Raw genomic sequence first — 57,158 nt, forward strand, 5'->3', positions numbered from 1 at the left:
AGCACAGCCTGCTCATATGAAAGCTATTCCAGGTCAAAAAACAGATAAGAAAGATGCTCACTGGATTGCCCAATTAACACGAATCGGCCTGCTTCCTCGCAGTTTCGTTCCTGATGAAACCATTCAAGAATTGAGAGAGCTAACACGACAACGGAAACACTATGTAGAGAGCCGTAATCGTGAGACCAATCGGATCCATAAAATCCTCCAATCAGGAGGTATTAAGCTGACAACCTACATAGAAGATATCATGGGTGCTTCTGGTCGAAACTTACTGCAACTGCTTATTGATGAGACGCCCGTTACCCCAAGAATGATCCATCAATCTGTTTATACCAGTTTGAAAAGAAAAGTTCCCCAACTCCTTGAGGCACTTGATGGGTACTTTTCGGCTCATCATCGTTTTATGTTAGGTCAGTCCTTGGAGATTTACGATTTTTATCAAAAACAAATCGATTGTTTGGAAGAGCGTATGAACGGCTATCTAAATCTCTATGAGAGACCAGTGGAAATCCTAGATTCTATTCCTGGTATTGATCTCATTACAGCCTCTGTGATCATATCGGAAATTGGGGTAGACATGAGCCAGTTTCCAACAGCTGGACATCTCGCTTCCTGGGCTGGTTTGTGTCCTGGAAATAATGAAAGTGCCGGTAAAAAGAGGAGCACAAAAATCAGACATGGCAATTCCTATTTAAAAAGGTGTCTCTGTCAAACAGTTTTTGCGGCAAAAAAACAAAAAGGAAGTCCACTAGCAGAGCATTATTACCAGATTCAAAGCAGGAGAGGACCGCAAAAAGCAACTATTGCACTCGCACATCAACTTCTTAAAATAGCTTATATCCTTTTGAAAGAAAATCTTACTTATCAGGAGTTTGTGCTACAAAAAAAGGCTACTAGAGACGAGCCAGTAGCCTAATACAATTTTTTCGCTTTCATTATATCACAAGGGGAGTCTTTTTGCGCTCTTTTGAGTTTTCGTATAAAAAGTCCTAGCCTCTCAATTGTCTTTGGATTGTCGAGCAAGACGCAGTGGTTGAGTGGGCTCTACTACGCTGATTTCATCAGCTTTTACAGCCCTACTCAACTGTGCGGAGGTGGGACGACGAAATCGAATTCTAACGAATTACCGATTTCTGTCCCACTCTCTTTCATTACAAATATTATTTCTCTGTCAATGCTGCAAGTCCTGGCAATACTTTACCTTCAAGGAGTTCCATTGATGCACCACCACCAGTAGAAATCCATGAGAACTTATCCGCACGGCCAAGGTTGATGGCTGCAGCAGCTGAGTCACCACCACCGATGATTGATTTCACGCCAGGTTGTTTCACGATAGCGTCCATAACACCGATTGTACCAGCTTGGAAGTCAGGGTTTTCAAAGACACCCATAGGTCCATTCCATACAACAGTCTTCGCACCAGTCAAAGCTTCGTCAAATTTAGCGATAGATTTAGGACCGATATCTAAACCAAGGAAACCTGGATCTACTGCTTCGCCTTCAGTGTCTTTCACTTCAGTGTAGTCCGCAAAAGCATTTGCTTCTTTTGAGTCAACTGGCAAGATTAATTTACCGTTTGCTTTTTCAAGAAGAGCTTTTGCAATGTCCAATTTATCTTCTTCTACAAGTGAGTTACCAATTTCGATACCTTGTGCTTTGTAGAATGTGTAAGTCATACCACCACCGATAAGGACTTTATCAGCTTTTTCAAGCAAGTTTTCGATAACACCGATCTTGTCTGAAACTTTTGAACCACCAAGAATCGCTACGAATGGACGTTCTGGAGCTTCAACCGCTTCTTGGATGTAAGCAATTTCGTTTTCAAGAAGGAATCCAGCAACAGCTTTTTCAACGTTTGCTGAGATACCAACGTTAGATGCGTGTGCACGGTGAGCTGTACCGAATGCATCGTTTACAAAGATACCATCTCCAAGCGATGCCCAGTATTTACCAAGTTCAGGATCGTTTTTAGATTCTTTCTTGCCGTCAACATCTTCAAAACGAGTGTTTTCCACCAAAAGAACTTGTCCATCTTCAAGAGCATTGATCGCAGCTTCCAATTCAGCACCACGAGTGACACCTGGAAGGAAAGCAACATCTTGGCCTAATTTAGCAGCCAAATCAGCAGCTACAGGAGCAAGTGATTTACCAGCCTTATCTGCTTCTTCTTTCACACGTCCAAGGTGAGAGAAGAGAATTGCACGTCCGCCTTGTTCAAGGATATACTTGATTGTTGGAAGAGCAGCAGTAATACGGTTATCGTTAGTGATTACACCGTCTTTTACAGGAACGTTGAAGTCAACACGAACGAGAACTTTCTTCCCTTTCAAGTCAACATCTTTAACAGTCAATTTTGCCATTGGATATGACTCCTTCTATTTTTAATACATGATAATTATATCACAAAAGCTGTAAAAGCGATAGCAAAATTAAACGCTTTTCCCCTCTTCTTGACACAGCATCATCCAGAAGATACAATAGGGATAATAAAGGAGGATCACTTGATGCCAGAACTATCTCCCCTTCAAAAGAAAGCCGACCAAGATTTAAACATCATCGCTATCTTGACAATCCTTCCCCTTATCAGTTATCTATTTTTCCGAGAGCAGCTATTAGACTTTATTCGTCAATTATCGGTCTCCATCTGGCTCCGCCTTCTTGTCCTCGCAGCCTGCCAATTTTGTGTAGCAGGATTAGGCACAAGCGTGGTAATGATTCGTCGCAAAGAAAGTTGGAAAGAATATGGATTACTTACTCAGCATTTCCTCTCATCCCTCGTTCAGACTGCAGTTACCTGTCTTCCCTTGCTTCTTTTCCTCATCATTACAGGACAAGTTCACACCTACCTCCCATTTCAATCAATCTCCTTAACGAAAGAAATTCTTGCCAGTTCTTTTTCGACAAATATTTTAGGTTATTTGTTCATTTCTCTTATATGGGGATTCTGGGAAGGCTTTAATTATGTTGTAATTGCTCGGAAAATCAATCTCCGCTATCCACACCAAACGAAGGGAATCGATCTTGGTGCCCTCATTTGCGCTCTAATCTGCCTGCTCATACATGGAATGATTGGCTTAGATCCAACTTCTCTATTTGAAGCCGTCGCCGTATTCATTCTCATTTACGGCATGCTTGTCATTCAAAGAAAATCCGGAAATGCATGGAGCTGTGTCCTCATCTTTTGCCTTCTATGGAATGCATTTTAATACTAAGTAAAAATCCTATTTTAACCAAAGTCTTTTCCCAAAACAATTTTCTTCAAAACTGCTGTTTTTCAGCCCAGAATTACTTTTTCCATCTCTATAATAGCATCGTTTCAGGCTTTGAAAATTTTTCTGAAATCTTTTTATTGAATCTTCACTCAGTTTGGTATTCCAATGTCCTTTATAATAGACCATTCAAAGTTATACACGCAAACTTTCCTAGTTCCCTTGGCTATTTGTAAAAGTGGATTCGAAAAAGCCGTATAGAGCAGATAAAGCAAAATAAAATCCTATTTTCCTTGTCCAATCTAATGCTGGGCAAAAGCTATCCAATTCTCATTTCTATCCTAGTTGCCAATGAAGCCGCATTAGTACTCGTCATTGTTCATAGCATATTGACTCGAGTCTCAATAACTATTCATTCAAGCGGCTCAAATATACTTGTCTCAAAACTAAAAAAGAGATCCCGCGGATCTCTTTTTTCATACACTTGAATTATTTAGCGATTTTTGCAAAGTATTCAAGAGTACGAACAAGTTGTGAAGTGTAAGACATTTCATTGTCATACCATGAAACAACTTTAACCAATTGTTTACCGTCAACGTCAAGAACTTTAGTTTGAGTTGCGTCAAACAATGAACCGAATGACATACCTACGATATCAGAAGATACGATTGGATCTTCAGTGTAACCGTATGATTCGTTAGAAGCTGCTTTCATAGCTGCATTTACTTCATCAACAGTAACGTTCTTATCAAGAACTGCTACCAATTCAGTTACAGAACCTGTTGGAACAGGAACACGTTGAGCAGCTCCGTCCAATTTACCGTTCAATTCAGGGATAACCAAACCGATTGCTTTAGCAGCACCAGTTGAGTTAGGAACGATGTTAGCTGCAGCAGCACGAGCACGGCGAAGGTCACCTTTACGGTGTGGTCCATCAAGAACCATTTGGTCACCAGTGTAACCGTGGATAGTAGTCATCAAACCTTCAACGATACCGAAGTTGTCATGAAGAGCTTTAGCCATTGGAGCCAAACAGTTTGTAGTACATGAAGCACCTGAGATAACTGTCTCAGTACCATCAAGAATATCGTGGTTAGTGTTAAATACAACTGTTTTAACATCTGATCCACCAGGAGCAGTGATAACAACTTTTTTAGCACCACCAGCGTGCAAGTGTTTTTCAGCAGCTGCTTTAGTAGCAAAGAAACCAGTTGCTTCAAGAACGATTTCTACACCATCGTTAGCCCAGTCGATTTGTTCTGGGTCACGTTCAGCAGATACTTTAACGAATTTTCCGTTAACTTCAAATCCACCTTCTTTAACTTCCACAGTTCCGTCGAAACGACCTTGAGTTGTGTCGTATTTCAACAGGTGTGCAAGCATTACTGGATCTGTCAGGTCGTTGATGCGAGTAACTTCAACACCTTCTACGTTTTGGATACGACGGAAAGCAAGACGACCGATACGACCGAAACCGTTAATACCAACTTTAACTACCATTCGTGATTTCCTCCTTATGAAAATCAAAAAATTTTTATGTGAAAAGAGTAACTTGAGTTGCTACAAATCACCTTTCAACATATCTATTATATAACTTATCGAATGAAATTGCAACTGATTTCATTAGGATTAACAAAGGACATCATTTATTTCAGAAGTTTTCAATCCTTTTCAGAAAACAACTCCTTCCCTGTTATTTTCTTGTGTTGTATAAATAATCAATTATTTTAATTTTTATGCAAGAAAGCGCTTTACACAATATATGTATTGTGATACAATAATAAATATCTAGGCAAACATTTTTTGATTGCAATTCTTGCAACTCTGTTTGGCATAGTGCGAAAAAGAGCGTATCAGCTGCTAACGTAGCCACAGTTATACACACTAAAATGAGATCCATCTTGTTATGGACGGAATCACTCGAACATCTTATTCTTGGATGAATTTGTATTACCATACAGGTTTTCACGTATCCAACGTAGAACGTATTAACCGGTATGAAGGCATTAATCCAGCATTTCTTTATGTCTATCACTATAAGATTTATTAATAGCTAGAGGCTGGGACAAAAGTCCGACCTCAAATATAAAAAGCGAACAAAACTAGTTTTCTGGTAATCAGAATTCTGCTTTGTTCGCTTTTTGCATTTAATTATAGATTTGAAGGGCTTAATAATTAAGATTTTTAAAAATTGAAATCTTTTTGTCTCAGCCTCTACTTTTGTGTGAGGTATGTATATGGAATTCTTTCATTTTGAACTCAAGCGCTTTCTAAAAAGTCCTAAAAATAAAATCTGCCTAATCCTGCTGGCAGTAATCTTTTTGGGCCTATTTGCCTTTTACCAAACAACAATAAACAAGCAGAGTTTTGATAGCAATCTGGCTTTTATCAGAGAGCAGCTCCAACAAAGCAAACAATTGGTGAAAAATTTACAAGATCAAGTCAAACTGAATCCCGACGATCAAGTTCGCTCCCAACAGCTTAGTCAGGAACAAGAAAAATAAAAGCTCCTATCAGAAGAATTGGCTGCTTTAGAAAAAAAGGATCTAGAGAAAGTTAGCCAGCTGGAATATCAGAGCTTACTGGCCCAGCTTGACACTATGACAGATAAGAACTCCGATAGCTATAAAAATCTAAGGGCCAGTATCCGCTACCGCGAAGCTGTGAAAGCAGTCGGAGGAACTCCAAGCCTTACACTTAATAACACAAGCGAAGCTGCCTTTAGCATAGGCCACATCATGACAGGCTGGTTGTCCTCTACTACCATCTTTGTTCTCATCACCGTCCTCATAGCTGATTCTCTCAGTAGCGAGATTGAGAGCTCTCAGATTCGTTTCTATCAGCTGCTGGGTGGCCGAAAACTTAAGCATTTGCTCATTAAACTGCTGGTCCCTATCCTAGTGACCTTTCTGACCACCCTCCTACTCTTCACTACCCTATATGTAGCCAAGGGCCTGCTAGACAGCTTCGGTACCTGGAGCTATCCATATCTTCTAGGTCGAACCATTGTACCTATCTGGCAGATTAGCTTGCAAACAATCATCCTCTTCCTAGTCGCTCTAATCTTCCTGGCCAGTCTGGGCCAGTTTCTGGCTCTCATATTCAAAAAAAGCTTAGTTGTCATTGGTCTCGTTATTGTTTTCCTGACTGGTTTTCTCACTTTGGCTCAGGAAGAATGGTTCCAGCCCTTCAAACAGTTCTTCCCTTTTGAATACCTAGGTTATGGCCAGATCCTCAACGATGCTAGCATACTTCCTAAAAATGCCTTTCTGATAGGGATTATTTACCTGCTAACACTGAGCCTGATCTTTACATTAGTCTCCTATCGACTCTATAAAAATTTCTACTATCGCAAGGAGGGGAAAGCATGATAGAATTAAGGATTAAAAATCTCACCACAGCTATAATTGAGGATTTAAGCTTTGAGCTGTCTGATCCGGGTCTATACGGCATTATCGGTCCCAACGGGATTGGTAAGAGCACGCTCTTCAGCCTGATTAATGGAGAAGTCAAAGGGTTCAGAGGACAACTCCAAAGCGGAAAAGTCGCCTACATTCCTAATTTGGATATTTTTGATAAACACTTGTCGGCTCAGGACTATCTGCAGCTCTTAAGCCCAGAAGAACAGAATGTTTTCCAGGAAAATCTAGAAAAGATGGGCGGAGCGGATTATTTAAATAAAAAAATCGGAAAATACTCTCTAGGTATGAAAGAGCTCTTCGCCTTTCTCTATATCTTGTCCCTTCCCAGCGACCTTATTATCTTGGACGAACTGCTGGATGGTCTTGACGAGCTGAGACGATCTACAGCCTATGAACTATTAAAAGAATACAGTACACAAAAAATCATTCTGCTAACCTCTCACAATCTATCAGAAGTTTTCAAAATTTGTGATACAGTCTATCTTCTTAGCAAGAATTCCCTGACAGCAATTGAGGACTTTGATCCAGCCAATGCTCTAAATCTACTGAAGTTTAAAGGTAACAATGCCTGAGATATTCCATTCATTTTAGCTGCCAAAGAGGCTGGGACAAAAAGATTTCAATTTTTAAAAATCTTAATTATTAAGCCCTTCAAATCTATAATTAAATGCAAAAAGCGAACAAAGCAGAATTCTGATTACCAGAAAACTAGTTTTGTTCGCTTTTTATATTTGAGGTCGGACTTTTGTCCCAGCCTCTTGTCTTTAAACAAGCTATTATGCTTCACCTTTGTTTTTCTTAATGATTTCTTCTTGTACTGACTTAGGTACATCTTCGTAGTGGTCAAATACCATCATGAAGGTACCGCGTCCTTGTGATGCTGAACGAAGAACTGTTGCATAACCGAACATTTCAGCAAGCGGAACATAGGCACGAACGATTTGGCTGTTACCATGCGCTTCCATACCATCAACACGTCCACGACGAGCTGTTACGTGACCCATAACGTCACCAAGGTTTTCTTCAGGAACAGTGATTGTTACCAACATCATTGGCTCAAGGATAGCAGGCTGAGCAGTCTTAGCAGCTTCTTTCAATGCAAGTGAAGCCGCAACCTTGAAGGCTGTTTCAGATGAGTCGACATCGTGGTATGAACCATCGTAAAGTTTAGCTTTCACATCAACGATTGGATAGCCAGCAAGGACACCATTCGCCATTGACTCAATCAAACCTTTTTCAACCGCTGGGATGAATTCACGAGGAACCACACCACCGACGATAGCATTTTCAAACTCGAAGCCTTTTCCTTCTTCGTTTGGAGTAAATTCAATCCATACATCACCGAATTGACCTTTACCACCAGATTGACGTTTGAAGAATCCACGTGCTTGAGTAGAAGCGCGGAATGTTTCACGGTAAGATACTTGAGGAGCACCTACGTTTGCTTCAACCTTGAACTCACGACGCATACGGTCAACAAGGACATCCAAGTGAAGCTCACCCATACCAGAGATAACTGTTTCACCAGTTTCAACGTTTGTTTCAACGCGGAATGTTGGATCTTCTTCAGCCAATTTTTGAAGGGCGATACCCATCTTGTCTTGGTCAGCTTTAGATTTTGGCTCAACCATCAATTGGATAACTGGTTCTGGAACGTTGATTGACTCGAGGATGATTTTAGCTTTTTCATCTGTCAATGAGTCACCAGTTGTAGTATCTTTCAAACCAACAGCAGCAGCGATATCACCTGAGTAAACAGTGTCGATTTCTTGACGGCTGTTAGCGTGCATTTGAAGGATACGTCCAATACGTTCACGTTTACCTTTAGAAGTGTTCAATACGTAAGAACCTGATTGAAGCACACCTGAGTAGACACGGAAGAAAGTCAAACGACCTACGAATGGGTCAGTCATAATCTTGAAGGCAAGAGCTGCAAATGGCTCTTCATCAGATGCAGGACGAGTTTCTTCTTCTTCAGTATCTGGGTTGATACCTTTGATTGCTGGGATATCAAGTGGGCTTGGCAAGTAGTCGATAACTGCATCAAGCATCAACTGAACACCCTTGTTCTTGAAAGCAGAACCACACAATACTGGGAAGAATTCAACATTGATAGTCGCTTTACGGATACCAGCTTTCAATTCTTCGTTAGTGATTTCTTCACCTTCAAGGTATTTCATCATCAATTCTTCATCAGTTTCAGCAACTGCTTCCACCAATTTTTCACGGTATTCTTGAGCTTGCTCAAGGTATTCAGCTGGGATATCTTCTTCCAAAATATCTGTACCAAGGTCGTTAGTATAGATTTCAGCCTTCATCTTGATCAAGTCGATGATACCACGGAAGTCATCTTCAGCACCGATTGGCAATTGGATTGGATGAGCATTCGCTTGAAGACGATCGTGCAGTGTGCTTACTGAGTAAAGGAAGTCAGCACCGATTTTGTCCATTTTGTTAGCAAATACGATACGTGGAACTCCATACTCAGTTGCTTGACGCCAAACTGTTTCAGTTTGAGGCTCAACACCTGATTGTGAGTCAAGAACGGTAACTGCACCATCCAAGACACGAAGAGAACGTTGTACTTCGATTGTGAAGTCCACGTGTCCTGGTGTGTCAATGATGTTTACGCGGTGGTTGTTCCATTGAGCTGTTGTTGCAGCAGATGTGATAGTGATACCACGTTCTTGCTCTTGCTCCATCCAGTCCATTTGTGACGCACCTTCGTGAGTTTCACCGATTTTGTGGATTTTACCAGTGTAGTAAAGAATACGCTCAGTAGTTGTTGTTTTACCAGCATCGACGTGAGCCATGATACCGATATTACGAGTTTTTTCAAGTGAAAATTCGCGTGCCATGAGGTTGTTTTCTCCTATTAATTTATTTTACAATTTATTATAACATTATTTAGAAAAAACGGATAGGCAGGACCTACCCGTTCTTAATATTTATCTTGTTTTTGTTGGTTTCAACTTAGAAAATTGACAAGTTGAGTTAAAACTAAGAGCTAAATACTCTTTAGCTGATTTGAATTCGCACGGAACACTATGTGTTCTAATTGAACTCGGACTAAAAGCTCGGAAAATAGATAAGCTTTCCTAGAATCTCCAATTCTTCGTCAAGCCTCCTAATTTTCAATCGCTTTTTCAACGCCCTTAGTATCTTATTTAGTTGAGCTCAAGCTAAAAGTCTGGAGAAAAAGATGAATCTCATTGGTTGCAGTCGCAACCTGCTTCGATTCCCTATTTTCTCTTGGACTTTCTTAACGCTTTCGCATCCTATATTACCAACGGAAGTGTGCGAAGGCACGGTTAGCTTCTGCCATACGGTGAGTATCTTCGCGTTTCTTAACTGCTGCACCAGTGTTGTTAGCAGCATCCATGATTTCTTTTGCAAGACGATCTTGCATAGTGTGTTCACCACGACCACGTGAAATTGTTACCAACCAACGAAGGCCAAGTGTAGTACGACGTTCTGGACGAACTTCAACCGGTACTTGGTAGTTTGAACCACCGACACGACGAGCACGTACTTCAAGAACAGGCATGATGTTTTCCATCGCTGTTTCAAATACTTCAAGTGCATCATTTCCAGTAGCTTCTTTGATTTGCTCAAAAGCTCCGTAAACGATAGAAGCTGCTGTACCACGCTTACCATCAAGCATAACGCGGTTAATAAGACGAGTAACTAATTGTGAATTGTAAAGCGGATCTGGCAATACTTCGCGCTTAGGCGCACGGTTTTTACGACTCATTTATCTTTATCCCCTTTCCTTATGCTTTTGGACGCTTAGTACCGTATTTAGAACGGCCTTGCTTACGGTCAGTAACACCTGCTGTATCAAGTGCACCGCGGACGATATGGTAACGTACCCCTGGAAGGTCTTTTACACGTCCACCACGAAGAAGCACCACACTGTGCTCTTGCAGGTTGTGTCCGATACCTGGGATGTAAGCTGTAACTTCGATCAAGTTGCTCAAACGTACACGGGCAAATTTACGAAGGGCTGAGTTAGGCTTCTTAGGTGTCATAGTTCCAACACGAGTTGCAACACCACGTTTTTGTGGTGAAGATACGTTTGTTTGAACTTTTTTGTGGCTGTTGTAACCAACGTTCAAAGCTGGTGATTTAGATTTTTCTACTTTTGATTTACGCGGTTTGCGAACCAATTGGTTAATTGTAGGCATCTACATTCTCCTGTATTTTTTTAATTTTGGTGATGATACACTTGGTGACAGCTACCATCTGTGTGTACTTTTGCAACATTTGTCAGCACGTCTCTGTACACTTTTGAGAGACCAAAAGTAAAAAGTACCGTTTATCATTGTAACATAGAGGCATTGCTTAGTCAATACTTTTTGTTTATTTTTTACTCCCATTCAGCTTTTTAGTTTCTTAATAACTATATGTTCTTCCCCTTGATGCTTAATCATAAAAAACTCTCAAAAAGCTGCTTTTACAGCACTATTGAGAGTTTCTTAGTTTCTGAAATATGATTCAAACCATCAGAATATTTTATAGAGATCCTTTTATCACAAAACAATGCCAGTGCCTCAAGCATTTCTATAATCCTGTTATTCTCCGCTTGAAGGCTGAGGGGTTGAGCCAGCATCTGAAGAAGGATCCGGTGTGGCAGAAGATGGACTTGGAGTAGGTTCTGGATTTGAAGACGGAGCAGGACTTGGATTTTCTTGTGGCTGAGATGGCGTCTCAGTTGAGACGGCAGGAGATCGATAAACTGGCGCCGCCGGTGAAGCAGATTGCTGCTGTTCTGAAACAGGTTCAGAAGAATCCGTCGGTGCTTGGTTCGAAGACATCGCATCTCTCACCGCCTGAATTCTACTTTGCAGTTTCTCCTTAACCGCCTCATCTTTTACCTTGTCAACTGCTTCTTGAGCTTGAGAAAGATTCTCAGCAGTCTGCTCCTCTTCTAGCTTTTTAACAGCAGACTCTGCCTCTTGTACCGTACTGTCTGATGAAGCGTTACTGCTGGAGCCGGCTTTGCTAGAACTTGACCGTCTGCTGTAGCTAACTATTTTAGTAGATTGCCCGGTTTTCTGTGTTGGTTTGACAAATATAAAACCTGAAATTAAAACAACCACTAAAAACAATACTATTCCTAAACGCACAAAGATTGAACTCTGCTCCAATTTATCAAATAAACTTTTCATCTTACTTTCCTAATTTTTATCAAATATATTGCCAACTTCAACATCAATCGTATTCGATTTAACATCAATATTGGTTACCTTCAGAAGCGATTTATAATCCAGATGATCACGGGTGGTTTGGGCATTATCTGCAAAGACAGCCACACCCGCCAACTCTGAATCAAACTCAGACAAAAGGCTAACCATCCCATTAATCGTTCCGCCACCCTTGAGGAAGTCATCGACGATGAGGACCCGACTTCCGGCCTTAAGACTGCGTTTTGAGAGGAACATTTTTTCAATCCGATCCCCGCTAGAACCAGAAACGTAGTTGACACTGACCGTTGAACCCTCAGTGATTTTCAGGTCGCGCCGCACAATGACAAAGGGAACATTCAAGACATTAGCGACAGCATTGGCAAGTGGAACCCCCTTGGTCGCAACCGTCATGACAGCATCAATCTTTTGACCTTTAAAGGCTTTGGCAATGATGCGACCGATATTATTGAGGATAGACGGCGTACTGAGCAAATCTGACAAATAGATATAGCCACCAGGAAGAATCCGATTACTTTCAGATAATTGAGCACACAAATCTTGAACAATAATTCTTGCATCTTTCTCTGAGATTGAAGGGGTAAAGATAACACCTCCACCAGCTCCTGTAATGGTTTCAATTGTTCCAATTTCAATTTCCTCAAAGGCGCGCTTGATGATTACAATATCTTCTGAGATGGAGGACTTAGCAGACTCATATTTTTCTGCAAATGTGTTTAAACTTGTCAATTCATAAGGGTGGTTAATCAAATAATTGGAAATAACCACCATCCGCTCACTTCTTCTTAATTTCATTTTTTCACCAATTTGACTCAATAAAAATCCTCCACAAACTGATATGAGAAAGCCTAAAGGATCTCCAGGCATTTCCAGCATAAACCAACTACTCAGACTGTTGAAGATAATAAAGTTTGAAGAGATTTTCTAAGAGTATTTATTTTATTTTTTTCATTATATCATACTCTAGCAAAAAAACGAACATTATGCTAAATATAATGTCCATTTTTCGTATTTCACTTGTCAATTTTTGGTTTATAGAAGGAACGATTTTCCAGTGCGAATATTTTATTGGTCATTTCTCCTGGAGCAACGAGAGACAGAGCCGCGGTCATCATCATCATCTCAGCGTCCAGATTGTCAATCATGTGCAGGATTTCGGCCTCCATAATCTTTGGACGAACGGGACTGCCGTATTCAAGAAGACCGTGGTGACTAAGAAGAACGTGGCGCAAAACGATGACATCTTCTTTTGTATCATCGATTTTCAGCTCCGCCAAGGTTTTAGTCAGTTCCTCATCAATCAGTGCAATATGCCCAATCAGATTGCCTCGCACGGTGTATTCCGTGTTTTCTGGGCCGGTCAGCTCAATGACTTTGGCCAAGTCGTGCAGCATGATCCCTGCAAAAAGGAGGCTTTTATTGAGCTGAGGATAGATGTCGCCAATCGCATCCGCTAGTTTGACCATGGTAGCTGTGTGAAAGGCTAGACCTGACTCAAAAGCATGGTGATTGGTTTTCGCTGCTGGGTAGGAATAGAATTCCTTATCGTATTTGCTGTAAAGTGAACGGACCACGCGCTGCCAGACCTGATTTTCAATCCGAAAAATCATCTGAGCCAAGTATTCCCGCAATTCTTTTTGATCAACCGGTGGTTTTTCTTTGAAATCAGCAGGATTGTTGGGCTCACCAGCTTTTGGCAGGCGCAGGGTCAACTGATTAACCTGCGGGGTGTTATTGTAGACTTCGCGACGGCCTTGCATGTGAACGACTTTTCCCGCTGTAAATTCTGCTACATTATGGGGCTGAGCATCCCACAATTTTCCCTCAATCACTCCAGTGTCATCTTGGAAAGTGAAGGCGAGGTAATTTTTCCCAGCTCTGGTCTGTCGGACTTCGGCTGACTTAATCAGATAAAATCCTTCAAACAATTCATCCTTTTTCATTTGATTAATTTTCATAGTCTTCCCTTTCATCTGGAATATCTAGCAAGTGTAACTGAAGGTCTTGGTCAGACAATTCAATATGCCGCAGCGTTCTTTCAATGGCATTGGTTCGGCGAGTCAGTAGCTCGTCAATGCTGCCAGAAGCGTTCTTCAGGTGCTTCTGAGCCTTGGCTAGAATGCCCCCAAATTTATTAAATTCCAGCTTGACACTGCCCAGAACCTTGCTGATGTCATCTGCGCTACGCTGGATGTTCAGGGTTTTAAAGCCAACCGAGAGAGAGTTGAGCAGGGCTGACAAGGTAGATGGACCCGCCACAACAATCTGCTCATCTCGCCTCAGACCGTCGAAAAACTCTGGATTGCGAACCACTTCGGAATAGAGACCTTCCGTTGGCAAAAACATAATCCCAAAATTAGTCGTAGCTGGCGGAGCCAGATATTTACTGTTGATATCCTTGGCAAAGCGCTTGACGCTAGCCAACAGCGACTTACGGTAAAGTTCAATTTCTTCCTTATTGCCAGACTCGTAAGCCTCTTCCAAGCGGTAATAATCCGCCAGAGGAAACTTGGAGTCAATAGGCAGGTAGACATAGTCCTGATCCGTCTGTCCCGGCAATTTGATAGCATACTCCACACGCTCACTAGATCCTGCTACTGTGGCAAATTCCCGCTCATACTGGCTTGGTGTCATGATGTCTTCGATAATTTGTCCCAGCTGGAGTTCGCCCATAATGCCGCGGGTTTTGGTATTGGAAAGAACCTTATTGAGACTGCCCACATCCCGAGCCACCGTCTGCATCTCTCCCAAACCACGATTGACAGACTCTAGCTGCTTGGATACCGTCTCAAAGGAGGTCTGCAGGCGACTCTGCAAAGTCTTCTCCAATTTTTCCTCAACGGTCTGGCGCATCTGCTCCAGCCGCAAGTCATTGGACTCCTGAATCTGACGCATCCGCTCATCGGTTTTATCTCGATTTTTGCTGAAACTATCCGCCATTTCTGTTCGTAAATCCGTCAAATGTCGATGCAAATCTGTTCGAACTTCTGTTAGCCGATCTCCCAGAACAATTTCCAGATCTTTTTGCCGAAGAGCCTCCTGCTGTCTTTCCTGCTCAAAGCGGTAATCCAGCTGGTCGGACAGATGATCTTCCTGCTCTTCTAACAAGACTTTGATTGCCTGCTCCTGCTGCCCCTGTCTCTGCCAGAAGAAATAGAGAAAGACCAGATTGATGATAAGCAGGATGATGATGATATATTCCATATCAACTCCTATCTTTACTGTAAATAACAACCGTATAACCCCTGTCAAAGGATAAAAATACAGGTCTATCTATAAATTCGTTAGAAGCATAGACTTTTTTAAAGAAAAAATTCCTTTCATTTAAAGGATATTTAGCTCCTTCAATGGTCAGAGCCACATCCTCTGTCGGCATAAAGGCCAGATAGTCCATCCCTTCCACTGGCTTAATTTCATGACGACCAGAGGGCACATAGCGGATGCAATTCTGGGCATCCACTAAGGTCAGCCGCTCCATATAGGGGGCGATTTTATCGTTGCTGGGTAAGAAAATGTTGGCCAGAGCATGGTCTAGACGACCGCCAAAGGCACCGAAAATCGTCAGATAAGCATCTGGATACCGCTCAAGGCAAGCCAAAACAGCTAATTCCAAGTCCGTATCATCCTTTTCAGGCTGAGCCTGAATGACCTCCTTGGCCTTGCCTTTAATGCGCAGCAATTCTTCATCGGAGACAGAATCAAAATCTCCAATTGCTAAATCTAGGGGCAATCCCTGCTTTAGCAAATAAAAGGCACCACGATCAACCCCGATAAAAACATCAAAATCCTGACTGAACTCCGTCAAATCACCACCGGCAAAAAGGGCAATTCTAGGCATCTAGCGCATCTCTCAAGGTCTGTACTTGATGACTGACATCACCTTTGAAGACATAGCTACCTGCTACGAAAACATTGGCGCCAGCTTCTCTAGCCATCTGAATCGTCTTGTCATCAATCCCACCGTCAACCTCAATATCAAAGTTCAGCTCATTAACTTCCCGCAGAACGACCAGTTCACGAATCTTATCCATGGTTTCTGGCAGAAAAGCCTGACCGCCAAAGCCTGGATTCACTGTCATGACTAGGACCTGATCCACTAGATTCAAGACATTTTTAATCGCTTCGACTGGAGTTCCTGGATTGATAACAACACTAGGCTTGACACCTGCCGCACGAATCTTCTGCAAAGCCCCATGAATATGCGGTGTCGCTTCCACATGGATGCTGATAATATCCGCACCCGCCCGAGCAAATTCCTCAATATGGTGCTCAGGATTGGATACCATGAGATGGCAGTCAAAAACCATCTTGCTGTGGGGACGCATACTTGCTACGACCCCAGCACCAAAGCTAATATTGGGTACAAAATGGCCATCCATCACATCCAGATGGGCATACTCTGCCCCGCTAGCTTCTAGCTTTTTCAACTCAGTCTCAAAATTAGCATAATCCGCACTCAGAACAGAGGGAGCAATTTTAAATGTTTTCATGATGATTCCTTTCTTTTGTTTAAAGTTTTTTAGCTGTCTTTTTATAAGTTTCACGACGGTTCTCGATTTCACTGAGAAACTGCAGGTAGTTTTCGAAACGAAAAGAAGCAATTTGCTCGGCTTCTACGGCTGGTTTGACGGCACAAGCTGGCTCATGCGTATGGGTACAGGTTCGAAATTTGCAATCTCGACTCATCTCGGCAATCTCTGGAAAGGCAGCATTCAGGTCTTCGGACCTGTCCACCTCATAATCCAGCGAAGAAAAGCCTGGGGTGTCCGCAATCTTTCCTCCATTAAGATTGTAAAAGCTGACTGCCCGCGTGGTATGGCGGCCGCGCCCCAGACTTTCAGAGATTTCTCCTGTTTCCAGCTGCAAGTCTGGCGCTATTTTATTGAGCAGGGTGGACTTTCCAACACCGGTCTGACCCATGAAAACCGTGATTTTCCCCGCCAGTAGTGGCAGTAAATCCTCGACAGACTGAACCACCCGATAACCAACCTGTTGATAAGTCTGTGCATAAGCATCCAAGCTCCGCTCATCCTCCAGCAGATCCAGTTTACTAAGATAGATAATGGGATGAATAGCCTTATGCTCCAAAAGCACCAGAAAGCGATCCAAAAGATTGGCATTGAAGTCTGGCTCCTTAGCACTCATGATAATAACCGCCTGATCAATGTTGACAATGGATGGTCGAACGAGGCTGTTTTTTCGCTCTGCAATTTTTAAAATGTAGCCCTCAGAGTCCTTGTCCGCTGAAAACTCAACATGGTCGCCAACATAAGGAATCTGACCTTTTTTTCGGAAATTTCCCCGCGCTCTGGTCTGATAAACCTGCCCGTCTGACTCTACATAATAAAAGCCAGCCAAGGCTTTGATAATTATTCCTTGCAAGACTGCTCCTTTAAAGTTAATACAATTATTATATCAAAAAAAGACAGATATTTGGCTTTTACTATTGGCTTTTTGAAAAAATATGTTATAATAAAAAAACAAGCGGAGGTGGTGGAACGGCAGACACGCATGCTTCAGGCGCATGTGCCCGTACGGGTGTGAGGGTTCAAATCCCTTCCTCCGCATTGAACAGGAACTCTTGTCCAATTTGACAAGAGTTTTTCTTTTAGAAAATTTTGAAAGTCTCCTGAAATATCTTTCAGAAAAACCAGCCCTTTTCAGACAGGGCTGGTTTTCAATATCTTATAGACCTTGCGCCTTCAAGGCATCTGCCAGACGGGCAAAATCTGCTAAAGCCAAAGCCTCTCCTCGAACACTTGGAGATAACTCAGCTTGCTCTAAAGCGGCTGTTAACTTGGCTTTGGTTTCCTCTGACTTGCCAAAATAACTGGTCAGGTTGTTCCAGAGAGTTTTCCGACGGTGAACAAAACTAGCCTTGGAAACCTTGAAAAAGAATTTCTCGTCCTGGACCGCAACTGCCGGCTGGTCTCTGCGTACCATCTTGAGAATGGCCGAATCCACATTTGGAGCTGGCACAAAGACTGTCCGCGGCACGATAAAGGCAACCTTGGCAGTCATGTAATACTGCACGGCAATCGACAAACTGCCGTAAGCCTTGGTATTCGGCTGAGCAGAAATTCGATCCGCCACTTCCCTCTGCATCATAACAACAAACTCACTAAAAGGAATTCCACTCTCAATCAAATGCATAAGAATCGGCGTCGTAATGTAGTAGGGCAAGTTTGCCACCACCTTGATAGGCAGGTCAGGATTTTTAAACTCTGCTATGTACTGAGTCAGATCAACCTTGAGGATATCCTGATTGACCACGGTCACATTGTCAAAATTGCGCAGAGTATCCGCCAAAATTGGCACCAGCCGATCATCAATCTCAAAAGCCATGACCTCGGCTGCATTTTCCGCCAAAAATTCTGTCAAAGCCCCAATACCGGGCCCAATCTCGATGACATTGACCTTTTTGTCAATCTCAGCTGTGTCCACAATCTTCTGGAGGATGTTGGTATCCGTCAGGAAATTCTGACCGAAAGATTTTTTAAAGGTGAAACCGTGACGCTCCAGAATGGCACGGGTCACACTATAGTCTGCAATTCTCATTTTCTCTTCCTATTTTTCACTTAAATAAAATACTTTTTGAGCTTAAAATCTTGGACTTGTAAAATATTAACGAGCCTTTCTCCAAAACTAGTTCTTATATATGTCTTGTTTTTAGATCTTGCTCTTTCCATTGTATCCTCTGTGACAATAAAACGTCCGCCATCTACCGCCTGCCACATGGAATTATTAGTTGTTTCTTTCATTAATCCTAACGCGACAAGCCTTAGTACAGAATCTTCATTGGTATTATCATTATCATAAATAGTTAAATCTTTTTCAATTAGTGTACTAAAATCACTTACTAAGAATCTATCTATTACTTCAGAATATACTAAAAAATCTGTCCATTTTAAAATGCCATCTAAATAAGCGCGATATAGCCTCGCTAACATAACTGGTTTATCACATCCTATATATCTATCGACAATAATAACGATATATTCTAGTTCTTTTATTCTAAATTTTTCTTGACTGTCAAACTTTTTCTTATATTCATTCAGCTTATATTCAGTTACAATACCTTTATTAATTTCCTGAATAAATTCTATCATTTTCCTAACATGATATCTTTCCTTCACTGTTTTACCAATATGATAAAGCGAGACTGCCGTAGAAATAAATGGAATTTCTTTTATAACTCCCTCATTTAAGTTGGCATCTAATCCTGACTCTAAAATATCAATTACTAGTGGCTGTCCATCTTTTTTTAATGACTCTCTAAAAGAATACTGTAAATTATTTTCATTCATTTAATTTCTCCTAATAGATTTTATTCTAAGCAATTGTAATTTGATTTAGCAATTCTTCACCGCACATCTCTTAATTCTTATACCTCTCCATCACTTCTTCCACTTCCGCCAAGGTCACGCCAAACAATTCCAGCCGTTTGAGGAGTTGCTTGCCGTTAGAATAGCCGATGCGGAGCTCTTCGCCTAGATACTCTCGACGCTGACGGCTGTCACTTCCCATGAGTAGCCCCAGCCGCATGAGGTCATTCTTTGTCACATCAAAATCACTGCTTGACTCAAAATGGCTGGTTACCCCAGCGAGGGCTGTTTTTAAGTCTTCAAAACTCGCATGCTCAATGCCTAATGAGCGCCCTTTGGTCTTAGACTTGGGTGCTGCTTCGTCGCGCTTGAGAAAGGCATGTTGGACAGCGGGAATTTCTGTCATGATTAAACGGCGAATCCGCTCGCCATTGAAATCAGGGTCTGTAAAGACAATGACACCATGTAAGTCCTGCAAGCGACGAATCCGTTCAATATCCGCATCGCTGATAGCAGAACCTCTAGTTTCATAGGTCTCAAGATCAAAATATCGCTTTAGATTGGCTGTGTCATCACGCCCTTCCACAACGACCACTTGCGGGATTTTTATCTTTTCAGTCAAGCCTAAACACCTTCTTTGCATTTTCATAGGTCGCCTGCGCTACTTCTTCGACAGTCAGCCCTCGAAGCTCAGCAATTTTCTCTACAACATAGCGAGTGTAGGCTGTTTTGTTTTCTCGGCCGCGTTTGGGAACAGGTGCCAAGTAAGGTGCATCCGTCTCGACGAGGATTTTGTCTAAAGGCAGGTTCTGCGCAGCCTCCTGAATATCCGTCGCTTTTTTAAAGGTGACGACTCCAGAAAAGGAAATCATCATCCCTAGCTCGATAAAGCGCTCTGCCATTTCCAAAGAGCCAGAATAAGAATGCATGATACCGCCCCGAGGACCGACACCCTCACTCTTGATAATCTCATAGGTGTCTTCTAAAGCATCGCGCGTGTGAACGACAAAGGGTAGGTCTAACTCTTTCGACAACTGAATTTGTCGGCGAAAGACTCGCTCTTGCACTTCCTTGGGCGCAGTCATCCAGTGATAGTCCAAGCCAATCTCACCCAGAGCCACTACCTTGGGATGACCAAGCTTGTCCCGCAGATAGGCTTCCACCGCCTCATCATAAGTCCCCGCCTCGGTCGGATGCCAGCCAATCGTCGCATAAAGCTGCTCATAGCTGTCTGCTAGATCCAAGGCGCGCTCAATGGTCGGCCGGTCGAAACCGACAATATTTATTTTGCTGACGCCCATTTCTGCAGCCAGCTGGAGCTCCTCTACCTCTCGCCCAGCAAATTCTTCCACATTTAAATGCGTGTGTGTATCAAAAATGTTCAAACTATATTTCCTCCTCATTCCTAAAAGTTCCCTAAGCCTTGAAAATCAAGGATTTTATTTTCTAAACTTCCTCATGTTTCCTTTATTTTCTAGTAACTTGGGTTAGTATTTGGTTAGTTTTATGGTTAGCATTTACAGACGGATTTGATTAAGTTTTTCCTTCAATTCATCCTGTATATTTTCTGTTACGTGACTATAAATTCTCAAAGTAATAGACTCATCTCTATGGCCTACACGCTCCATAATCGCTTTGATAGGTACACCCAGCTCAGCCAATAAGCTGATGTGAGAATGCCTAAGCATGTGAATGTTATAAGCCCGTCCCTCACCTAAAACTATATCGCAAATATCTTTGATAAATTTATACAATAAAGGTTGTCTCATAATATTTCCTTGCTCTGTTACAAAGATAAAATCTTCATCAAGACAATTCCGTCGGAAGTAGTCAATAACTTCTAAACAACGTTCACTAAGAACTATCGTTCTAACAGAACCAACCGTCTTTGTTGTCTGTAAAACTCTCTCATCATACTTATGAGCAACATAGTCGATGGTATGGTCAATCTTCAGAAGATGGTTTTCAAAGTCCACATCCTGATAACGAACCCCAATAAACTCAGCAAAGCGAAGACCTGTTAGAAAGATAAACTCCATTGCCAAAGCATAGCGCTTATCTTTGTGGTGACTTTCACAGTAAGACAAGACTAAACTCAACTCTTCTTTACTGATAAAGTGTTCCTTGGCCTTCTTTAGCTTTTCATAATCGACTTTTTGCTTGGGAATCACTACACTTTTCACAGGAGACTCTGAGATATATCCAACCTTTTCAGCATAGCCGAAAATACCATTCAAATAAATCTTACGATTTTTCCGTGTTGAGTTTTGAATATCTAAACTCATGAGGTAGGCCTGGATTAATTGCGTAGTATAATCGGATAATCTCAAATCTCCCACTGCTTCCATGAAAAATCTCAAGCATTTCATCTCACTTTTAAAGCTAGACGGTTTAATTTCACCACTTCGAATAGTCTCCCATTCTGTCAAAAGCTGACCAAAAGACATCTCCTCGATTTTTTGCCTTTTCAATTCCTCTTTCGTAGGAGCAGTGAGAACCTTATCAATTTTCCTTGCTAAACGGCGTTTAGCCTCTGCTTGTGAAACTCGAGATTTTGATTTCAGAGTCACAGTGACCTGTTTCCACTTCTGTTCTCGCTCATCATAAAACTTCTCATAATAGCGATATTTGCCATTATCTAGCTCTTTATAAAACATTTTTTCTCCTTTTACTTATCTTATAAGCAAAGGAAAGCTATGTAGCATAGCTTAATTATAACACAACTACATAGCTTCCTCATACTTCTTCTGTTTATATTGCAAAAACTGCTTGTATCCCTCAATGCTTATATATACTCTCTTATGAGATGGTTTTAAAATATAGCGTTGAAATTGTTCTATCCGTCTCATTTCCGTTAAATCATTATTCAATGTCTTTAAGGGAACATCAAATAGCTCTGAAATATTCTTTTTAGTTTTATATAAATTTTCCATAACACTCTCTTGTTTGATATAATAGAGATGATAAAAGACAATTTCTTTTATCACTTACTTGGCTTGTCAGTTGCTCCGCTAAAAGTGTCTGACAGGCTTTTTTCTTGCTCTAATTCCCACTTATTATTTAGACTAACTTGGGCTAACAAAAATTCTACTAATTCACCTTTATTCATGAAATTATTTTTTTCAAAATCATAATTTAGAGCAACTATAGTCTCTCGATTGGGAATCTTTCTCTTAACACTGTTAGCCTTTCTAGGACTCGCTTGGAAAAATTGGATATTATCTTCTCCCTGATAATTTTGCAGGGTAATAAGCGAATCAAATCGCCGTATAAACTGAGATAAATCTTCTCGCTCATTGTCCTTACATTTATAGAAAAATTCTAATGGATGTTTGGTACTTGTAACAATGATAATCCTCGCTGAAGGTAAGATATTCTTGTACCGAGCAGAGCTAAAACTGATGTTATAATTATCAAGCAACTTTAGCCAATCACTAGCTGTTAAACTTTCTCCTCTAACATCATCAAGTAAAAGGATTTCTTCACCATTTAGGTCATCCATGATATTTGTTCCAGCAGTAGTAGCTAAATCCCATTTTTGACCATTTCTCAGTGCCAAACTCTGAATTTTTGACGCCAACTCTTTAGCAAATCTGGTCTTACCTAACCCTGACTTTCCAAGAATAAATAGAACTGTTTTTTTGAACTCACCATTCTCTATTGCTTTCTTCGTTCTATTCCCTTTTATCTCACCGAGCACAGCAAAGGCCTCGTTTATCCTGGTTTTAAATGTCGTGTAAATCATGTGATACTTTTCATCTAATAGGATTTCTGATTTCCCAATTTTTTCTTGAATAATATCTAAAATAAGGTTATCAATTTCATCTTCTGAAAGTTTAATATCTTTCTTTACTCTTCCTTTTTTCCAGCTACCGAATCTCTCCTTAAACACCTCCATATAGTTCTTCCCAGCAGCGCTAACGACCTCTTGAGGGGCATATTGAAATTTGTTGCTTTCTTTACTGTGGATTAAATAAGAGAGTAAATTGTCGTAACCATATCTCCCACGTTTAGCTTTTTCAATATATTGTGGTTCAATTCCAATTACATCTGCCAACTTAGAGATAGGCATTCCTTCTGAAAGTTTAAATAATAAGTGCCCGTGACTATCTATTGGTTTTGTATAAAACTGTTGTGTTTCAACATCATACAGTTCCTCTTCATCTTTATCATGAATAATTCCATATGCTTCAGACACCGTGGTTATCTCACTAATACGTTTGACCATCTCATTAAGGAGGGGTGCAATATCTCCCCCTTTAGCTTCTGTAATAAAGCTAACATCCCAATCCTTCCAATACTGCTTAGAAAAATATTGAACAACCATAAAGCACTGGATTTTGGATTCTTTTGTCATTAATTTAACTCCTTTTTCTAATTATTGCTTTAATTATTCAGGTTAGACTAGTTGACAAGCCCAGTCTAACCACGCGCGTTGAATAATTAAAATTAAAACCACAAGTATTGTTTTTGTTTTGAAAGATTAAAACTTCAAAAACTGAAAATCAATACAGTATCTTACAAAAACCATTTCAAATTTCCACTACTTCTACTCCAGATTGGTCGTGCTCTAATTTCTATAAAAAAACTCATCAGCTTACCTTTTCTCACTAACTTTTTGAATTATCATTACATATTTTGATGATAGCTATATCTCATATCTGTACCTTATCACAGCAGTCATAGATATTCTTACTCTGTCTACATTGTCTCACTGCATTCTGACGTGACATCTGCTCGCTTGTCTTCTCTGACTGCGTCTCACGAATGTCACTACTGTTCAAAGAACAGTTCATTTGCTCAACAATTTGACTTCGTAAAAATATCAAATCTGCTGTAGAAAGATAAAATACATTAACATCAAATAGACATCATTCAAAACATGAATTATTTCTACGTCAAAATCTCTAGCTTCAAAATGTTAAATCTGATTATATTTTTTATAAAAATGGTAGAGTTTGCTAACAAACCAATTTTGATTGAGCCAGTTTTCAAATTTTTCAATCTGATTTTTAGTATGCTCGAACTGTTCAAGTGTTTTTTCAGATTCTCTTTGAAGTTCGTCATAAGCTCTTTCAAATTCAATAACAGCATCTTGTACATCAAATAATTGATCATTTGAGCGCTCAAACTCCTTCTCTTTTTTATCAATCTCAATTTTTAACTCTTCAATTTCATCTAAGAGTTTATTTTTTTCGTTTGATAATGGTTTTAATAATTTAGACACTCGATTTTCAATGTTTGATACACGTACCGAACCTGTTTTCTCATCAGATTCAACCACCAAACCTAAATATATAGGCTCCTTATTGGCAGAATAATCATATCCGATAATAGAATATTTAACATCCTTTGTTAGTTTTATTCCGAATTTAGCTTTTCTTTGCTCATCAAATGTAAAACCGACAATCCTACCTCGAACCTCTTCCTCAAGAATATCATCAGCAAAAAATATTTGAGCCATTATTTACCTCCCTCTAAAACAATAAAATCTTCACATTTAAAATAGACATCGTCTTTGATTCTTACAGCAGATAGATGCTCAAACTTTATTGCTACAATATCTTCGGGCAAGCTTTCATATCTCTTTGAAGTCTTCACTTCGAATGGTGGCAGTCCATTCCCCAGCTGATAAAACCAATATTTGTACCCATCAATTTCCCATCTTTCTGTTTCCTTATTTTGTTTAAAGGATTCTTGAGGAAGAGACGGAAGCCAAAATACTGGCTTGTTCTTTTTAATCAACGTATTAGCAAATTCTTCGCTATGTTTATTTTGTTTCAATAATTTCGGTAGCTTCATTGCACTCTCCTTATTTATTTAGGCACAACTTTTTTTCAAAGTTATTCTGTGATATTCTATAATTATAGAAGTTGATATCTGAGCTCTTTATTGATATCTATCTTAATCATACTCGAAAATCATGACTTCTGCATTTGCGATTTTTTGCAAAAAAAGTCACTTTCAAATCTATAAGCAAGTTAGAAAAAATCAGTTATATCAACACTTTAAACGTTTTTAAAAAAAGAAGTTTTTATGATTACTAAAATTCAGAAGAAAATAATTAGTCTAGAATCACAAGAAATATATCTTCAATGCCAAACTTTTGAAGATTATCAGGATAAATCATCTAAATATTTTCAAAAAATTATACATAGTCGTTATTTTGATAGTTCTAACAATTTTCTTCAACTCTCTTTATCTGAATTAATAACAAGTACAAATAAAGACACTGCTTTAATAAATAATTTTCTAAAACAGTATTTGAGTTCAAATATTTCTCTAACTAGACTGTTAAAAGTTTACTATGCAATTTGGGAAATATACGTACTGCACAAAGAGACTATCGATAACAACTCTCAAATACGAACTACTTTCGACAATAATGTAATAAAGATTATTAAAATTTCACAAAAATATCTTAATAAAAACTCAATACATTTTGAAGATAAGAAAATTTTCGAGCACAAAAATGACATGCACTTATTCTCAGAAATACTACAATTAGAAATTATCAGAAATTGGTTCAAAACCGACTTACTATACTCTATGAAAGAAGTACAGCTACTTCTTAAAAATGGTTCTCTAGCTTCTACAAACCTAAAGAACTATTCCCCTTTAAACGAAATCAAAATTAACACTTTAAACAAACTAAAAAATAAGATACTATCTGAAAACTCTGACATGATAGAAGAGATGGTTAGGTTTCAACATGAACATTATATTTCTGGAAAATTTTTGAAAGAAATAATTGCTAGTAGTAGTAACATAAAAAGACAAGTAATAAAAGAAAACTATGGACAATCTAAAAAAACAGACATTGATTATTGGAAATCAAGAGAAAACAGACACAAGGATAGCTTAAAAAATTTACTCTACTCTCTGTCACCTCAAGAGAAAAAGGCATGGGATAAAGAAATATCTGAAAATATTAAAAAGATTTATAGACCTTTATATATAGGTCATATTTATCTAAACATATTTGCTAGCAAAACTTTCTCTGAACTGCAAAACTCTGATTTCGACTATAAATATCTGCAAGAGATAACTGCCATCTCCTTTGAAGATATTTCCAAAATAGAAAGTGATATTGAAGTTTATTTAAAAATTGTAACTCTCAACTTTAAAGCGTTCAACAAAATAAAACAGTCGTTAAATGTAAACTTCTTTAACGAATTGAAAATACATACAACAAACTTTCAAACACCTGAACTCAAAAAAATTTTATATAGGCATTTTAATGTTCCACTCGAAAGTAAGATAAAATATGGTACTGATTCGGAGAATAAAAGCATTGACATCCCAGAAATACAACGTTATTATCAAATAATGTCAAGAATGAAAAGAGACATCTTAAGCGAATTAGAAAAGTTAGAGTACGATTCTACTAAGATAATCTCTAATTTATTTACATTATCTGATAAAAAAATAAAGCACTATTCTGATACATTCATTATAATTTAAAAGAACACATCGCCCGATGTGTCCTTTGGTTTCTCTATAAGAGTGGAAAAGACTAAAAACTACGCTATTTCCACTCTTATAGAGAAAAATATGTTAGCTATTTAACTTTTTTCAACTTAATCGTTCCAAATGTATGTGTTATATCTTCCAACAAAATCGTATTAGCTGACACCTTAAACGTGGTCTCGTTCCCACTATTATCTTTAATAGTGCCTTTCTCTAAGTCAATTGTCACACGTTGACCATAGATACTTTTTCTACGACTACCATTTTCAGTTACAAAATGAATATCAATTGTCCCTTGATTTCTTTCTTTTATCTGTAAAACATATCGTAAAGTAAGTTCTTCTTCGTTATCCTCATATGAATCATCTGTATAGCCTTTTTTTTTCATACACATAAGCACCAATCAAATCCTCATAATTGACTTCTGATTTCATTTTAGAGGTCGAAGCACATGCACCTAGACTAAACAGTATCACCGCTATAAATAATAATTTTATAAAATTCTTTCTCTTATCCAACTCTTACTCCTTTATAATTTTATTACCAAAAATGGCGCTCCCATCTTTCAGCTCGTTCATTCTGCTTCCTGAGTTCTTCTGTATTCTTCTCCATTTCCTTCATAGTCTCTGCGTGCTGTCGTTCTCTACGTTCACTTGCATGTCGAGTTTCCTCAGCTGCTTTTCTCTGAGCTATTTCAATACGAATCGTTTGCTCTTCCCTCTCCAATAAATTTAATGCTTCTCCTAACGTTCGAGCTTGTCCATATTCAAACTTTTGTAAAATAAATCTTAGAAAAGCATCATCTTGAAAATATCTATCTGGGATATTAATAGAATTCCGTAAACTATGAAGTTGAGATTTATAGCGTTTTAATCTGTCTTCAGCATTTTGAAGCTTTAAATTAACTTGGTTCAGTTCCTCTTGCACCTTTTGCCTTTCAGCAGGTTTTTGTGCATTATCAAACATATTTTGAGGTATGACCACATCTTCATAATATTTTCGATTACGCTTAACCTGTGCGAAACTATAAACAATCCATAAAACAATTAGTATCAAAACAATAGGTATAGACCACATAGGTATTGGAATCAAAAGTTGCGATGGGTCTGCTATTATACTATCTAAAAATTCTATGGGCTTATAAATCATAGAATGTTCAAATTCAAAATTCTGCCTATCTAAGAGAGCTTCTACAATCAATATTACAAATGCAGAAACAAATAATACAATTGTCAAAATGATAGAAAAAATAAAAAAGACTATGTAGGATGTTAAAGAAAAAAGATTAAAAATTGTAAAGCCTCGTGTCCGTATTGCCCACTCAAAATCTTCAATATTAGTGCTAGCATTTTTTATTTTCTTTAAAGATTTTACTTTCTTTGGGATACCTCTTTTCAATGTATAAATTTCAGCTTCAGTTGAAGGTATCAGACGATTCTTTAAATTTAAATATTGCCTAATTGCGGATTCAATATCCATCTTTATACTCCTATTGTATTGTTTTTTATCTATTTTAACATAAAAATGTGTATTTTACTATACATTTATTGGTTTTTAGATAGCCGATTGTACTTAATATTCACTTAAAAGGATAGTAAAATAGTACAAAAGAGGAATTAGATGGATGGAAGCCAATCAACTGCAAAAATATATCTCAAATAGAATAAGAGAATGTCGCAAAGAAAAAAATCTAAGTCAAGAGCAGCTCTCTACCCAAGCAGGCCTAGGTATTAAAGCGATACAAAATATAGAGAATCTAAAATATGATTTCAAAATACAAACACTCGAAAAGGTACTCACAGCCTTAAATATGAGCGTTGAGGATTTTTTTGATTTTCCTTTTTCGGACAACTCTGTCCCCATAACTACATTAGTTGGCAATATATCCGACTTATCAGATACCAAAAAGTCTAAAATCATTTCTTCCTTCAACGAGATTGTTAAAAATATAGATTAAAAGAGGAACTCACTACGAATTCCTCTTTTTGTGTGCTACTTTTGCTTTCCTTTGGTTAGTTTCTTGGTTAATTTATACTTGTGCGAATTTTATTAGTTCTTAAAACAGACATTTCTAAACCTTAGTATGTGTATCAAAAATCTTCATGCTTTACTTCCTTGTATTTCCTGCCTTTCATTATACCAAAAATGACCTAAAAATGCAGAAGCCGCTCTATCCAAACCAGAAAAACGAGGAAATTGTTATTCGTCAACTATCCGTATCCAAATCTCCCATCGGAATAATGAGCCAGAAAGACAATAACAGCATTAATACAAGTGGAGGGAGAATGTAGGAAATCCCCGTACTACTAGCAAGGGCTATCAAGAGCATGGATAAAATACCTGGAACAGCCATGCTAAATAGGTTAATAGCTGACTGGATGGCTCCCATAGACTCTTCTGGTATCAGGCTGAAGACAGATTTCTGCAATCTAGGACTCAGCAGACCTACCGCAACGGCACAAGCAAAAGTCGCTATCAAGACAAGTAAAAAATCCTGCAAGAAAAAACCGCAAAGAATAAAGCCTTCAAACAATTGGCTAGCATACATAGCAAGCTTGGTTGACAGTTTTTTCAGTAAACTGCCACTCAAAATGTTCCCCAAAATCAATCCCGCAGAACTGAAAACAATCAGTAAGGCAAGAGACTGACCGACCTGCAGATTTCCAAAAGGTTTTTTGAGCAATAGCAGAGTCGCTACTGGCGTCAGGATATTTAGAATAACTTGGCCTAAAGATGAAATCAAGAGTAGCCTCACAACATCTTTCAATCCCAGCAAGACTTTCAGAGAAGCTAACAGGTGCTTCCAATAATTTGCTTTAGTTAACTCCTTATCATTGCTGAGGGTCGGCTCTAAGTCATGCAGATTCTTACTAATCTGTCTAAATCCCAAGTAGGCCAGCACAAAAGTCAAGGTATTTAGGCCAGCCAAAGCTCCGATGCTCATCCAAGTAATAAGAAAACCGCCAGCTAGATTGCCCAAGATATGAACCAGACTCATACTAGCCTGCCGAAAGCCCATAGCAGATGTCATATCTTGCTCAATCACCTTGATATAGACAGGTGTCAGCATGGCACCTGAAAAATAACTCAAACTATCCGACAGAAAATTTATCAAGCAAATTACAAGCAGAATCAAGAAAGAGAAGTCTTGCCCAAACAGCAAAAGCGTCACCAAACTGTATAGCAGGACCTTGCTGAACTGTATAAGCAGATATTTCTGGGTGCGGTTCTTTTGAAAATCGGCCACAACTCCAGTAAAAACTTGAATGAACTGGGGCAAGGTTTCAGAAACCGAAATGATGAAAATCGCAAGCGGAGCAAAGGAATAGGCAGAAACATAGTTCATCAAAGCTAAATAAAATACAATATCGCCAAAACCTGAAATCCATTGATTGATGAGCAACTGACGGAAATTTCTATTTTTTAGAAAGATGTTCATAAAGTGATTCCTTTATTTTTATTAGACCTTTGTTTAACAGAATAATAGCATTTCATTAAAGGTTTGTCAATTTGTAGTTAAATGATTGTTTTACAAAAAATAAAAACCTAGAATAAATCTAGGCTTTCTTCAGCTATTTCAAGTCCTGCTTGAACTTGTCTATAATTTTTTGAATCAATTTTTTATTGACTGTGTATTTCACAGAATCGTCATCCATCACAAGCTCCAGCAAGCCAGAGTTTAGCAACTTCTGCGTATGGAAAGAGATAGAAGCTCTTGTGAGTCCTAGCTTTTTCGCAATATCCTTATTCTTGGCATGTGGCTGAATCAGCTCAATCAAGACTTTATAGCGAGTTTCATCTCCAAGAGTTTTTAAGGTCAGAGCGAGCGTTTCATCATCAAGCTCCGATCCTGTCTGGGACACCTGGGAACTTCTCGTCGAAACGACCAAGAAATAAGAGCTAAAATCAGGAATTTTTTCAAAAAAGAAGTCTATAAATATGGGCGATAAGACAAAGACATGTGTTTCATTCCCAAGCAACTTAGCTTTCAGCGCTTCATCGTCAAACATGTCAGATAGGCTAAAGTCTTTTTCAAAAACCAAGACTTCCTGCTCAAACTGATCATAAATCGGCTGATAAAGTTTGAAGACTTCTTCCAGTAAGAAAGCTAGCCGATCCCGCAGCTGCTCTGGATGCTGAATAGCTTGATACCAATACCATTTATTCTCTGGAGACTTGTCACTAGCCTCTAGAAAAGCCAACAAATCTTCCTGACTTCTATTGGCAACTTTCCCAGCAGAAAGCTTGAGTTCTAGACAATAGAGGATTTTATCTGTGTCTAAAGCTCTCAAACACTTCAATAATTCCTCTAAATTGCTTGGATCTTCTCCTTTTTCCAGTAAGTAGAGATAAAGTAGCGGTGCCAGCCCTACCGTAGCTTCTTCAAATAAACCGACCGCAACCAGCTCGGTTTTCAGAGGAAGTAAAGCCTGATAAAGCTGATCATAATAAGGCTGTACATCAAGCAGTAGCTCCTTTTGATCCTGTCGCAAATCCTTCCACATATACTTATCTTCCCTTGAAACGATAGCAGGTACCATGAGAAATTCATATATTTTACTACGGTAATGAAGATTTTTTAGACCCATGGACTCTTTCCTTTCTTGTATTATTCTCTCGACCTCCGACCAGCAAAGCCAGACTATTCCTGCCTTTCATTATACCAAAAAAGTCAGACAAACGGACAAGAGCTTTTTTCTCTTCGTCTGCCCCAGCAGGTATTTATCATTCTTTCAGTGCTTGACAGGAACCGAATTTGTCGTTTTTTGATAATTTTTTATTAATTTTCGATAGATTGTTATTGATTATCGATATATTTTGTGATATAGTAAGTAAAAATAGAAATTATTATTTGGAGGAATCCATGTCAAAGACAAGACAAAAAACAACTGAAGATATGAGCATTGTGCTTACGAAAATCAGCCTCAACCTTTTATTTATTGCTTCCATTGTCCTGATAGCTGTTGGACCTTGGGTTGTCAAGCTAGTCATCGAATTTCCCTCTCCTTTCTTTCAAGGGGAAACTCGCTTTTGGATTTTACTTCTGCTCGGCTATGTTCTGGGCTGCCTGGCTCTGGCCTGCATTGTGCATCTCTATCGGCTCCTCAGCCGCATTGGCAAGAATCAGGTCTTCATTAAACAAAATGTTCAATATATGCGCTATCTGGGCTGGGAAGTCGGGATTGTCGCCCTCATTTCTTTCTTTATGGGCTTAACAGTTTATATGCCTATGCTCCTCGTAGCCGTTTCTTGCTGCATTTTAACCTTGATTATTCGGGTGATCCGCAACGCTTTTGGCAAGGCAATTGAGCTGCAAGAAGAAGTAGACTACACCATTTAGGAGGGACTATGATTCAGATAAATTTAGACCTTGTCATGGCGCAAAAACGGATTAGTGCCGGACGCTTAGCAGAATTGATTGACCTAACACCAGCCAACTTATCTATTCTAAAAAACAATCGAGCCAAGGCTGTCCGTTTTTCAACACTCAATGCTCTCTGCCGTGAATTAGACTGCCAGCCTGGCGATATTTTGGAGTATATCCCTGACGATGAGGAGGAGAAATAATTATGGAATATCCAGTGCAAGAACAGATGAATACCCAGCCTTATTTGCCCACAGATGAGGAAAGACAGACCATCTTCACAGGCTTAGAGGACAAACAACTACGATTTTTTAAAATCAGCTATCCGCTTCTTTATCTTTTCACCTACTTTTATTCTGCTGTCTTCATTAATAATCAAACCCTAGCCTTTTTTCCTGTCACCATTGGCTTCGTACTATTGAGTGAAGCTCTTATCAAAAAATTAGACTATCCATCCTTGCAGATAAAAAATCTTGACAGCGGGTTAGAGGCTCGAATCTTTCTTATCATGACACTAGCTCAGGCTCTAGCTTTAAGTATCTGGGGACTTCATCGCCAGCTAGAATTTTTCCAATTTCTAGCCATCCATATCTCATTCGCCTTTTATATCCTATCCCGCACAGGTTGGTTAAGCCAAGGGCGTTTGGGTATTCTGGTCTGGTTTGACACGATTCAAGCTTTCTGCATCCTACCCTTTAAAAATTTCATTGCTGCTATTCTGGTCTTTATACAAGGTAATCAGTCTGATACTTCCGACAGTTCTGATGGTCTGTTTTCAAAAAGACTCCAGCAGCTTGCTATTATAGCCAGCAGTTTCTTTGTCGCAGGAATCTTGGTCTACTTTGTCTGGTCCCAGCTGAGTCAAGTTTCAGACAGCTTTGCCTCATTCTTCAGCAATACCGCTGATTTTATCGAGAATCTACTTGACTCCCTCTTTTCAAGTATTGATAGCAGCGTGATTCTCTTCCAAGCCTGCCTAGCTGTCCCCGTCAGTCTTTACTTGTATGGCCTCATAGCTGGCAGTCTGTTAGATAAAAAAGATACTAAACTTAGCTACAAAAAATTTCAAGCAAGCATTCGCCCCTTGCGAGTCGCTCCTGCTTTCGCAGCCTACATTATCATCGGTAGCCTCTGCCTGACCTATGCACTCTTCTTCCTGACCGGTCTGAGTGAGCTTGGTCAGCTCCTAAGCGGCGGAACAGTGGTTCAAGCTATTTCTCCACAGAATGCTTCGACTGTCGCCGTAGCTGGCTTCTGGCAGTTGGTTCGGGTATCCATTCTCAACTTTGCAGTTCTAGGCGTCTTCTATCTGATTGCCCAAAAACCGCTCTGGGACCAGAAAGGAACGCGACTAGCAGCTACTATTCTCTTTATCTTTGCAGGCTTACTGGCCTTGCTAGCCGGCTGGAAATTATTTGGCATCTACATCTACCTCTACGGACCAACGCCACTGCGTCTGATTTCAGCTTGGTTCATCCTAGTGCTCTTAGTCTGGTGCCTACTGACTCTGATTCGTTTCTATAAACCTATCCAAGCTATTCGTATCGGTATCTTTTACGCCCTGATTAGCTTTACCTTGCTCTGCTATCTTTACCCAATGCTTTTACCAGTGGGAAAATAAGCAACTGTTCATAACTACAGACAAAAAACCAGAAAGAATATGATTTCCTTTCTGGTTTTATTTTGGTTGGAACGCTATACTCAAACGTCACCAAACACTTCATTCCTCAGCATCAATGTCTCTCTGCCCATCTGTGTCTTGCAGACTGAATTTCCTAAGAGACATAGAAAAACCAGCGGTCTCGAGTCTCCGCTGGTTTCTTGATAAATCGTTTGGATTATGCAGCCAAAACTTTGCGTCCTTTACGACGGCGAGCTGCCAATACGCGACGACCGTTTTTAGTTGACATACGGTTGCGGAAACCATGTTTACGCGCACGACGGATTTTACTTGGTTGATAAGTACGTTTCACGATGAATACCTCCTCTTAGATTCTTGTATTCGTTTAGCCGGCTAGTTGTGATCAGTTACTAAACATACCTTACTATTCTATCTGATTCTATTCCGTTTGTCAATAGCATTAGGATAAATGTTTGTTTTGAAAGCGCAATCATTTAAATCGAGTCACTTCATAGAAGGGAACCAAGCTAAGTATAGCCTGCTGGAGCTCGGACAAAACCTGCTGCTTGGTTGGAGCCTGAGACAGATTGACATCCCTCTTTAACCAAAACTTTAGGAACCGAGCTGGCGATTTTTCTCTGTTCCTTCGAAATGCTGACTCACACCCTCTATCTGGGCAAAATAATAGGTCGGCATCTTGATTAAAACAGTCAAAACTCGGTTTTGCTTGGCTAGACTCTGATCATTCTTTTGACACTTGATAAAACTGCCCTCCAAGGAAACGCCGAAATCTGCAGACTTCCCATACAGCCCCAGAACAAACATAGGCCCGGCCACATCACCATGATCCTTCAGATAGTTCCAAAAATGCGGCCGTAAAATCTGAGCCTGATTCACCAATTACTGGTCCTCTCCAGACTGAGCTTGGGATAGAGAACCTGAAATTCTCGAACCAAATCCGAAACTCCTGACGAGCCTCCTGCCCTCTGGCTTTCAAATCTAACATCATCTCTCGCAGGCCTCCTGCCTTGTCTGGCGAATTAAACTTTCTGCCTTGCTCAGCCAGAAAAACTTCAATAGCTGGGAAAAGTGACATATCATCCCCTTCTGGGTATTCTTCTCTTTATGAATTTGATGAATAGGAAGAAATCTCCTTCCAAGTCAGCGAAGTCAGATCTAAGGGAGTTTTTGAGCCTAAGCCAAAAATAGAGTTCGCACTGCGTTCATCAGCAGGCTTTACCCCAGCTACCTGAAATTCTCCCTCTTTTTCTATATCAAAGCCTGTATTATCACTCCTCAATTTATAAAGATAACCGTTAGCCTCAGAGTGCAATGAATGCCAGCATGCATAGAATACCGTCCCATCTGTATATATCATAGCACTCTCTCTGCTTCCACCTGCCAAAGCAACCCTCGATTGTGCCAAATAAGTCGAAACTCCTCGATTCAAGTAATAAATAGCTGCTAAATAATAATCACCATTCGTAGACAGATGCCCCGTCAACAATTCTGCTGTCCCATTACCATCAATATCATAAAATGTATACACCTGAGCATGCCCCTCAGACTGATCAGCCTTTAATTTGTCAAGGGTCGAAGCATATAAGAGTTCGTTTTGCTTAAACATATCAGTCATGCCTGAACGGGACTCTCTTGATGATTCTGCAGATGCTTCAGAAGCCTTAGATGATATTTCTTTACTTTCTGAAGTCTTTTCATCCTTCCCTGATGTCCTTATCTTTTCTGTAGTTGATGAAGAAAAATCCGACTGATTTTTCATATTTTCGTGGCCACAGCCAACGAGCATCAAGAAAGTAAGCGCCACAAGAATAGCTTGTTTTTTCATAAATCATTCTCCTGTCCTTTACAGACATAGTACAAAACCAGCCTTTCAGCTGGTTAAGATTTATTCTGAATCAATATCCACCACAACATAGCGGTTAGGCTCGTCACCTTCTGAATAGCTGGTCACACCATCAATTCTGGAGATAATTCGGTGGATAATTTTGCGCTCATTATTGGACATAGGATCTGTATGCTGACTGCGACGGTCTTCCAGAGCCCGCTGAGCCAACTTTTGCGCATAGCTTTGCAAAACTTCCGCCCGATGTTCCACATAGTCATTCACATTGATAGAAATGTAAAAGCTCTTGGAATATTGATTGTAAAGATAGTTTTGAGCCAAAAGCTGGAGGGCTTTCAAGACTTTCCCATGATAACCAATCACGCGCCCTGGTTCATTGGTATCAATCTGCATATTGATTGTCCGGCGATTGTAGTTACTAGAAAGGGTCGCCTCAACATCCATCTCATCGACAATCCTTTGAACATATTCTGTCACATTAGCTACGACTTCCTCAATATCATAATTTTCCTCAACCTGGATTCCCAAATCAAAGAAAGATGATTCTGCCGGCGCATCTGAGACAGGTGTCTCTTGACGAGGGACTGCTTTTTCAAACGAAACAACCTTATCTGTTTCTTTTTGACCAGCTGTCTCATTGATGGCTTGGCTGGTTTTTAAAAGATCAATCGTACCTGTTTCTTCTAAAATGGTGTTAGCCTGTTTATCATTTTTCAGGATTTGAGCTTTGACTTCATCTGAAACCAGCTCGCCCTCTTCTTCAACTTTTTTGATGGCCGCAACCACACGTCCCAAGTCAACCGTTGCTTCACTAACACTCTGTACTGGCTCATTTTGAGCATTGATTTCCTCAGGAACGCCTTTTACTGCCTTTTGGTTGGCCTTGACCACTGTCGTTTCCGCAATCGGCTCCACATCTACCTGTGCTGGCTTTTTGCCAAATAAACCGAGAAAACCTTTTTTTTCACGCGAAACAACTGTAATATGTGCTCTCATTCGGGGAATGTCCAGCGTTTTTAGTCCATTTTGAATTGCTTCTTCAACACTTTCTCCTGTAAATATAACCATCTGCAAGAGTCCTCCTTCTTACTTTTTCTTTTTCTGTGCTTTTTTCAGAGCACGTCTCTTCTTCATTTCCATCTGGCGTTCTGCCTTTTCCTTCGCTTTGCGTTCAGCAATAATCTTAAACGGATTGCTTAAAAGCAAGGTCTGAGCAACCTGATAAGCATTGGACACTGTCCAATAAAGGGCGACCCCGCTGGCTGCATAAACCGCAAAGAAGAAAATCAACACCGGCATGGCATACATCATAGCTGTCATCCCGCCATTTTTTTCTGGCAATGCCTTATTGGACAGCCAAGTACTGAAGAAAGTAAAGAGAGCAGCTAAGATCGGCAGGACAAAAGTCGGGTCCGTCGCTCCCAGATTGAGCCACAGGAAATGCCCCGTTTTCAAAAATTCAACCCGTGTAAGAGCCTGGAAAAGCGCCAACAGCACCGGCATTTGGATAAATAGCGGAATAAAAGAAGCATAGGGATTCACACCCATTTCTTTATAAAGCTTGTTCGTCTCCTCCGCTAAGGCTGCCCTACTTTCCATATCCTTGCTTGGATATTTCTCCTGAAGCTTCTTGATATGAGGCTGAACTTCCTGCATCTTCCTTGAAGACGTCGTCTGAAACTGGAAGACTGGCAGCAAGACTGTCCGAATAATCAAAGTGAAGAGAATAATACCGATTCCTGTGCTTCCATTAAAAGACAAGAAACGAATCGTTTCTGCAAAGAAATAAACTAATTTTTCCCAAAAATCGCTTGAATTGGCTGTTACTTCACTGGTCCCGCAGGCCGTGAGAATGAGCAACGAGGCCACTAAAAGAATTCCTATTTTACTGTTCTTTTTCACAAACAAATCCTTCCTGATAAATTTTTGCAATCTTCAAGACATGCAATAAATTTTGTTCTACTTGGTGGTAGTCCAGAGTTTCAACTCCCTTGCGGGCAATGACGACAAAATCAGCTTTAGCCAAGTCCCCCTGATACTTAATCAAAACATGCCGAATTTTTCTTTTGATGCTGTTGCGGACAACAGCATTCCCCAGCTTTTTACTGACGGAAATCCCCACTCGAAAGTGCTTCTGATCTTTTTCCAATTTATAAACGACAAACTTTCGATTGGCAAAATTCTGCCCGTCTTTAAAAATCGCATTGAAATCTTTTTTGCTCTTGACGCGATAGTTTTTTCTCAAAACTCAACTCCATCCACCAAAATTAACTCTATTATACCATATTTTCCCAAAATGCCAATAAGGGTCGGCTATTTCGAGAACACCGCTATTTCTCAGGAAATTTCTAAGCAGAAAAGCTATGAAATTTATAATATTCTGATCAAATTTAAGGGCAGACATAACAAAGATAGTACGATAGTCACAGGTTCAAAAAGCAGGAAACGAGCTTCCTCATTTCCTGTTTGTTTTATGATTTGAGTTCGTTTTTGGCTCTGGCCAATTCCTTACGAATCTGGGCAAAGCCAGTACCTCCCAGAGAATTGCGGCGCTGTACGGCCGTCTGAGACTGCAAGGTCTGGTAGATATCCTGCTCAATTAGAGGTGACACTTGCTGATAACGCTCCAAGGAGATATCCTGCAGATAATAACCCGCCTTGCTGCATTCCAACACTAATTTCCCGACAATTTCATGGGCTTCTCGGAAAGGTAGGCCTTTTTTGGCTAGATAGTCAGCTAGCTCAGTCGCATTGGAGAAGTCCTGCTGGGTTGAGGACAGCATGCGCTCTTTATTGATCGTCATGCTGGACAGCATGCCCGCCATGATATCCAGAGACTTCTGGATGGTATCTACTGTATCAAACATACCTTCCTTGTCTTCCTGCAGGTCCTTATTATAAGCTAAGGGCAGGGATTTCATGACTGTCAAAAGACTGATTAAGTGACCATAAACTCGGCCGCTCTTGCCCCGAATCAGCTCTGCCATATCCGGATTTTTCTTTTGCGGCATGATGGAAGAGCCTGTGCTAAAGGTGTCTGATAGACTGACAAATCCGTATTCATAGCTACACCAGTTAATCAGCTCCTCGCAGAGACGAGACAGATGCATGATAAGAATGCTGCTATTTGCCAGAAATTCTAAGATGAAGTCTCGGTCACTAACCGCATCTAGGGAATTATGGTAGATGTCTGCAAATCCCATGAGCTCAGCTGTTCGCTCCCGGTCAATCGGAAAAGTGGTCCCAGCCAGGGCCGCTGCTCCCAAAGGAGATAGATCAGCGTGTTTGAGGTTGAAAGTGAATCGCTCACTGTCCCGGCTAAACATCTGATAGTAGGCCAGAAGGTGATGGGCAAAGCTGATGGGCTGAGCATGCTGGAGGTGAGTATAACCCGGCATAACTGTCTCGACATGCTCTTCTGCCAAGTCCAGTATAACCTGCCGCAGATGAAGGAGTTTGTCCCCAATCTGCTGGAGCTGGTCCTTGAGATAGAGGTGCATATCCGTTGCCACCTGATCATTTCGTGAACGAGCCGTATGAAGCTTACCGGCAACTGGACCGATTTTCTCGGTCAGCAGGGCTTCCATGTTCATGTGAATGTCTTCATTGGTCACATCAAACTCAATCAAGCCAGCTTCATAATCAGCCAAGAGCTCTTCTAGACCTTTCTGGATGGCCTTAGCCTCCTCTGGAGCAATAACCCCCGTTTCACCCAGCATCTGAACGTGAGCCAAACTCCCTCGCAGATCGTAAGGAGCCAAGCGATAGTCGAAGCCGATGCTAGCGCCAAATTCTTCGACCCAGGCTTCTAAAGAGCCTTCAAAGCGACCGCCCCATAGTTTATGATTTGCCATAGCTGCCTCGCTTCCTATTCTTCAGCATGAGCCTGGACTTCCGCATGAACCTTAGACGGTAGACCCCAAAGTTTGATAAAGCCAACAGCTGCATCCTGATCAAAGGTATCTGCGCTGGTATAAGTGGCTAGATTTTCATCGTAGAGAGAATTGTCTGACTTACGGGCAACAACCGTGGCCGAACCCTTATAAAGCTTGATCTTGGCCGTTCCGTTGACCACTTGCTGGGTTGACTTGAGATAGGCAATTAAAGCTTCTGTCGCTGGATTAAACCAAAGACCATTATAAATCAGATTAGACAACTCGTTTTCGATGATGGGCTTGAAATGAGCCAGTTCCCGTACCAAAGTCAAATCTTCAATTTCCTTGTGGGCTGCAAGCAAAGTCACAGCGCCTGGACATTCGTAAACCTCACGCGATTTAATCCCAACCAAACGATTTTCCACATGGTCAATCCGACCAACTCCGTGCTTCCCAGCCAAATCATTGAGCTCCAAAATCAAATCAGCCAACTTCATGGTCTGACCATTCAAAGCAATCGGCATACCAGCCTTGAAGTCGATTTCCACAAACTCTGGCTTGTCTGGTGCATCTTCTGGTGCTACCGTCAGATCATAGGCATCTTCTGGTGGCGTATTCCAAGGATTTTCTAGAACACCACATTCATTAGCCCGACCCCAGAGATTTTGATCGACTGAGTAAGGACTGTCCAGATCCGCCGGAATCGGTACACCATTTGCCTTAGCATAATTAATTTCTTCTTCCCGAGACCATTTCCACTCCCGAACCGGAGCAATGACCTTGAGATTGGGATCCAAGGACGCTATGGCGACTTCAAAACGGACCTGATCGTTTCCTTTTCCAGTACAGCCGTGGGCAATGGTGGTCGCTCCACTTTTGTGGGCAATTTCTACCAATTTCTTGGAAATCAATGGTCGACTCAGAGCAGAAACCAGCGGATATTTTTGCTCGTAGAAGGTGTGCCCCTGCAAGGCTACTAAGACATAGTCTTCTGCAAATTCATCCTTGACATCAATGACATGGGATTCAATGGCTCCGACTTTCAAAGCCTTGTCGTGGATGAAATCTAGGTCATTTCCTTCTCCTACGTCCATACAGACCGCAATAACATCGTAATCTTTACTCAGCCAAGTAATAGCAACTGAAGTATCCAAACCACCCGAATAGGCTAAAATGACTTTTTCCTTTACCATGTGACTACCTCTTCCTTCTACTTAGTTTTTATTTTTATACATTCTACTGTATGAAAATACTTATGTCAAGAGGAAATTTAATATTTATCCAAATATAATCAAAATTTAAATTTTTATTCAAAATTACTATATTATATACTGAACTTAGAAATAGAAAAAAAAGAGTCTGTTAAGACTCCTTATTTCACACGATAAAAAACGTCTGGATGCTCAGAGATACTTTGGGCAATGATGAAGCGATCTTGGCTGGTATCAGTCGGATCCGTTCCATCGGCCGTCTTATCTGCAGGTAAGCTCTTTCCCGCAGGAATAATGAGAAAAGCAGCACCTGTAAGATTATTCCAGCGAATCCCTACTAGGTAAAGGCCATTTTCATCAAGTTTAGCGTAATCTGTCTCTAGCTTTGCGACATCTGATACGATACCTCGTTCATCAAATGTATAACTAACACCATTGGCATCCTGCCAGGTACCAATCATGCTAGAAAAATCCCCAGAAGCTATAGCCTGCATATCCAAACTGGAAGTGACCGCAGGCTCTTGGGTGCTGGAAACCGAACCTTCCTGACTTCCCACCTCCCTAGAGTTGTCTGTCGAGCCTGCACTTTTTTCAGACTTTTTGGAAGAAGCTGAGCTAGTCGAGCTAACTTTGGAACTGCTAGAAGGCGAAGTCGGCTCTTCTTTCTTTTGACCGCAGGCTACCAGCACGAGTGAGGCTGTCAGTGCTCCGGCCAAGATAATCATCCATTTTTTCATTTTTGCCTCCTTACCATATTTTGGTATACTTTTAATCTAATTGTGACATAAAAGTGAAAGTTTTGAAAGCAAAAACCAGCTCGAAAGCTGGTTAATCTTATTGAATTTTTTTCAACATATTGTCGATATGCTGGATAGATTTTTCACGACCTAGCAGGTAAATCGTGTCCGGTAGCTCTGGTCCGTGCATTTCACCTGAAACAGCAATCCGAATCGGCATAAAGAGGTTTTTACCCTTGATTCCTGTTTCTTTTTGGACTGCTTTGATTTGTGGGAAGATGTTTTCTGACTTGAAGTCCTCATCAGACATGGCCTCTAATTTTTCCTTGAAAGCTGTCAGCACAGTCGGTACCGTTTCACCGGCCATCACTTCTTTCTCAGCTTCCGTCAACTCTGGGAAATCTGAGAAGAAAAGGTCTGTCAATGGAACGATTTCATCCACTGACTTCATTTGTGGTTTGTAGAGCTCTACCAATTTCTCAGCCTTGTCAGTCAAGCGTCCTGCTTCTTCCAAGAACAGTTTTGCCATGGCAAAGATTGTCTCAAAATCTGCATTCTTGATGTACTCATTGCTCATCCAGTCCATCTTTTTCTGGTCGAAGGCTGCTGGAGACTTGCTGAGGCGATTTTCATCAAAGAGCTCAATCAATTCTTGACGAGAGAAGATTTCATGCTCGCCACCAGGATTCCAACCGAGAAGAGCGATGAAGTTAAAGACTGCTTCTGGCAAGTAACCTTTTTTACGATAATCTTCGATAAACTGCAAGGTATTGGTATCGCGTTTTGACAACTTTTTACCCGTTTCAGAGTTGATAATCAGGGTCATGTGACCAAACTCTGGTGCTTCCCAGCCTAGAGCTTCATAGACCATGAGTTGCTTAGGTGTATTGGCAATGTGGTCATCCCCACGGATAACGTGGGAAATTTTCATATCATGGTCATCGATCACAACGGCAAAATTGTAAGTTGGATAGCCGTCTTTCTTTTGGATAACCCAGTCGCCACCGATATTGCCACCTTCAAACTCAATTTCACCCTTGACCATGTCAGTCCACTTGTAGATACCAGCTTCATTGACAGCCAAACGAACCGTTGGAATGATGCCTGCTGCTTCGCGTTCTGCGATGTAGGCTGCCTTCTCTTCCTCTGACATGCCTAGAAACTCATTGATATAACGCGGTGTTTCACCAGCTGCTTCCTGACGTTCGCGTTCAGCCGCTAATTCTTCTTCTGTAACGTAAGATTTGTAGGCCTTGCCTTCGGCTAGCAATTGGTCAATGTATTTCTGATACAATTCCAAACGTTCTGATTGGCGATAGTTTTCATGTGTTTCAGGGCTTTCATCCCAATCCATGCCCAACCAACGAAGGTTTTCAAGCTGTGAACGTTCACCATCTTCGACATGGCGCTTGCGGTCTGTATCTTCAATACGGATGATAAAGGTTCCACCGTGGTGACGAGCATAGAGGTAGTTAAAGAGCGCGGTCCGCGCATTTCCGATGTGTAAAAGTCCCGTCGGACTTGGTGCATAACGCACTCGAATATCTTTTGTCAATTTTCGATCTCCTATTTGGGAATAGCAGGAAGGTCTTGCCCCTGCTTTCGTATTCAAACGTTATTATTATATCACATTCTCGACCCAGAATCCGCTGAATCGCATGATTTTTTAAGACAGTCTTTCTTCGAGGACAAAGTCAATCGGCAGCCAAGCTAAAACCTGCTCTATCTGCTTTTCCCAGTAATACCACTCATGCTTACCTGGACTGTGGCTGTAAGTAATATCCAAGCCCAAGTCTTGCAGATTTTTCACAGCCTCCTGATTTGCCTTGTAGAGAAAATCCTCTTCACCGCACCATGCCCAAAGCTTCGTCTTTTTATCAGATTGCTTGGCTATACTTTCCAGCGAATGGGGGCTGCTGGTCCAGTCTTTAAAGTCTCCAAAAACTCCTCGCCAGTAGGCTGGTGTTGCCATGTCAACATCATCTGGATGACTATCAAGAAAACTCAAAGCCCCTGAAAGACTTGCCGCGTATGAAAAACGGTTAGACTTGAGAGCCAGCTTAAAGGCTCCGTATCCGCCCATGGAAAGACCAGCAATAAAATTCTTCTCCCTCTTATCTGACATATTTGGGAAAAAGCGCTTGAGCACCCGAGGCAGCTCCTCAGCGATGGCCTCGTAATAGTTAAAGCCGTACTGAGTATCGGTGTACCAGCCGTTGCTGGTATTAGGCATAACAACAATCAGGTTAGTCGAGCGAACCAGACGTTCGATATTTGAGCGCTTGAGCCAGCTATTGTGATTACCGTTCATACCATGAAGCAGGTACAAAACAGGAATATCCTTATCATCTGGCTTGTCCACGCGCGACGCATCTGGATAGAGAACATTGACTCCCCACTCCATCTCCAAGGCTTCTGAATAATATTCTATCTGCATCACTGCCATCTTTTTTCTCCTCTTGTAAAAACTTCTGTTCTTGACTAGGCATCACAGCCAGCCACACTCTGAAAGCAAAGCCTGTTCTGCGACCGCCAAAAGATAAGAAAAAGCCGATATTCGACTTTCTCTCTGCAAAATACTGGGAAAGTTGCTCCCTCGAGTGACTCTAGCGAACTTCCATGACAACCGGAAGAATAGCCGGCCGGCGCTTGGTTTGCTCAAAGAGGAACTTAGCTAGATTATCACGGACAGCTCCCTTGAGTTCGCCCCAGTCAAAGCTTTCCTGAGCCAGGTACTCTTCCACTGTCTTATTGATCAGGTCAGTACTCTCCCGCAGGATGTCACGACTCTTCTTGACATAGACAAATCCGCGAGTATGAACCTTGGCTTTGGAAATGATTTTCTTCTCCTTGCGATTGACTGTAAGTGCCACGATGAAGATGCCGTCTTCAGACAGAACCTTGCGGTCACGCAGGACGATATTGCCCACATCGCCGATGGCATTTCCATCAATCATGACATCACCCGCTGGCACTGCTCCAGCTGGTACAAAGTCACCCTTTTCGTATGCCATAATGCTACCACGTTTAGGAATCAAGATGTTTTCTGGTAAAATCCCGACTTCCATGGCCGCCTTAGCATGGGCGTCCAGTCCGCGGTACTCTCCCTGAATCGGGAAGAGGTACTTGGGTTGCAGCAAATTGATCATGAGCTGCAAGTCACGCGCATTGGCATGACCAGATACACGCAAGTTTTGGGTAATTAACTTGACCACTCCGCCAGCTTGGTAAATCATGTTTTCCACACGTGCTACGACTGCTTCCTTGGCAATAGATGGCGTTGTAACAATATAAACCAAATCCCCGTCTTTGATTTCTACATAACGGTGACGGCCAATGGACATCTTGCGCAGCCCATTGATGGGCTCACCCATCCGACCTGTCTCCAAGATAATCAGCTCATGGTCTTCAAACTTGGACATTTCTTTGGGCTTGATCAACAAACGCTCGTCAACCAGGGACAGTTTTTTGAGCCGAATAGCTGTGCGGACGATATTTTCAATATCAAAACCAGTCAAAACAACCCGCCGGCCTGTTTCTGCCGCTGCTTTAAAAACTTGCTGGATACGAGATAGATTGCTGGCAACCGCAGCCACGATAACCCGACCGCCCCAGTCAGCAATAGTATCTTCAATCTCTCTTCCAACCTCGCTTTCGCTAGCAACCTGAATCTTACTGTCAGCATTGGCCGAATCGCTCAGTAAAGCCAGAACTCCCTCGCGGCCAATCTCAGCCAGACGGCCAAAATCTGTCGCATAGGACTCACTAGCAGATTGGTCAAATTTGAAGTCTCCAGTGTAGACGATGTTTCCTTCCGCTGTCTTAATCACAATCCCCAGACTCTCTGGGATAGAGTGGGTCGTCCGGAAGAAAGAGACCACAACCTTACCAAACTCAATCTCTGTATTTTCATCAATGACATGAAAATCATTGAATTTTTTGACGACATCATTATTTTTGACAAAAAGCTTTGCTAGTTCAATCGTCAGCTCTGAGCCGAAAACAGGCACTTTAGCATCTGCCAAAAGATAAGGCAGGGCTCCAATAGCATCCGCATGACCATGGGTCAAAAAGACACCTGCGATACGATCCTTGTTTTCAAACAGATAATCCATGTTGGGAATGACAAGATCCACTCCCAGCTGCTCATTTTCTGGGTATTTGAGCCCAGCATCCAATACAAAAATGGAATCCTCCACTTCGGCAACGTAGAGATTTTTCCCATTCTCACGCACACCGCCTAAAGCAATCAGTTTAATATTGCTCTTACTCATCTTTACTCCTATCAATTTTTATTCTGTCAGCATTCAGCTGAACAAATGATTTTTTATTACTAACGGTCCTTGGAAAACCAAGTCGAATTACAGTTTTGCAAACACAGTTCGCACATCTTACTCATTATAGCATTTTCCCGACCTTTTTTCAAAACAAAGAAAGGATAAGTCACTCATGTGCGTGCCCCTCTTTATTTAGTCACTTACAACACCACCCCAATAGATAGTTTCAAAACTTGACAGTAAATCTCTTTTTCAGTATAATGAAAGTGAACAACGTTCATATTGAGGTGACAAAATGAATACAGTTGTAACATCAAAAGAGAAAATATTAAAAACGAGCCGGGAGCTGATTCAAGAGCAGGGCTGGTCTGCGGTCAGCATTCGCTCGGTCGCAGCTGCCTGCGAGGTGTCGATAGGCTCTATCTACAATTATTTTGATTCTAAGACAGACTTAATCAGTTCTACGGTGGAAAGCGTCTGGTGCGAGATTTTTCACCGTCCCGAGGATGCTGCTGTGTTTCAGGATATTCAGGCCTGTGTGACATGGATTTACGAACGAATGGCCTACGGCTGTAAACAGTATCCTGGCTTTTTCACTCTGCATTCGCTCGGTTTCATGCGAGAAGACAAAGCTGACGGCAAGCAGCGGATGCAGCAGACTTGGCAGCATATTTTAGCTGGCTTGTGCTCTGCCTTGAAACAAGATGTCAACATTCGGGCAGATGCTTTCACGGAAGATTTTACCGCCGAAAAATTTGCAGATGTCTTGTTTTCCCTAATGATTTCGGCTCTACTGCGGCAAGACTATGACCCCTCAGCCGTGCTGGAGATTATCCGCCGAACGCTTTATTAAAATTCCTACTGAATTGTGGGAAATTTTTATCCAGTAAATTGAACGTTGTTCAGAAAGGAGCTATTTCATGAAGGTAAAACGAAATACCTTGCTACTTATCGCCTGTCTTGTATGGACCACAGCAGGTTTTAACATCCTTCGCATTGGACTTTTAGCCTATCCTGCCTATCAAGGAATAGTAAATTATCTGCTGACCGCACTGGTTTTCGCTGTGTTTCAAATCTTTATTTTCGGCAAACTGGTCAAAAAGCACACAAGCAGGATTCGTGCTTATCAAGAAGAACGCCACTTTTTTCTCAAATTCTTTGACGGAAAATCCTTTGCTATCATGGCAATGATGATGACCGTCGGTATCTGGTTACGGTCAAGCGGTTTTGCACCAGAGCGGTTTATCGCGTTTTTCTATACTGGTCTAGGAGCTTCTCTTTTACTGGCAGGGCTCTTGTTTGGCTTTAACTTTGGCAAAGAAATGTTTGCAGCTGACAAAGAAAGATAGTGAATAATTTAAGAAAAGAGGCGATTAATTGATGCAAGCAATCGTAGAAACACTTTTTGATGCTGTCTATCTGGTAGCCGTCATGACCATTGGCATCCTGATGATTCGTAAAAGCAAGGGAAATTCTCAATTCCGTTTATTCGGATGGATGGCGGTGGTACTGGGAGCAGGTGATTCTTTCCATCTGATTCCCCGTGCGCTGGCACTATGCACCACTGGACTTGGACAGTTTACCGTTCCTCTAGGTCTTGGAAAATGGATTACCTCCGTCACCATGACCGTCTTCTATGTGCTACTTTACTATGTCTGGCGGCAGCGGTATCAGGTCAAGGAACAAAATGGTCTGACTGCTGTCGTGTACGCTTTAGCTGGTGTACGGATTCTGCTTTGCATGATGCCACAGAATCAATGGTTAAGTTCCGACTCCCCTCTTTCTTGGGGCATCTATCGCAACATTCCCTTTACGCTAATGGGTTTATTAATCATTGTGTTCTTCTATCAGAGTGCAAAGGAACACAGGGATCAAGCCTTCCGCTGGATGTGGCTGACTATTGTGCTCAGCTTTGCTTTTTATATCCCGGTAGTGCTATGGGCAGATACTCTTCCTCTGGTCGGGATGCTGATGATTCCTAAGACCTGTGCCTATATTTGGACAGTGTTCATCGGATATTTTGCAATGAAAAAAGAATGTGAGTAAAGAAAAAATGAACTTGAAACGATACATGAACGCCTCTGTGCTCTATGCCATCCTTGCTATGGTGGGAGGGGTGTTTTACCGCGAATTCACTAAATTCAATAGTTTTACTGCCAAAACCTCTCTCGGAGTCGTGCATACACACTACTTCCTGCTGGGCATGGTCGTCTTCCTTTTGTTACTCCTGCTAGAAAAGAACTTTGCCTTTACTGGAGCAAAGACGAAGCGCCTGTTGCTGACTTATCATATCGGTCTGAACCTAACTGCTGTGATGCTTGTGGTGCGGGGTGTGACACAGGTCTTAGGTATGGCACTCTCCTCTAGTATGAGCGCGGCAATCTCTGGCATCGCTGGGATTGGACATATCCTGCTTGGAATCAGCTTAGTGCTCTTGTTGCTGCAAGTCAAGCGAAGTGTGTCAGATATGCGCTAGATTTTCCTAATATTATTCCTGATTGCTGGATATTCTCAGCGAAGCGGAAGACCGAGAATAATCGTCACTTTATTCCAGAAGAAAAATTGTAAAATATAGTGCAACAAAAAACTCACAGAACTTCAAATAGTGTAAACTGTAAGTAACCACACCGACAGATACATAAGGAGATTCTATGAGCTACTATCATCTTACCATAAAGGAACGACTTAAGATAGAGACCTATGTGGAATTAGGGCTAAATTTGTCTCAAATTGCAACTAAGCTTGGTGTCCATCGCTCGACTATCAGTAGAGAGTTGAAACCTTGTCCAAAACAGTATTCAGCTGAAAGAGCTCAAAAATCTTATGAAGACTTAGCGAAATAAAAGGACGAAAAATAGCTTGCACACCAGAACTCCAAAAAGAAATAGAGCCTACTCTAAAAGACTCTTGGTCGCCAGAACAGATACAAGGTCGCTTTAAACTTGAGAATAGACACATAGTGGCCTTTAAAACCATTTACAATTGGATCTATAGCGGTGTGATTCAGGTTGAATTAGCAACCTTAAGACGAAAAGGAAAAAGCAGGCAAGTTCCAGAAACTAGGGGAAAGTTCACGATCGGAACTCCCATTTCTAAACGTCCCAAAGAGGTTACAAAGCGTGAAGTCGTTGGCCATTGGGAGCTAGATACGGTGGTTTCCCCAAGAGGAGACAGTAAAGGATGCCTAGCAACCTTTCTGGAGAGAAAGACTCGGTTTTATCTGGCTTTCAAAATGCCAGACAGAACAGCTAAATCCATGTTGTCTGCTATTGAACAATTTACAAAGCTCTTTCCGAAAGAGTTTCTAAAGACCTTCACTTCAGATAGAGGAAAAGAGTTTGCTTGTTTCCCTTTCGTTGAACAAATGGGGATTCCGTTTTATTTTGCGGATGCCTATTCCTCTTGGCAAAGATGAAGTAATGAGAATGCCAATGGGCTTCTTCGTGAGTATTTTCCTAAGAAAACCGATTTAGCAACCATTACTGAAAAAGCGCTAAGCGAGACCTTACTGGCTATGAATCATCGTCCCAGAAAATGCTTGGGTTACAAAACAGCTTTTGAAGCACTTAGAGATGAGGTTTAAAAATGTTGCACTTTTTATTGCAATTTATCTTGAGTAAAAAATGATGAGTCTAGTCTTACTAGAAACTAGACTCATCACTTTTCTTTCTTTTCTTCACTTCCAAATACCAGCCCAACAACCAGAGTAAGACTAGAAAATAATTCTCTACCCAACCTAAGAGATTAGCGCCATTAGCCACTTGCAGGTAACCCAATAAGTGATTGGTCCCAAAGCCTAGACCACCCAAGATAAGGGCTGTCAAAGTCAACCGTAGGTAAAACCAGTCGTAGCGGATGAGATTCCCAATTAAGAGAGGTAGCAAGGCTAGATTCCAGAAGCCGATTTCCCTTTGCCAATAGGGAGAAAGGCCATAAGCGGATTCCTTCCCTAATAACTGGGGCTGGAAAATCTGAATGATAGCTGCTCCCAGCATAGCAAGAATAAGCAGGATAAAGGCTAGTCGTAAAAATTTATTCACGTCGTTCTCCTTTTTATTAAATTTTTTAATATTATACTACTTCAAATATTCTTTAACAATATTAAGAACAGCTGGTCTTTTCTCGTTTAGAGAGTTTTGCGTTTCTTAGCGGCTTTGGAAAAAGCAATATCCTGAATCTGATCATAGCGCAGGAATTGCTGAATAAGCTCCCTGTCGCTTACCTCAGGATCCAAATCAATGACATAGTCTAGCTTGATGGTCTTCTTTGCAGCTGACTGGATAGAGGTCAACTCAACCGACTTGCAGGCCGTTTCAAAGAGAGCTTCAAAAAGCACTTCATAGTCGAAATCAGCCGGAATCTGAATCTGAACATAGCGTCTGGTCTGACTCACAGAGCTAAAACTCATCTTTTCAAAGAGCAACCAAACCAAGGAAATAAAGAGAGTAAAGACAATCCCAAGAGTTACAAAGCCCATACCTGTCGTAATCCCAATCGCTGTCGCCATAAAGATAGCCAAGAGCTCCTTGGAGCCTCCTGCTGCCGATCGGAAGCGAATCAAACTGAAGGTCCCCGCTACGGCGACACTGGTACCCAGATTGCCATTGACCAAAAAGATGATCATAGAAATAATCGTCGGCAAAAGGGAAAGAGTGATGACAAACTCTTTGGTATAGATGGTCTGGTGCTTATAAACCTTGGCCAAAACGATTCCCAAAACTAAGCTGATTGCCAGAGAAAAAAGTAGAGCTAAGAGATTAATCTTTACCTCGGTCGAGGAATAAATACTGTTAAATAGCTGATCAAGCATAGGCTATCCCTCCTTAGGACTTGAGCGTTTGAGCCATTCTTTCCTTCATTTTCAGATAGGCTCTGCCATATTTTGAGAAGGACTGATCCTCAATACCATACTTAGTTAAGATATCCGCCAACCACTGAGGATATTGACCGGAAATTTTGATTTCCATAATCACCTGACCCTCTTCCAACAAAGGTAAGCCATAGCGACCTGATGTTAAATCTACATCATAATCTCGATAACGGATATTGGAATCGACCGTCACACGAACTTTTTTGTCTTCTAACCCCTTCATCGAATAGCGCTCATAGCTAATCACCATTTTTGGCTTCAAGTCCACATAACGCTCCTGCAGCTCTTCCACTTCTGCCTTAACACGCTCGTCAGAAATAGTCTGATCTGCTAGACCATTCTCAATATAATTGACAACAGACGTTAGATTTGAAACTAGACGGTATTTAAAACCTACTTCATCACATTTTTTCTTGATTTCCAAGAATACCTGACTATCATCTGTTGGTTCTTCCACATAAGTCCGCATCCGCAACTTTTCACGCCCGCCCTTTTTGGCAATCGAATCCTGAATCATCTGGAAATCATCGTTGTCAAAATATACATTGGAAATTGTCGAAGTCGCATAATCGTCTGGAATCAGGTAAGGCTGCATCTCAGCCTCCAGCAGAGCCAGCATTGCTCGGTCTAAAATATACTTGGTTTCGATACGTTGGAAGTTGGTTTGGATTTGCTTTTGTTTCATTTAAATTCTCCTTTTGTTCTACAAATGTAGTTTTTCTTTTTAAAAGAAAGAGAGCTTCCGCTCTACATCTCACAAGCATCTGGCTAAGCTATATCTGTCTTCTCCTTTCCTAACAGTATTTTCAAAAGACTTTCTACAAGTGTAGTTTATAGTTATATTCTACACTTGTCGTTCTTGAAAGTCAAGAGCAAAATGAGTGATTTTTCTAAAAAAATGAACGAGTCTCCTCTAATAATTAAAGAAAAGCAAATTTAGGTTAGAAAACGGACTGAAAGATTGTTGGTGCGAGCAGCTGAAGTTCGTTAAGGAGATCTAACATCAACTTTTCAAAGAACCTGAAAAAATAAAAAAATCTACCAGACCAAGCTTTTAAGAAACTTAGACCAGCAGAATTCTTTTATCTAATCATCGTCATCATCGTCATCGTCCTGATCATCATCAGTATCTGGATCATCCTGAGAAACCGTATTCTGGGCAGAGGGCTGTACTGTTGTCGCGCCGGCACCAGTGCCCGTACTATAAGAACTGGCTGTTCCCGTCTGTCCTGTGACTGGAGTTTCATTGTTGGCTGGATTGGCTCCAGTAGCCGATGAGGAAGGACTGACTTCTTTCTCGACTGTCACTGTCTTTTCGATAGTGGTGTGCTGCTTGGACTGGAGAAGCTTCCCATCCTTAGCATTGATAATAATCTCATGAACTGTCTGTTCGTGAGAAAAACGAATTTTATAAGTATCTTTTTCACGCACAACCTGCAGGTCTTTAACATCCTTTTCAGCAAGAGACAGTTCTTTTAGGGCCGCAGTTAGAGCTTGACTCTGGCTGAGCCCCTGAGACTGCTTCTGACTGGTCACAGGCTTGCTCTTTTGCACTTGGACATCTGGACTTTCAAAGGCAAAGACCGAGCTAGACAGCAGCAAAAGGAAAGGAGCTGCCACTATAAAGGCAGTGGATAAAAACTTTTTAGGCAGGCGACTATCCATAATGCCAATAATCCGCCGCTTAAGATTAAACTTGTCGGAGTAAAAGCAAGTCGTCAGGGCAATAGGGCTCTTTTTGCTGCGGTCGATCATGGTCAGAATCGTTTCGCCATAAAAAGTACGATACTCCGTATCTCGACTGCTTAGAACATCATAGTCACAGTACATTTCTCCTACTTCTTGCATCTCTCGACAGGCAAAGCGAACAACTGGGTTAAACCAATGCAAGCTCCTAGCAAGAATCCCTAAGAGATTGACCAAAATATCTCGGTGCTTGTAGTGAGTCAGCTCATGCTTGAAAATCAACTGTAGCTCTTCCTCTGTATAGTCCAGCTCTGGCAAGACGATCAAAATATCTCTGAAACCAAGCAACATCGGACTTTGAGTCATAGGATAGTGAAGCAGACGAATCTTGCTGTTCATCCCCATTTCCTGCTGAACAATCGGCAACTGAGCAAGCGTTCCCTCGTCCCGAACCTCTGTCCCCCAACGCTGCAACATCTTTCTGAAGCGAATATAGGAATAAACATACCTACCTAAGCTAAAGGCAAAGCCGACCAGCCAGACAACAAAGAGAATTTCAAACCACGGCAGCCTTAGAAAAGCCTCCCACAGATTTGACTGGGCAGCTTTTTCAGCTACTTGCGAACTTCCTTGTGCTCCATCTGTCCCAACAGCAGTGACTGCCGTCTGAACAGTCGGTCCAGCATTCAGCCGAATCAAGCCTGAGCCCAATTGGGGACGAAATGGGACAAGAAAACTCAGCAGGACCAGAAACCAGATAAAATATTTGACCTTGACCGAAATCTTGGTCTTTAAAGCCGCAAAAAGAAGACTTAGCAAAAGAACCAAAATTGATGTCGAAAGACTGGTCAGCAGGAAGGACAAAAGGAGCTGTTTCATGGCTATTACCTCATCTTACTCTTTCTGATTCAGGAGATTACGCAACTCATCTAGTTCATTTTCTGAAAATGAATTAGACGAAAAAAGTGTTTTGACAAAACCACCCATGGAATGACCGCTGTAGCGCTTCAGGAAGTCTGACGTTTCCACTTCTAGGTATTCCTCCTCCGAAATCAAGGCTGTGTACTGCCTTTCACGCCCCTTGCGGACGCTTTCTAAAAATCCCTTTTCCGTCAAGCGTGCTAAGACCGTCAACAAAGTTTGAGGTTTCCAATGGTTGTCTTCTCCCAGTTTTTCCATGATTTGGGCTGAAGTCGTTGGGTTTGGCAAATGCCAAATAATCTTTAAGATAGCAAATTCACCATCTGGCAAACGTTTCATTGAACTTTTCATTGTTTTTATATACTTTCTAAAGGCTATTTCTAACTTTATTCTACACATGTCTAACAAAAAAGTCAATCATTATGTAAAAAAAGAGCGGGAAATCTCAGCCAAGAGGTCACCCTTGCCACCTCTCCACGGACTAGCAGCCACCGTATAGTCTGTATAGCGACTCGGATAAAGAACAAAGCCATCATGATGCTTGACCACGACAATGACTCATTTAAAACCTGTTTCTTTCATAACCCTAATCCACTGGTCTGTATTCAGTTTAGTCGGATTGAAACGCTTGGGATCTTCTTGACCATTCCTCCACTCCTGCTCATAAAAAGCATTGATGTCAAAATGGATAAAAATCGCCAATTCATCTCGATGAGATGATAAGCCAGTTGAGCTGCCGAAGGCAAGGGACCAAAATCCGAAAGCTCTTCCAATTTCTTCACTATTCCTCCTTTTGGATTAGCCGGTGTGTCCAGAACGAGCGCCCATCTTCCCCATCCCAACTAGAATCCTCATCGCTTTGAATATCAAAAAGGAGAGAACCAATCCAGTCTTCTCCAGATGCTAGCTGACATCGACCCACTACAGTTGACAAAGAGTCAAGAAAATGACCTCTAGCTTTACTCGGCTAGAGGTCTGACTTACCTTGCTGATATTTGAGAACATTCAGTTCATCTCATTCGGAACTGAACAACAACTTGATTGTTGATTATTTAATTTATTAAATTTTTAATTCCTTTAACCGCTAATGATTTTCTTTTATCTTAGCATCAAAAACATTTATAATAAAGCAACTATTGATTAATATCTCGAAGTCTGAAAACCATCTAAAAGCTTCTACTTTCTATCCCACCGTCATAATCAGATAAGCTAAGCAGGCCTATCTAATGATTTAACCAATAGTCCAGTAAAGCAACTACTTATATGTTACAAACAACTATATTTATCAGCAAAGCAAATCGAATGCGAAATTAATTTTTTCCTTTCCCTATCTTTACTTATATTATACTCCTCTTCACAGAAAAATGCAAGCGTTTACAATCAAAAAATATAAATTTTTTAAATAATTTTTGCAACTAAAAAGAGCTGAAAATATCAGCTCACAATCTTATTCAAATAAGCTATAGTAATCCGCTATGGTCATCTTGGCTTTTTCTTCCTGCTTGAGGTCTTGGATGATCTGGCCTTCCTTCATGACAATCAGGCGATTGCCATATTTGAGAGCATCCTCCATGTGGTGGGTAATCATGAGGGCCGTCAGCTGGTCTCTGCGAACAAAGTCGTCAGTTAGCTCCATAAGGGCCACACTGGTCTTGGGATCCAGCGCTGCCGTATGCTCGTCTAAAAGAAGCAGTTCTGGGCGCTTGATCGTCGCCATGAGTAGACTCAAAGCCTGTCTCTGACCACCAGAGAGAAACTCAATCGGTGTATCCAGATGTTTTTCCAGACCATTGCCAATTTTATCGATGGTCTCCTGAAATTCCTGCCGGTGGCTATTCAGCCGACGAGGGACTAGACCGCGGGATTCGCCACGAAACTTGGCAATCAGCAGGTTTTCCGCCACTGTCATCCGAGGGGCCGTTCCCATCTTGGGATCTTGAAAAACACGCGACAGATATTTGGCTCTCCTTTCAGGTGAAAAGTTGGTCACATTCTCACCCAGGATATAAATACTGCCACTGCTCAGAGGGAGGGTACCGGCAATGACATTAAAAAGAGTCGATTTACCTGCCCCATTGCCACCCAAAATCGTGATAAAATCATGCTCATGAATCTCCAGCGACACATCGTTTAGGATGACCTTTTCTTCATCAAAGCCGTTATTGACCCGCTTGCTGGCATTTTTTAATTCTACAATCGCTGTCATTTGCTTAACTTAGCTCCTTTAAAGAATTTATTTTTCAAGGTCGGAATCATGAGGCAAACTGCCAAGATAACCGCACTGTAGAGGCGGAGATAGCTCGTATTGAAACCAAGAGCGATGACACCCCAAATCAGAAACTGATAGGCAATGGCACCAACTACAATGGTAATCAGACGTTCAGCCAAGGTCAGGCTCTTAAAGAGAACTTCCCCGATAATCAGACTCGCCAAGCCGACAACGATAACCCCAATCCCGCGAGACACATCTGAATAGCCTTCCTGCTGGGCAATCAGAGCACCAGACAAGGCAATGACGCCATTAGACAAGATCATGCCCATCAATTCCATGCGTCCAGTATTGATACCGAAACTACGTGCCATATCAGGATTGTCTCCAGTCGCGATATAGGCCTGCCCTAGCTTGGTATCTAGGAAAAAGAGCAGGGCTGCAATGACTAGACTGACAAAAATCAAGCCTGTCAGGAGATTGTTTATTTCTCCAGAGAAGGGCAAAAAGTCCTGAATCTGCCGAGTTCCCAGCAGACCTAGGTTAGCCCGCCCCATAATCATAAGCATAATGGAATGGCAAGAAGTCATGACCAAAATCCCTGATAGCAGGGTTGGAATCTTGCCCTTGGTATAGAGAAGCCCTGTCGCCAAACCTGCTAGACAGCCTGCCAGTACCGCAGCTGCCGTTGCCAAGAAAGGGTTCATCCCTTTGGTAATCAAGGTGACGGCTACCGCTCCACCTAGAGGAAAGGAACCTTCAGTCGTCATATCTGGAAAATTCAAAATCCGGAAGGTCATGAAAATCCCCAGACCCAAAATGGCCCAGACCAGCCCTTGTGAAATAATGGAAAGAATCATCTTATTGTCCTAACTAAATTAAAATCGTATTCCTATTTTAACACAAAAAAGCAGCCAATTTCAATGTTGATGCGCAAACAAAGAAATTGGCTCCTTGACTATTCACTTAACCACTGTCATCCGTCCTGTGTCCACATCGTAAACTGCCCCTGAGATTTCTACATCGTCGGGAATCAGTGGTGACTGCCGCAGCAATTTCATATCTTTACGTACACTTTCCTCCACATCTGTAAATGGAAGAAAATCCTGACCGCTAACATCAACGCCCAGCTCTTGATTGAGAAAAGCAGTAAACTCTTCATTTTTGAAAGTCTGTGCTCCACAATCCGTATGGTGCAGGACTACGATTTCCCGCGTGCCCAACTGCTGCTGCGAAATAACCAGCGAGCGAATCATATCCTCCGTCACTCGACCGCCAGCATTGCGCAAGATATGGGCGTCTCCTAGTGCCAGTCCCAGAGCCTGAGCCACATGGAGCCTAGAGTCCATGCAGGTCACGATTGCCACCTTGGTCTTGGGCTTGATAGGCAGATGTGCTGTTCCATGCAGATCAACATAAGCTTGATTGGCCTTCATAAAATTTTCAAAATAAGACATTTTTCCCCCTCGTAGATACTTTGATAATCAAATAATTTTCTCTTATCTTACCATCTTTTCGGTCATTTGTCAGCTGTTAGCTTTTTTATAAAAAAGCTAGGACAGATAAATTCAGCACCTGTCCTAGTTTGTCTTTTTATGAGCTTTTTGGAATATACTTGCTGAGTGAGCCTGCAAAGGTTTGAAGATTAAGGCTTTGAACATAGATTTCTCCAGTACCTCGGAAGGTATTGACTACGCCTTCTCCCGTTCCGATAGACTGCCAGAAACCATTTTCCAGATGGATATTATAATCCAAAGACTGGCTCCAAGCTACTACATGGGCATTGTCAATGGTCACTTCTTGGTTATTCAGTTCAATTTTCTTAATAGAGCCAAAAGCATTGGCCAAAAGTGTGCCTTGCCCTTGGGTCGTCATAACAAAGAGAC

General features: G+C 41.2%; 59 protein-coding genes, 1 tRNA gene and 3 pseudogenes (1 of these 63 running past the window's edge). 16 read left to right on the forward strand and 47 right to left on the reverse strand.

Going from position 1 to position 57,158, the window contains the following annotated elements:
* On the forward strand, positions 1 to 919 hold a 919-nt coding region (locus AC5FEC_RS04615; RefSeq protein ID WP_493661444.1), incomplete at its 5' end, for an IS110 family RNA-guided transposase.
* Positions 920 to 1,163: 244 nt separating this feature from the next.
* Here AC5FEC_RS04615 and AC5FEC_RS04620 read toward each other — a convergent pair.
* Positions 1,164 to 2,363 (reverse strand): phosphoglycerate kinase, encoded by a 1,200-nt coding sequence (locus AC5FEC_RS04620; RefSeq protein ID WP_037614810.1) that lies wholly within the window; start codon positions 2,361 to 2,363, stop codon positions 1,164 to 1,166.
* A gap of 144 nt (positions 2,364 to 2,507) precedes the next feature.
* Between AC5FEC_RS04620 and AC5FEC_RS04625 the strand changes: the two genes are divergently transcribed.
* Entirely contained in the window at positions 2,508 to 3,209 is a 702-nt protein-coding gene (locus tag AC5FEC_RS04625) for a hypothetical protein (RefSeq protein ID WP_493661445.1), read from the forward strand.
* 492 nt (positions 3,210 to 3,701) lie between these two features.
* On the opposite strand, the gene gap is transcribed toward AC5FEC_RS04625, so the two are convergent.
* Positions 3,702 to 4,712, reverse strand: a complete 1,011-nt coding sequence (gene gap / locus AC5FEC_RS04630) for a type I glyceraldehyde-3-phosphate dehydrogenase (RefSeq protein ID WP_000260673.1) — start codon at positions 4,710 to 4,712, stop codon at positions 3,702 to 3,704.
* 737 nt (positions 4,713 to 5,449) lie between these two features.
* On the opposite strand from gap, the gene AC5FEC_RS04635 reads away from it, so the two are divergent.
* Genes AC5FEC_RS04635 through AC5FEC_RS04645 form a run of 3 tightly spaced genes read left to right on the forward strand, consistent with a single transcriptional unit; the run spans position 5,450 to position 7,206 of the window.
* Positions 5,450 to 5,716 (forward strand): hypothetical protein, encoded by a 267-nt coding sequence (locus AC5FEC_RS04635; protein ID WP_493661446.1) that lies wholly within the window; start codon positions 5,450 to 5,452, stop codon positions 5,714 to 5,716.
* 18 nt (positions 5,717 to 5,734) lie between these two features.
* Entirely contained in the window at positions 5,735 to 6,583 is an 849-nt protein-coding gene (locus AC5FEC_RS04640) for an ABC transporter permease (RefSeq protein ID WP_493661447.1), read from the forward strand.
* A complete protein-coding gene (locus tag AC5FEC_RS04645) occupies positions 6,580 to 7,206 on the forward strand; it encodes an ATP-binding cassette domain-containing protein (RefSeq protein WP_052076742.1) in 627 nt (208 codons plus the stop codon). Before AC5FEC_RS04640 ends, AC5FEC_RS04645 begins: the two co-directional genes overlap by 4 nt.
* Before the next feature lie 204 nt (positions 7,207 to 7,410).
* Here AC5FEC_RS04645 and fusA read toward each other — a convergent pair whose 3' ends face one another.
* From fusA to rsgA, 10 genes are all read right to left on the reverse strand, one after another.
* Complete coding sequence (fusA, locus tag AC5FEC_RS04650; protein WP_493661448.1) at positions 7,411 to 9,492, reverse strand: elongation factor G; 2,082 nt, start codon at positions 9,490 to 9,492, stop codon at positions 7,411 to 7,413.
* 425 nt (positions 9,493 to 9,917) lie between these two features.
* Positions 9,918 to 10,388 (reverse strand): 30S ribosomal protein S7, encoded by a 471-nt coding sequence (gene rpsG / locus AC5FEC_RS04655; protein ID WP_005591659.1) that lies wholly within the window; start codon positions 10,386 to 10,388, stop codon positions 9,918 to 9,920.
* 19 nt (positions 10,389 to 10,407) lie between these two features.
* On the reverse strand, positions 10,408 to 10,821 hold the full coding sequence (gene rpsL / locus AC5FEC_RS04660) for a 30S ribosomal protein S12 (RefSeq protein ID WP_005591658.1): 414 nt from the start codon (positions 10,819 to 10,821) through the stop codon (positions 10,408 to 10,410).
* A gap of 387 nt (positions 10,822 to 11,208) precedes the next feature.
* Positions 11,209 to 11,805, reverse strand: coding sequence for a GA-like domain-containing protein (locus tag AC5FEC_RS04665; RefSeq protein ID WP_052076743.1), 597 nt, complete (start codon positions 11,803 to 11,805; stop codon positions 11,209 to 11,211).
* Between the two features lie 9 nt (positions 11,806 to 11,814).
* A complete protein-coding gene (gene purR, locus AC5FEC_RS04670; RefSeq protein WP_037614848.1) occupies positions 11,815 to 12,636 on the reverse strand; it encodes a pur operon repressor in 822 nt (273 codons plus the stop codon).
* A gap of 218 nt (positions 12,637 to 12,854) precedes the next feature.
* Positions 12,855 to 13,799: a 3'-5' exoribonuclease YhaM family protein gene (locus tag AC5FEC_RS04675; protein WP_493661449.1), complete on the reverse strand. Its 945-nt coding sequence runs from the start codon at positions 13,797 to 13,799 to the stop codon at positions 12,855 to 12,857.
* Complete coding sequence (locus tag AC5FEC_RS04680) at positions 13,789 to 15,045, reverse strand: DNA recombination protein RmuC (protein ID WP_493661450.1); 1,257 nt, start codon at positions 15,043 to 15,045, stop codon at positions 13,789 to 13,791. The genes AC5FEC_RS04675 and AC5FEC_RS04680 overlap by 11 nt, the downstream gene beginning before the upstream one ends.
* Position 15,046: 1 nt before the next feature.
* Positions 15,047 to 15,679: a thiamine diphosphokinase gene (locus AC5FEC_RS04685; RefSeq protein ID WP_493661451.1), complete on the reverse strand. Its 633-nt coding sequence runs from the start codon at positions 15,677 to 15,679 to the stop codon at positions 15,047 to 15,049.
* The gene (rpe, locus tag AC5FEC_RS04690) at positions 15,672 to 16,331 is read right to left on the reverse strand and encodes a ribulose-phosphate 3-epimerase (RefSeq protein ID WP_037614824.1); all 660 of its coding nucleotides are present in this window, start codon (positions 16,329 to 16,331) and stop codon (positions 15,672 to 15,674) included. The genes AC5FEC_RS04685 and rpe overlap by 8 nt, the downstream gene beginning before the upstream one ends.
* 19 nt (positions 16,332 to 16,350) lie before the next feature.
* Entirely contained in the window at positions 16,351 to 17,223 is an 873-nt protein-coding gene (gene rsgA / locus AC5FEC_RS04695; protein ID WP_493661452.1) for a ribosome small subunit-dependent GTPase A, read from the reverse strand.
* A 102-nt stretch (positions 17,224 to 17,325) separates the two neighbouring features.
* Between rsgA and AC5FEC_RS04700 the strand changes: the two genes are divergently transcribed.
* A tRNA-Leu gene (locus AC5FEC_RS04700) sits at positions 17,326 to 17,408 on the forward strand.
* 118 nt (positions 17,409 to 17,526) lie between these two features.
* Here the strand turns inward: AC5FEC_RS04700 and rsmA are convergent.
* The 9 genes from rsmA to AC5FEC_RS04745 form a co-directional block, all read right to left on the reverse strand.
* Positions 17,527 to 18,399 carry a 16S rRNA (adenine(1518)-N(6)/adenine(1519)-N(6))-dimethyltransferase RsmA gene (gene rsmA, locus AC5FEC_RS04705; RefSeq protein WP_493661453.1) on the reverse strand — a complete coding sequence of 291 codons (873 nt, stop codon included), beginning with the start codon at positions 18,397 to 18,399 and terminating at the stop codon, positions 17,527 to 17,529.
* A gap of 20 nt (positions 18,400 to 18,419) precedes the next feature.
* Entirely contained in the window at positions 18,420 to 19,148 is a 729-nt protein-coding gene (locus tag AC5FEC_RS04710) for a hypothetical protein (protein WP_493661454.1), read from the reverse strand.
* Positions 19,149 to 19,218: 70 nt separating this feature from the next.
* Positions 19,219 to 19,815 (reverse strand): ribonuclease M5, encoded by a 597-nt coding sequence (rnmV, locus tag AC5FEC_RS04715; protein ID WP_493661455.1) that lies wholly within the window; start codon positions 19,813 to 19,815, stop codon positions 19,219 to 19,221.
* A complete protein-coding gene (locus AC5FEC_RS04720) occupies positions 19,781 to 20,551 on the reverse strand; it encodes a TatD family hydrolase (RefSeq protein WP_493661456.1) in 771 nt (256 codons plus the stop codon). The genes rnmV and AC5FEC_RS04720 overlap by 35 nt, the downstream gene beginning before the upstream one ends.
* 132 nt (positions 20,552 to 20,683) lie before the next feature.
* Entirely contained in the window at positions 20,684 to 21,823 is a 1,140-nt protein-coding gene (locus AC5FEC_RS04725) for a tyrosine-type recombinase/integrase (protein WP_493661457.1), read from the reverse strand.
* Between the two features lie 66 nt (positions 21,824 to 21,889).
* Positions 21,890 to 22,099 carry a DNA-binding protein gene (locus AC5FEC_RS04730; protein ID WP_493661458.1) on the reverse strand — a complete coding sequence of 70 codons (210 nt, stop codon included), beginning with the start codon at positions 22,097 to 22,099 and terminating at the stop codon, positions 21,890 to 21,892.
* A gap of 50 nt (positions 22,100 to 22,149) precedes the next feature.
* Positions 22,150 to 23,523 (reverse strand): Rep family protein, encoded by a 1,374-nt coding sequence (locus AC5FEC_RS04735; RefSeq protein ID WP_493661459.1) that lies wholly within the window; start codon positions 23,521 to 23,523, stop codon positions 22,150 to 22,152.
* Between the two features lie 564 nt (positions 23,524 to 24,087).
* Positions 24,088 to 24,630: a hypothetical protein gene (locus tag AC5FEC_RS04740; RefSeq protein ID WP_493661460.1), complete on the reverse strand. Its 543-nt coding sequence runs from the start codon at positions 24,628 to 24,630 to the stop codon at positions 24,088 to 24,090.
* On the reverse strand, positions 24,630 to 24,968 hold the full coding sequence (locus AC5FEC_RS04745) for a hypothetical protein (protein WP_493661461.1): 339 nt from the start codon (positions 24,966 to 24,968) through the stop codon (positions 24,630 to 24,632). Before AC5FEC_RS04745 ends, AC5FEC_RS04740 begins: the two co-directional genes overlap by 1 nt.
* Positions 24,969 to 25,202: 234 nt before the next feature.
* Here AC5FEC_RS04745 and AC5FEC_RS04750 point away from each other — a divergent pair, with 234 nt between their 5' ends.
* Positions 25,203 to 26,630 (forward strand): hypothetical protein, encoded by a 1,428-nt coding sequence (locus tag AC5FEC_RS04750; RefSeq protein WP_493661462.1) that lies wholly within the window; start codon positions 25,203 to 25,205, stop codon positions 26,628 to 26,630.
* A 97-nt stretch (positions 26,631 to 26,727) separates the two neighbouring features.
* On the opposite strand, the gene AC5FEC_RS04755 is transcribed toward AC5FEC_RS04750, so the two are convergent.
* Positions 26,728 to 27,024, reverse strand: a complete 297-nt coding sequence (locus tag AC5FEC_RS04755; protein ID WP_493661463.1) for a hypothetical protein — start codon at positions 27,022 to 27,024, stop codon at positions 26,728 to 26,730.
* Between the two features lie 152 nt (positions 27,025 to 27,176).
* The gene (locus tag AC5FEC_RS04760; RefSeq protein ID WP_493661464.1) at positions 27,177 to 28,115 is read right to left on the reverse strand and encodes a hypothetical protein; all 939 of its coding nucleotides are present in this window, start codon (positions 28,113 to 28,115) and stop codon (positions 27,177 to 27,179) included.
* A gap of 145 nt (positions 28,116 to 28,260) precedes the next feature.
* On the opposite strand from AC5FEC_RS04760, the gene AC5FEC_RS04765 reads away from it, so the two are divergent.
* On the forward strand, positions 28,261 to 28,593 hold the full coding sequence (locus tag AC5FEC_RS04765; RefSeq protein ID WP_485792950.1) for a helix-turn-helix transcriptional regulator: 333 nt from the start codon (positions 28,261 to 28,263) through the stop codon (positions 28,591 to 28,593).
* A 249-nt stretch (positions 28,594 to 28,842) separates the two neighbouring features.
* Here the strand turns inward: AC5FEC_RS04765 and AC5FEC_RS04770 are convergent, their stop codons facing one another.
* Both AC5FEC_RS04770 and AC5FEC_RS04775 read right to left on the reverse strand, forming a co-directional pair.
* A complete protein-coding gene (locus tag AC5FEC_RS04770) occupies positions 28,843 to 30,075 on the reverse strand; it encodes an MFS transporter (protein WP_493661465.1) in 1,233 nt (410 codons plus the stop codon).
* Between the two features lie 133 nt (positions 30,076 to 30,208).
* Positions 30,209 to 31,225 (reverse strand): winged helix-turn-helix transcriptional regulator, encoded by a 1,017-nt coding sequence (locus AC5FEC_RS04775; RefSeq protein ID WP_493661466.1) that lies wholly within the window; start codon positions 31,223 to 31,225, stop codon positions 30,209 to 30,211.
* Between the two features lie 275 nt (positions 31,226 to 31,500).
* Here AC5FEC_RS04775 and AC5FEC_RS04780 point away from each other — a divergent pair, with 275 nt between their 5' ends.
* Genes AC5FEC_RS04780 through AC5FEC_RS04790 form a run of 3 tightly spaced genes read left to right on the forward strand, consistent with a single transcriptional unit; the run spans position 31,501 to position 33,622 of the window.
* Positions 31,501 to 31,977: a DUF2975 domain-containing protein gene (locus tag AC5FEC_RS04780; protein WP_493661467.1), complete on the forward strand. Its 477-nt coding sequence runs from the start codon at positions 31,501 to 31,503 to the stop codon at positions 31,975 to 31,977.
* An 8-nt stretch (positions 31,978 to 31,985) separates the two neighbouring features.
* The gene (locus AC5FEC_RS04785; protein ID WP_002899126.1) at positions 31,986 to 32,204 is read left to right on the forward strand and encodes a helix-turn-helix domain-containing protein; all 219 of its coding nucleotides are present in this window, start codon (positions 31,986 to 31,988) and stop codon (positions 32,202 to 32,204) included.
* 2 nt (positions 32,205 to 32,206) lie between these two features.
* On the forward strand, positions 32,207 to 33,622 hold the full coding sequence (locus tag AC5FEC_RS04790; RefSeq protein WP_493661468.1) for a DUF4153 domain-containing protein: 1,416 nt from the start codon (positions 32,207 to 32,209) through the stop codon (positions 33,620 to 33,622).
* A gap of 217 nt (positions 33,623 to 33,839) precedes the next feature.
* On the opposite strand, the gene rpmH is transcribed toward AC5FEC_RS04790, so the two are convergent.
* The 12 genes and pseudogenes from rpmH to AC5FEC_RS04850 form a co-directional block, all read right to left on the reverse strand.
* Entirely contained in the window at positions 33,840 to 33,974 is a 135-nt protein-coding gene (gene rpmH, locus AC5FEC_RS04795) for a 50S ribosomal protein L34 (RefSeq protein ID WP_000831902.1), read from the reverse strand.
* Positions 33,975 to 34,112: 138 nt separating this feature from the next.
* Positions 34,113 to 34,718, reverse strand: a pseudogene (locus AC5FEC_RS04800) (HI_0552 family protein).
* A 27-nt stretch (positions 34,719 to 34,745) separates the two neighbouring features.
* Entirely contained in the window at positions 34,746 to 35,468 is a 723-nt protein-coding gene (locus AC5FEC_RS04805) for a hypothetical protein (RefSeq protein ID WP_493661469.1), read from the reverse strand.
* 60 nt (positions 35,469 to 35,528) lie between these two features.
* The gene (gene jag, locus AC5FEC_RS04810) at positions 35,529 to 36,554 is read right to left on the reverse strand and encodes an RNA-binding cell elongation regulator Jag/EloR (RefSeq protein WP_037616637.1); all 1,026 of its coding nucleotides are present in this window, start codon (positions 36,552 to 36,554) and stop codon (positions 35,529 to 35,531) included.
* Between the two features lie 18 nt (positions 36,555 to 36,572).
* Complete coding sequence (locus AC5FEC_RS04815) at positions 36,573 to 37,388, reverse strand: membrane protein insertase YidC (RefSeq protein ID WP_493661470.1); 816 nt, start codon at positions 37,386 to 37,388, stop codon at positions 36,573 to 36,575.
* Positions 37,372 to 37,731, reverse strand: a complete 360-nt coding sequence (gene rnpA / locus AC5FEC_RS04820) for a ribonuclease P protein component (RefSeq protein ID WP_148881343.1) — start codon at positions 37,729 to 37,731, stop codon at positions 37,372 to 37,374. Before rnpA ends, AC5FEC_RS04815 begins: the two co-directional genes overlap by 17 nt.
* Positions 37,732 to 37,957: 226 nt before the next feature.
* Complete coding sequence (argH, locus tag AC5FEC_RS04825; RefSeq protein WP_493661471.1) at positions 37,958 to 39,340, reverse strand: argininosuccinate lyase; 1,383 nt, start codon at positions 39,338 to 39,340, stop codon at positions 37,958 to 37,960.
* 14 nt (positions 39,341 to 39,354) lie between these two features.
* Positions 39,355 to 40,554, reverse strand: coding sequence for an argininosuccinate synthase (locus AC5FEC_RS04830; RefSeq protein WP_062201190.1), 1,200 nt, complete (start codon positions 40,552 to 40,554; stop codon positions 39,355 to 39,357).
* A gap of 179 nt (positions 40,555 to 40,733) precedes the next feature.
* The gene (locus tag AC5FEC_RS04835) at positions 40,734 to 41,309 is read right to left on the reverse strand and encodes a DUF6287 domain-containing protein (protein ID WP_493661472.1); all 576 of its coding nucleotides are present in this window, start codon (positions 41,307 to 41,309) and stop codon (positions 40,734 to 40,736) included.
* Positions 41,310 to 41,406: 97 nt separating this feature from the next.
* The gene (gene gltX / locus AC5FEC_RS04840) at positions 41,407 to 42,864 is read right to left on the reverse strand and encodes a glutamate--tRNA ligase (protein ID WP_493661473.1); all 1,458 of its coding nucleotides are present in this window, start codon (positions 42,862 to 42,864) and stop codon (positions 41,407 to 41,409) included.
* Positions 42,865 to 42,975: 111 nt separating this feature from the next.
* A complete protein-coding gene (locus AC5FEC_RS04845; protein WP_234550845.1) occupies positions 42,976 to 43,755 on the reverse strand; it encodes an alpha/beta hydrolase in 780 nt (259 codons plus the stop codon).
* 160 nt (positions 43,756 to 43,915) lie between these two features.
* Positions 43,916 to 45,583: a ribonuclease J gene (locus tag AC5FEC_RS04850; protein WP_217473516.1), complete on the reverse strand. Its 1,668-nt coding sequence runs from the start codon at positions 45,581 to 45,583 to the stop codon at positions 43,916 to 43,918.
* A 298-nt stretch (positions 45,584 to 45,881) separates the two neighbouring features.
* Here AC5FEC_RS04850 and AC5FEC_RS04855 point away from each other — a divergent pair, with 298 nt between their 5' ends.
* From AC5FEC_RS04855 to AC5FEC_RS04875, 5 genes and pseudogenes are all read left to right on the forward strand, one after another.
* Positions 45,882 to 46,439 carry a TetR/AcrR family transcriptional regulator gene (locus tag AC5FEC_RS04855; protein ID WP_493661474.1) on the forward strand — a complete coding sequence of 186 codons (558 nt, stop codon included), beginning with the start codon at positions 45,882 to 45,884 and terminating at the stop codon, positions 46,437 to 46,439.
* Positions 46,440 to 46,506: 67 nt separating this feature from the next.
* Positions 46,507 to 46,935, forward strand: coding sequence for a hypothetical protein (locus AC5FEC_RS04860; protein ID WP_234550842.1), 429 nt, complete (start codon positions 46,507 to 46,509; stop codon positions 46,933 to 46,935).
* Positions 46,936 to 46,966: 31 nt separating this feature from the next.
* Positions 46,967 to 47,632 (forward strand): hypothetical protein, encoded by a 666-nt coding sequence (locus AC5FEC_RS04865; protein ID WP_493661475.1) that lies wholly within the window; start codon positions 46,967 to 46,969, stop codon positions 47,630 to 47,632.
* A gap of 7 nt (positions 47,633 to 47,639) precedes the next feature.
* A complete protein-coding gene (locus AC5FEC_RS04870) occupies positions 47,640 to 48,062 on the forward strand; it encodes a DUF2871 domain-containing protein (protein ID WP_493661476.1) in 423 nt (140 codons plus the stop codon).
* A gap of 175 nt (positions 48,063 to 48,237) precedes the next feature.
* Positions 48,238 to 49,169: pseudogene (locus AC5FEC_RS04875) on the forward strand (IS30 family transposase).
* 58 nt (positions 49,170 to 49,227) lie between these two features.
* Here the strand turns inward: AC5FEC_RS04875 and AC5FEC_RS04880 are convergent.
* From AC5FEC_RS04880 to AC5FEC_RS04925, 10 genes and pseudogenes are all read right to left on the reverse strand, one after another.
* Positions 49,228 to 49,626, reverse strand: a complete 399-nt coding sequence (locus tag AC5FEC_RS04880; RefSeq protein ID WP_037616609.1) for a hypothetical protein — start codon at positions 49,624 to 49,626, stop codon at positions 49,228 to 49,230.
* Between the two features lie 86 nt (positions 49,627 to 49,712).
* Positions 49,713 to 50,396 (reverse strand): DUF4956 domain-containing protein, encoded by a 684-nt coding sequence (locus AC5FEC_RS04885; RefSeq protein WP_493661477.1) that lies wholly within the window; start codon positions 50,394 to 50,396, stop codon positions 49,713 to 49,715.
* A 13-nt stretch (positions 50,397 to 50,409) separates the two neighbouring features.
* A complete protein-coding gene (locus AC5FEC_RS04890; protein ID WP_493661478.1) occupies positions 50,410 to 51,141 on the reverse strand; it encodes a polyphosphate polymerase domain-containing protein in 732 nt (243 codons plus the stop codon).
* 401 nt (positions 51,142 to 51,542) lie between these two features.
* Positions 51,543 to 53,021: a M56 family metallopeptidase gene (locus tag AC5FEC_RS04895; protein WP_493661479.1), complete on the reverse strand. Its 1,479-nt coding sequence runs from the start codon at positions 53,019 to 53,021 to the stop codon at positions 51,543 to 51,545.
* Positions 53,022 to 53,036: 15 nt separating this feature from the next.
* Complete coding sequence (locus AC5FEC_RS04900; RefSeq protein ID WP_062201216.1) at positions 53,037 to 53,414, reverse strand: BlaI/MecI/CopY family transcriptional regulator; 378 nt, start codon at positions 53,412 to 53,414, stop codon at positions 53,037 to 53,039.
* Between the two features lie 81 nt (positions 53,415 to 53,495).
* A pseudogene (locus tag AC5FEC_RS04905) lies at positions 53,496 to 53,845 on the reverse strand (alpha-L-fucosidase); the annotation flags it as partial.
* A gap of 665 nt (positions 53,846 to 54,510) precedes the next feature.
* Positions 54,511 to 55,269, reverse strand: coding sequence for an ABC transporter ATP-binding protein (locus AC5FEC_RS04910; RefSeq protein ID WP_234550834.1), 759 nt, complete (start codon positions 55,267 to 55,269; stop codon positions 54,511 to 54,513).
* Positions 55,266 to 56,132, reverse strand: coding sequence for an ABC transporter permease (locus AC5FEC_RS04915; RefSeq protein WP_493661480.1), 867 nt, complete (start codon positions 56,130 to 56,132; stop codon positions 55,266 to 55,268). The genes AC5FEC_RS04910 and AC5FEC_RS04915 overlap by 4 nt, the downstream gene beginning before the upstream one ends.
* A 102-nt stretch (positions 56,133 to 56,234) precedes the next feature.
* The gene (locus AC5FEC_RS04920) at positions 56,235 to 56,729 is read right to left on the reverse strand and encodes a beta-class carbonic anhydrase (RefSeq protein ID WP_493661481.1); all 495 of its coding nucleotides are present in this window, start codon (positions 56,727 to 56,729) and stop codon (positions 56,235 to 56,237) included.
* A gap of 136 nt (positions 56,730 to 56,865) precedes the next feature.
* Positions 56,866 to 57,158, reverse strand: the 3' portion of a protein-coding gene (locus AC5FEC_RS04925; RefSeq protein WP_037616587.1) for a TIGR00266 family protein. The gene runs 403 nt beyond the window's last position; 293 of the gene's 696 nt are visible here — the last part of the coding sequence; its start codon lies beyond the right edge, outside the window; the stop codon is at positions 56,866 to 56,868.

This window comes from Streptococcus sp. STC1396 (assembly GCF_058933875.1).

Excerpts from the sequence above, each read along its gene's own strand:
- AC5FEC_RS04620 (WP_037614810.1), bottom strand. The coding sequence starts at position 2,363 with ATGGCAAAATTGACTGTTAAAGATGTTGACTTGAAAGGGAAGAAAGTT.
- AC5FEC_RS04625 (WP_493661445.1), top strand. The coding sequence starts at position 2,508 with ATGCCAGAACTATCTCCCCTTCAAAAGAAAGCCGACCAAGATTTAAAC.
- gap (WP_000260673.1), bottom strand. The coding sequence starts at position 4,712 with ATGGTAGTTAAAGTTGGTATTAACGGTTTCGGTCGTATCGGTCGTCTT.
- AC5FEC_RS04635 (WP_493661446.1), top strand. The coding sequence starts at position 5,450 with ATGGAATTCTTTCATTTTGAACTCAAGCGCTTTCTAAAAAGTCCTAAA.
- AC5FEC_RS04645 (WP_052076742.1), top strand. The coding sequence starts at position 6,580 with ATGATAGAATTAAGGATTAAAAATCTCACCACAGCTATAATTGAGGAT.
- fusA (WP_493661448.1), bottom strand. The coding sequence starts at position 9,492 with ATGGCACGCGAATTTTCACTTGAAAAAACTCGTAATATCGGTATCATG.
- rpsG (WP_005591659.1), bottom strand. The coding sequence starts at position 10,388 with ATGAGTCGTAAAAACCGTGCGCCTAAGCGCGAAGTATTGCCAGATCCG.
- rpsL (WP_005591658.1), bottom strand. The coding sequence starts at position 10,821 with ATGCCTACAATTAACCAATTGGTTCGCAAACCGCGTAAATCAAAAGTA.
- AC5FEC_RS04665 (WP_052076743.1), bottom strand. The coding sequence starts at position 11,805 with ATGAAAAGTTTATTTGATAAATTGGAGCAGAGTTCAATCTTTGTGCGT.
- purR (WP_037614848.1), bottom strand. The coding sequence starts at position 12,636 with ATGAAATTAAGAAGAAGTGAGCGGATGGTGGTTATTTCCAATTATTTG.
- AC5FEC_RS04675 (WP_493661449.1), bottom strand. The coding sequence starts at position 13,799 with ATGAAAATTAATCAAATGAAAAAGGATGAATTGTTTGAAGGATTTTAT.
- AC5FEC_RS04680 (WP_493661450.1), bottom strand. The coding sequence starts at position 15,045 with ATGGAATATATCATCATCATCCTGCTTATCATCAATCTGGTCTTTCTC.
- AC5FEC_RS04685 (WP_493661451.1), bottom strand. The coding sequence starts at position 15,679 with ATGCCTAGAATTGCCCTTTTTGCCGGTGGTGATTTGACGGAGTTCAGT.
- rpe (WP_037614824.1), bottom strand. The coding sequence starts at position 16,331 with ATGAAAACATTTAAAATTGCTCCCTCTGTTCTGAGTGCGGATTATGCT.
- rsmA (WP_493661453.1), bottom strand. The coding sequence starts at position 18,399 with ATGAGAATTGCAGACTATAGTGTGACCCGTGCCATTCTGGAGCGTCAC.
- AC5FEC_RS04710 (WP_493661454.1), bottom strand. The coding sequence starts at position 19,148 with ATGAATGAAAATAATTTACAGTATTCTTTTAGAGAGTCATTAAAAAAA.
- rnmV (WP_493661455.1), bottom strand. The coding sequence starts at position 19,815 with ATGAAAATGCAAAGAAGGTGTTTAGGCTTGACTGAAAAGATAAAAATC.
- AC5FEC_RS04725 (WP_493661457.1), bottom strand. The coding sequence starts at position 21,823 with ATGTTTTATAAAGAGCTAGATAATGGCAAATATCGCTATTATGAGAAG.
- AC5FEC_RS04730 (WP_493661458.1), bottom strand. The coding sequence starts at position 22,099 with ATGGAAAATTTATATAAAACTAAAAAGAATATTTCAGAGCTATTTGAT.
- AC5FEC_RS04735 (WP_493661459.1), bottom strand. The coding sequence starts at position 23,523 with ATGACAAAAGAATCCAAAATCCAGTGCTTTATGGTTGTTCAATATTTT.
- AC5FEC_RS04740 (WP_493661460.1), bottom strand. The coding sequence starts at position 24,630 with ATGGCTCAAATATTTTTTGCTGATGATATTCTTGAGGAAGAGGTTCGA.
- AC5FEC_RS04745 (WP_493661461.1), bottom strand. The coding sequence starts at position 24,968 with ATGAAGCTACCGAAATTATTGAAACAAAATAAACATAGCGAAGAATTT.
- AC5FEC_RS04750 (WP_493661462.1), top strand. The coding sequence starts at position 25,203 with ATGATTACTAAAATTCAGAAGAAAATAATTAGTCTAGAATCACAAGAA.
- AC5FEC_RS04755 (WP_493661463.1), bottom strand. The coding sequence starts at position 27,024 with ATGAAAAAAAAAGGCTATACAGATGATTCATATGAGGATAACGAAGAA.
- AC5FEC_RS04760 (WP_493661464.1), bottom strand. The coding sequence starts at position 28,115 with ATGGATATTGAATCCGCAATTAGGCAATATTTAAATTTAAAGAATCGT.
- AC5FEC_RS04765 (WP_485792950.1), top strand. The coding sequence starts at position 28,261 with ATGGAAGCCAATCAACTGCAAAAATATATCTCAAATAGAATAAGAGAA.
- AC5FEC_RS04770 (WP_493661465.1), bottom strand. The coding sequence starts at position 30,075 with ATGAACATCTTTCTAAAAAATAGAAATTTCCGTCAGTTGCTCATCAAT.
- AC5FEC_RS04775 (WP_493661466.1), bottom strand. The coding sequence starts at position 31,225 with ATGGGTCTAAAAAATCTTCATTACCGTAGTAAAATATATGAATTTCTC.
- AC5FEC_RS04780 (WP_493661467.1), top strand. The coding sequence starts at position 31,501 with ATGTCAAAGACAAGACAAAAAACAACTGAAGATATGAGCATTGTGCTT.
- AC5FEC_RS04785 (WP_002899126.1), top strand. The coding sequence starts at position 31,986 with ATGATTCAGATAAATTTAGACCTTGTCATGGCGCAAAAACGGATTAGT.
- AC5FEC_RS04790 (WP_493661468.1), top strand. The coding sequence starts at position 32,207 with ATGGAATATCCAGTGCAAGAACAGATGAATACCCAGCCTTATTTGCCC.
- AC5FEC_RS04805 (WP_493661469.1), bottom strand. The coding sequence starts at position 35,468 with ATGAAAAAACAAGCTATTCTTGTGGCGCTTACTTTCTTGATGCTCGTT.
- jag (WP_037616637.1), bottom strand. The coding sequence starts at position 36,554 with ATGGTTATATTTACAGGAGAAAGTGTTGAAGAAGCAATTCAAAATGGA.
- argH (WP_493661471.1), bottom strand. The coding sequence starts at position 39,340 with ATGGCAAATCATAAACTATGGGGCGGTCGCTTTGAAGGCTCTTTAGAA.
- AC5FEC_RS04830 (WP_062201190.1), bottom strand. The coding sequence starts at position 40,554 with ATGGTAAAGGAAAAAGTCATTTTAGCCTATTCGGGTGGTTTGGATACT.
- AC5FEC_RS04835 (WP_493661472.1), bottom strand. The coding sequence starts at position 41,309 with ATGAAAAAATGGATGATTATCTTGGCCGGAGCACTGACAGCCTCACTC.
- AC5FEC_RS04845 (WP_234550845.1), bottom strand. The coding sequence starts at position 43,755 with ATGGCAGTGATGCAGATAGAATATTATTCAGAAGCCTTGGAGATGGAG.
- AC5FEC_RS04850 (WP_217473516.1), bottom strand. The coding sequence starts at position 45,583 with ATGAGTAAGAGCAATATTAAACTGATTGCTTTAGGCGGTGTGCGTGAG.
- AC5FEC_RS04855 (WP_493661474.1), top strand. The coding sequence starts at position 45,882 with ATGAATACAGTTGTAACATCAAAAGAGAAAATATTAAAAACGAGCCGG.
- AC5FEC_RS04860 (WP_234550842.1), top strand. The coding sequence starts at position 46,507 with ATGAAGGTAAAACGAAATACCTTGCTACTTATCGCCTGTCTTGTATGG.
- AC5FEC_RS04865 (WP_493661475.1), top strand. The coding sequence starts at position 46,967 with ATGCAAGCAATCGTAGAAACACTTTTTGATGCTGTCTATCTGGTAGCC.
- AC5FEC_RS04870 (WP_493661476.1), top strand. The coding sequence starts at position 47,640 with ATGAACTTGAAACGATACATGAACGCCTCTGTGCTCTATGCCATCCTT.
- AC5FEC_RS04885 (WP_493661477.1), bottom strand. The coding sequence starts at position 50,396 with ATGCTTGATCAGCTATTTAACAGTATTTATTCCTCGACCGAGGTAAAG.
- AC5FEC_RS04890 (WP_493661478.1), bottom strand. The coding sequence starts at position 51,141 with ATGAAACAAAAGCAAATCCAAACCAACTTCCAACGTATCGAAACCAAG.
- AC5FEC_RS04895 (WP_493661479.1), bottom strand. The coding sequence starts at position 53,021 with ATGAAACAGCTCCTTTTGTCCTTCCTGCTGACCAGTCTTTCGACATCA.
- AC5FEC_RS04900 (WP_062201216.1), bottom strand. The coding sequence starts at position 53,414 with ATGAAAAGTTCAATGAAACGTTTGCCAGATGGTGAATTTGCTATCTTA.
- AC5FEC_RS04910 (WP_234550834.1), bottom strand. The coding sequence starts at position 55,269 with ATGACAGCGATTGTAGAATTAAAAAATGCCAGCAAGCGGGTCAATAAC.
- AC5FEC_RS04915 (WP_493661480.1), bottom strand. The coding sequence starts at position 56,132 with ATGATTCTTTCCATTATTTCACAAGGGCTGGTCTGGGCCATTTTGGGT.
- AC5FEC_RS04920 (WP_493661481.1), bottom strand. The coding sequence starts at position 56,729 with ATGTCTTATTTTGAAAATTTTATGAAGGCCAATCAAGCTTATGTTGAT.